The sequence below is a fragment of the Pseudomonas sp. C6002 genome, assembly GCF_013385805.1.
Taxonomy (GTDB): domain Bacteria; phylum Pseudomonadota; class Gammaproteobacteria; order Pseudomonadales; family Pseudomonadaceae; genus Aquipseudomonas.
Map to the genome: position 1 here is coordinate 1 of NZ_JACAPH010000022.1, position 49453 is coordinate 49453.

General features: G+C 61.9%; 45 protein-coding genes and 2 riboswitches. Of the genes, 22 read left to right on the top strand and 23 right to left on the bottom strand.

The window, feature by feature from the left end:
* Positions 1 to 195: 195 nt before the first annotated feature.
* Positions 196 to 1122, bottom strand: a complete 927-nt coding sequence (locus HX817_RS15755; protein ID WP_008432044.1) for a carbon-nitrogen hydrolase family protein — start codon at positions 1120 to 1122, stop codon at positions 196 to 198.
* 92 nt (positions 1123 to 1214) lie between these two features.
* Between HX817_RS15755 and HX817_RS15760 the strand changes: the two genes are divergently transcribed.
* Positions 1215 to 2132 carry a LysR substrate-binding domain-containing protein gene (locus HX817_RS15760; RefSeq protein ID WP_177040546.1) on the top strand — a complete coding sequence of 306 codons (918 nt, stop codon included), beginning with the start codon at positions 1215 to 1217 and terminating at the stop codon, positions 2130 to 2132.
* Here HX817_RS15760 and HX817_RS15765 read toward each other — a convergent pair.
* Positions 2107 to 2358 carry a hypothetical protein gene (locus HX817_RS15765; protein WP_003217960.1) on the bottom strand — a complete coding sequence of 84 codons (252 nt, stop codon included), beginning with the start codon at positions 2356 to 2358 and terminating at the stop codon, positions 2107 to 2109. The genes HX817_RS15760 and HX817_RS15765 overlap by 26 nt on opposite strands.
* 175 nt (positions 2359 to 2533) lie before the next feature.
* Here HX817_RS15765 and HX817_RS15770 point away from each other — a divergent pair, with 175 nt between their 5' ends.
* Complete coding sequence (locus HX817_RS15770; RefSeq protein WP_003217958.1) at positions 2534 to 2854, top strand: YqjD family protein; 321 nt, start codon at positions 2534 to 2536, stop codon at positions 2852 to 2854.
* A gap of 40 nt (positions 2855 to 2894) precedes the next feature.
* Here the strand turns inward: HX817_RS15770 and HX817_RS15775 are convergent, their stop codons facing one another.
* Positions 2895 to 3932: an Ldh family oxidoreductase gene (locus HX817_RS15775; RefSeq protein WP_087694377.1), complete on the bottom strand. Its 1038-nt coding sequence runs from the start codon at positions 3930 to 3932 to the stop codon at positions 2895 to 2897.
* Between the two features lie 170 nt (positions 3933 to 4102).
* Between HX817_RS15775 and HX817_RS15780 the strand changes: the two genes are divergently transcribed.
* A complete protein-coding gene (locus HX817_RS15780; RefSeq protein ID WP_177040547.1) occupies positions 4103 to 9217 on the top strand; it encodes a dermonecrotic toxin domain-containing protein in 5115 nt (1704 codons plus the stop codon).
* Positions 9218 to 9258: 41 nt separating this feature from the next.
* On the opposite strand, the gene HX817_RS15785 is transcribed toward HX817_RS15780, so the two are convergent.
* Positions 9259 to 9528 (bottom strand): PepSY domain-containing protein, encoded by a 270-nt coding sequence (locus tag HX817_RS15785; protein WP_003217951.1) that lies wholly within the window; start codon positions 9526 to 9528, stop codon positions 9259 to 9261.
* Positions 9529 to 9680: 152 nt separating this feature from the next.
* On the opposite strand from HX817_RS15785, the gene HX817_RS15790 reads away from it, so the two are divergent.
* From HX817_RS15790 to HX817_RS15820, 7 genes are all read left to right on the top strand, one after another.
* Positions 9681 to 10676, top strand: coding sequence for a FecR family protein (locus HX817_RS15790; protein ID WP_087694374.1), 996 nt, complete (start codon positions 9681 to 9683; stop codon positions 10674 to 10676).
* A 318-nt stretch (positions 10677 to 10994) separates the two neighbouring features.
* The gene (locus HX817_RS15795; RefSeq protein ID WP_003217947.1) at positions 10995 to 11441 is read left to right on the top strand and encodes a hypothetical protein; all 447 of its coding nucleotides are present in this window, start codon (positions 10995 to 10997) and stop codon (positions 11439 to 11441) included.
* A gap of 1 nt (position 11442) precedes the next feature.
* Entirely contained in the window at positions 11443 to 12000 is a 558-nt protein-coding gene (locus tag HX817_RS15800; protein WP_177040548.1) for an adhesin, read from the top strand.
* Between the two features lie 79 nt (positions 12001 to 12079).
* On the top strand, positions 12080 to 12775 hold the full coding sequence (locus HX817_RS15805) for a hypothetical protein (RefSeq protein WP_008432027.1): 696 nt from the start codon (positions 12080 to 12082) through the stop codon (positions 12773 to 12775).
* Between the two features lie 61 nt (positions 12776 to 12836).
* Positions 12837 to 13517, top strand: a complete 681-nt coding sequence (locus HX817_RS15810) for a C39 family peptidase (protein WP_003217941.1) — start codon at positions 12837 to 12839, stop codon at positions 13515 to 13517.
* A 37-nt stretch (positions 13518 to 13554) separates the two neighbouring features.
* A complete protein-coding gene (locus tag HX817_RS15815; protein WP_003217939.1) occupies positions 13555 to 14304 on the top strand; it encodes a hypothetical protein in 750 nt (249 codons plus the stop codon).
* 49 nt (positions 14305 to 14353) lie between these two features.
* Positions 14354 to 15667, top strand: coding sequence for an autotransporter domain-containing protein (locus HX817_RS15820; RefSeq protein ID WP_043224814.1), 1314 nt, complete (start codon positions 14354 to 14356; stop codon positions 15665 to 15667).
* 65 nt (positions 15668 to 15732) lie between these two features.
* On the opposite strand, the gene HX817_RS15825 is transcribed toward HX817_RS15820, so the two are convergent.
* Positions 15733 to 17061: a sigma-54 dependent transcriptional regulator gene (locus tag HX817_RS15825; protein ID WP_003217935.1), complete on the bottom strand. Its 1329-nt coding sequence runs from the start codon at positions 17059 to 17061 to the stop codon at positions 15733 to 15735.
* Positions 17062 to 17404: 343 nt separating this feature from the next.
* On the opposite strand from HX817_RS15825, the gene HX817_RS15830 reads away from it, so the two are divergent.
* Positions 17405 to 17665, top strand: a complete 261-nt coding sequence (locus HX817_RS15830; RefSeq protein ID WP_003217933.1) for a hypothetical protein — start codon at positions 17405 to 17407, stop codon at positions 17663 to 17665.
* 137 nt (positions 17666 to 17802) lie between these two features.
* Here HX817_RS15830 and HX817_RS15835 read toward each other — a convergent pair whose 3' ends face one another.
* The 3 genes from HX817_RS15835 to gnd are packed head-to-tail and all read right to left on the bottom strand — an operon-like array spanning position 17803 to position 21151.
* Positions 17803 to 18627, bottom strand: a complete 825-nt coding sequence (locus HX817_RS15835; RefSeq protein WP_003217930.1) for an HAD family hydrolase — start codon at positions 18625 to 18627, stop codon at positions 17803 to 17805.
* A complete protein-coding gene (gene zwf, locus HX817_RS15840; protein ID WP_003217928.1) occupies positions 18624 to 20147 on the bottom strand; it encodes a glucose-6-phosphate dehydrogenase in 1524 nt (507 codons plus the stop codon). Before zwf ends, HX817_RS15835 begins: the two co-directional genes overlap by 4 nt.
* Positions 20144 to 21151, bottom strand: coding sequence for a phosphogluconate dehydrogenase (NAD(+)-dependent, decarboxylating) (gene gnd / locus HX817_RS15845; protein ID WP_256579633.1), 1008 nt, complete (start codon positions 21149 to 21151; stop codon positions 20144 to 20146). Before gnd ends, zwf begins: the two co-directional genes overlap by 4 nt.
* 244 nt (positions 21152 to 21395) lie before the next feature.
* On the opposite strand from gnd, the gene HX817_RS15850 reads away from it, so the two are divergent.
* The 4 genes from HX817_RS15850 to HX817_RS15865 all read left to right on the top strand — a co-directional run bounded on the left by HX817_RS15850 (position 21396) and on the right by HX817_RS15865 (position 26238).
* Positions 21396 to 21572 carry a DUF6026 family protein gene (locus HX817_RS15850; RefSeq protein ID WP_023658901.1) on the top strand — a complete coding sequence of 59 codons (177 nt, stop codon included), beginning with the start codon at positions 21396 to 21398 and terminating at the stop codon, positions 21570 to 21572.
* Between the two features lie 155 nt (positions 21573 to 21727).
* Positions 21728 to 23467 (top strand): phosphoethanolamine transferase CptA, encoded by a 1740-nt coding sequence (locus HX817_RS15855; RefSeq protein WP_008432015.1) that lies wholly within the window; start codon positions 21728 to 21730, stop codon positions 23465 to 23467.
* A gap of 155 nt (positions 23468 to 23622) precedes the next feature.
* On the top strand, positions 23623 to 25872 hold the full coding sequence (locus HX817_RS15860) for a TonB-dependent siderophore receptor (protein ID WP_177040549.1): 2250 nt from the start codon (positions 23623 to 23625) through the stop codon (positions 25870 to 25872).
* A gap of 150 nt (positions 25873 to 26022) precedes the next feature.
* Positions 26023 to 26238: a hypothetical protein gene (locus tag HX817_RS15865; protein ID WP_003217916.1), complete on the top strand. Its 216-nt coding sequence runs from the start codon at positions 26023 to 26025 to the stop codon at positions 26236 to 26238.
* Between the two features lie 99 nt (positions 26239 to 26337).
* Here the strand turns inward: HX817_RS15865 and HX817_RS15870 are convergent, their stop codons facing one another.
* From HX817_RS15870 to HX817_RS15885, 4 genes are all read right to left on the bottom strand, one after another.
* Entirely contained in the window at positions 26338 to 26829 is a 492-nt protein-coding gene (locus tag HX817_RS15870) for a GNAT family N-acetyltransferase (RefSeq protein WP_008432012.1), read from the bottom strand.
* 91 nt (positions 26830 to 26920) lie between these two features.
* Complete coding sequence (gene zapE / locus HX817_RS15875) at positions 26921 to 28054, bottom strand: cell division protein ZapE (RefSeq protein WP_177040550.1); 1134 nt, start codon at positions 28052 to 28054, stop codon at positions 26921 to 26923.
* 22 nt (positions 28055 to 28076) lie between these two features.
* Entirely contained in the window at positions 28077 to 28418 is a 342-nt protein-coding gene (locus tag HX817_RS15880; RefSeq protein WP_008432007.1) for a nuclear transport factor 2 family protein, read from the bottom strand.
* Between the two features lie 52 nt (positions 28419 to 28470).
* The gene (locus tag HX817_RS15885) at positions 28471 to 29187 is read right to left on the bottom strand and encodes a YafY family protein (RefSeq protein WP_177040551.1); all 717 of its coding nucleotides are present in this window, start codon (positions 29185 to 29187) and stop codon (positions 28471 to 28473) included.
* Between the two features lie 182 nt (positions 29188 to 29369).
* Between HX817_RS15885 and HX817_RS15890 the strand changes: the two genes are divergently transcribed.
* Positions 29370 to 30425 carry an aldo/keto reductase gene (locus HX817_RS15890; RefSeq protein WP_177040552.1) on the top strand — a complete coding sequence of 352 codons (1056 nt, stop codon included), beginning with the start codon at positions 29370 to 29372 and terminating at the stop codon, positions 30423 to 30425.
* Between the two features lie 121 nt (positions 30426 to 30546).
* On the opposite strand, the gene pepN is transcribed toward HX817_RS15890, so the two are convergent.
* The 6 genes from pepN to HX817_RS15920 are packed head-to-tail and all read right to left on the bottom strand — an operon-like array spanning position 30547 to position 37054.
* Complete coding sequence (gene pepN / locus HX817_RS15895; protein ID WP_177040553.1) at positions 30547 to 33204, bottom strand: aminopeptidase N; 2658 nt, start codon at positions 33202 to 33204, stop codon at positions 30547 to 30549.
* Between the two features lie 13 nt (positions 33205 to 33217).
* On the bottom strand, positions 33218 to 34048 hold the full coding sequence (locus HX817_RS15900) for a DUF2797 domain-containing protein (protein ID WP_003217902.1): 831 nt from the start codon (positions 34046 to 34048) through the stop codon (positions 33218 to 33220).
* Positions 34045 to 34305 carry a YeaC family protein gene (locus HX817_RS15905; RefSeq protein ID WP_003217900.1) on the bottom strand — a complete coding sequence of 87 codons (261 nt, stop codon included), beginning with the start codon at positions 34303 to 34305 and terminating at the stop codon, positions 34045 to 34047. The genes HX817_RS15900 and HX817_RS15905 overlap by 4 nt, the downstream gene beginning before the upstream one ends.
* A 15-nt stretch (positions 34306 to 34320) precedes the next feature.
* Positions 34321 to 35196, bottom strand: coding sequence for a rhomboid family intramembrane serine protease (locus tag HX817_RS15910; RefSeq protein WP_087694364.1), 876 nt, complete (start codon positions 35194 to 35196; stop codon positions 34321 to 34323).
* Positions 35193 to 36167 carry a metallophosphoesterase gene (locus HX817_RS15915; RefSeq protein WP_161635726.1) on the bottom strand — a complete coding sequence of 325 codons (975 nt, stop codon included), beginning with the start codon at positions 36165 to 36167 and terminating at the stop codon, positions 35193 to 35195. Before HX817_RS15915 ends, HX817_RS15910 begins: the two co-directional genes overlap by 4 nt.
* Positions 36164 to 37054 carry an NAD(+) kinase gene (locus HX817_RS15920; protein ID WP_003217892.1) on the bottom strand — a complete coding sequence of 297 codons (891 nt, stop codon included), beginning with the start codon at positions 37052 to 37054 and terminating at the stop codon, positions 36164 to 36166. The genes HX817_RS15915 and HX817_RS15920 overlap by 4 nt, the downstream gene beginning before the upstream one ends.
* Positions 37055 to 37197: 143 nt before the next feature.
* Between HX817_RS15920 and HX817_RS15925 the strand changes: the two genes are divergently transcribed.
* Positions 37198 to 38184: a DUF1853 family protein gene (locus tag HX817_RS15925; RefSeq protein ID WP_177040554.1), complete on the top strand. Its 987-nt coding sequence runs from the start codon at positions 37198 to 37200 to the stop codon at positions 38182 to 38184.
* Here the strand turns inward: HX817_RS15925 and HX817_RS15930 are convergent.
* The 5 genes from HX817_RS15930 to HX817_RS15950 form a co-directional block, all read right to left on the bottom strand.
* The gene (locus HX817_RS15930) at positions 38141 to 38743 is read right to left on the bottom strand and encodes a VWA domain-containing protein (protein WP_032898884.1); all 603 of its coding nucleotides are present in this window, start codon (positions 38741 to 38743) and stop codon (positions 38141 to 38143) included. The genes HX817_RS15925 and HX817_RS15930 overlap by 44 nt on opposite strands.
* 53 nt (positions 38744 to 38796) lie before the next feature.
* Entirely contained in the window at positions 38797 to 39795 is a 999-nt protein-coding gene (locus HX817_RS15935) for an ATP-binding protein (RefSeq protein ID WP_177040555.1), read from the bottom strand.
* Positions 39795 to 43568 (bottom strand): cobaltochelatase subunit CobN, encoded by a 3774-nt coding sequence (gene cobN / locus HX817_RS15940; RefSeq protein WP_177040556.1) that lies wholly within the window; start codon positions 43566 to 43568, stop codon positions 39795 to 39797. Before cobN ends, HX817_RS15935 begins: the two co-directional genes overlap by 1 nt.
* Before the next feature lie 3 nt (positions 43569 to 43571).
* Positions 43572 to 44633 (bottom strand): cobalamin biosynthesis protein CobW, encoded by a 1062-nt coding sequence (gene cobW / locus HX817_RS15945; RefSeq protein WP_003217887.1) that lies wholly within the window; start codon positions 44631 to 44633, stop codon positions 43572 to 43574.
* Positions 44634 to 44725: 92 nt separating this feature from the next.
* Positions 44726 to 44928, bottom strand: a riboswitch (cobalamin riboswitch).
* On the bottom strand, positions 44925 to 45443 hold the full coding sequence (locus HX817_RS15950) for a helix-turn-helix domain-containing protein (RefSeq protein WP_003217886.1): 519 nt from the start codon (positions 45441 to 45443) through the stop codon (positions 44925 to 44927). It overlaps the preceding riboswitch by 4 nt.
* Positions 45444 to 45556: 113 nt before the next feature.
* Between HX817_RS15950 and fabF the strand changes: the two genes are divergently transcribed.
* The 5 genes from fabF (at position 45557) to cobM (ending at position 49292) form a co-directional block, all read left to right on the top strand.
* On the top strand, positions 45557 to 46825 hold the full coding sequence (fabF, locus tag HX817_RS15955) for a beta-ketoacyl-ACP synthase II (protein ID WP_177040557.1): 1269 nt from the start codon (positions 45557 to 45559) through the stop codon (positions 46823 to 46825).
* A gap of 36 nt (positions 46826 to 46861) precedes the next feature.
* A riboswitch (cobalamin riboswitch) is annotated at positions 46862 to 47078 on the top strand.
* Between the two features lie 96 nt (positions 47079 to 47174).
* A complete protein-coding gene (locus HX817_RS15960) occupies positions 47175 to 47363 on the top strand; it encodes a CbtB-domain containing protein (protein ID WP_003217883.1) in 189 nt (62 codons plus the stop codon).
* An 11-nt stretch (positions 47364 to 47374) separates the two neighbouring features.
* A complete protein-coding gene (locus HX817_RS15965) occupies positions 47375 to 48073 on the top strand; it encodes a CbtA family protein (RefSeq protein ID WP_008431977.1) in 699 nt (232 codons plus the stop codon).
* A complete protein-coding gene (locus HX817_RS15970) occupies positions 48070 to 48462 on the top strand; it encodes a cobalamin biosynthesis protein (RefSeq protein WP_003217881.1) in 393 nt (130 codons plus the stop codon). The genes HX817_RS15965 and HX817_RS15970 overlap by 4 nt, the downstream gene beginning before the upstream one ends.
* 83 nt (positions 48463 to 48545) lie before the next feature.
* Complete coding sequence (gene cobM / locus HX817_RS15975; RefSeq protein ID WP_177040558.1) at positions 48546 to 49292, top strand: precorrin-4 C(11)-methyltransferase; 747 nt, start codon at positions 48546 to 48548, stop codon at positions 49290 to 49292.
* Positions 49293 to 49453: the final 161 nt, after the last annotated feature.

Below are 49453 nucleotides of genomic sequence, written 5' to 3' on the forward strand. Positions count from 1 at the left end.
CCGGTTTAGCCGCGCCGGGCCATGGATGGCCCGTCGCGGCGGCCCGCGGAGCAATGCCGGAGTGAGGGAACACCGAGCCTAGGCGAGGTGCCGACAGGCGGGGCAGAGCCCTTTGCTTACTTTGGGGCTTTTCCAAAGTGAGCCGCTGTAAGAGCGGAACCATAAGCCGCCGTTACCGAAGAAACGGATATGTACTCAGTCAACAATAAACCGCACCCCCGCCCTAACCCGCTCATCCACGGTCAATTCGAAAATATCCGGCCGGGCATAATGCCCAACCACATCATAGTCATACCGCGCCCGCACCAAATCATCCGTATCAATCCGCGCCACCAGCAACCCCGCGCCACCGAGCAATGGCCCGGCAAGAACGTCCCCCATGGGCCCGACAATCACACTGCCCCCCGCGATCAGAGGCCGATCCACCGGCCAGTTCGCCACCTCCACGCCCAACGCCTGGGGTGACGCCTGCACCTGACACGCACTCACCACAAAACACCGCCCCTCATGGGCAATATGCCGCATGCTCACCTGCCACATTTCCCGCTCATCCACCGTCGGCGCGCACCACACTTCCACACCCTTGGCGTACATCGCGGTGCGCAACAACGGCATCATGTTCTCCCAGCACACGGCGCCACCGATGCGCCCTACCGCGGCATCAACCACCGGCAACGTCGAACCATCACCCTTGCCCCAGATCAGCCGCTCAGTGCCGGTAGGCATCAATTTGCGATGCCTGGCCACCAACCCGCCAACCGGCTCGAAATACAGCACCGTGCAATACAACGTGCTGCCACTGCGCTCAATCACACCCAACACCAGGCTCGCCCCGGTGCGCGCCGACAAGCCGGCCAGCGCTTCGGTCTCCACGCCCGGCACATCAATCGCATTGGCAAAATACCGCGCAAAGGCCTCACGCCCTTCAGGCAGGCGATACCCCAGCTGGGTGCCGAAGCCCTCACCTTTGGGATAACCCCCGAGCAACGCTTCCGGCATCACCACCAGTTGCGCACCGCTGCGCAGGATTTCGTCCTCGTAGGACAGGATCTGTTCCAGGGTCTCAGCCTTGCCACCCGGCAAGGAACCGATTTGCAGCGCAGCCACAGTAGAAACAGGCATCACGATCACTCCGTATCAATGGGGGTTGCCCATTCTCCGGCCAGCGGCAATCATGAATAAAGCCCGCTTCGCTGCTAACTGATATGAGCCACATGAATATCGCCAACGTCGATCTCAACCTGCTGAAAACCTTCGAGGCCCTGCACGACGAATCCAGTGCCAGCCGTGCCGCCCTGCGCCTTGGCGTCACGCAGTCGGCGATCAGTGCAGCCCTGCGCCGCTTGCGCGATGTGTACGGCGATCAGTTGTTCGTGCGTACCGGCCGGGGCCTGGCGCCCACCTTGCGGGCCAATCAGTTGAAGCCGGTGATCAGCGAAGCCCTGGATCGCTGCCGCCAGAGCCTGGCGATGGTGGATCCCCTGGGCAATCACTATCGGGGCCGTTCGGTGGTGGTGGGGTTATCGGATGATTTCGAAATCGCCTACGGCCGGCGGCTGATTGAAGAGATTGCCCGGCGTGCGCCAAAGCTGCGGTTGATGTTCCGCCAGACCCACAGCCAGATCGTTGCCGACGCCCTGCTCGACCGCAGCCTGGACCTGGCAATCACCGCCGGCGGGTTTGCCGAGCGCCGGTTGAGCCGGCAGGTATTGGGGGAAGGCCATTACGCGTGCCTGGTGGACCCCGACAGCCTGGCGCCGGGACAACAGGCCATCGACCTCGACGAGTTCGTCAGGCGCGAGCATGTGCTGGTGTCATCCGGCGGGTTTATCGGGATCACCGACGAGGGCCTGGCCGCGCAGGGGCTGAGCCGCCACGTAGGTGCCTCGACCACGCACTTCGCGGCGCTGCCGTTCCTGCTCAAGGGCAGCCAGGCGGTGGCGACCATCCCCGGCCATGCGGCCCAGGCCATCGCGCAGATGACCGGACTGAGGGAGCTGCCTTGCCCGCTGGCGCTGCCGCGTTACCCGGTGGAGTTGGGCTGGCGCACCCAGGCGCAACTGGATCCGTTGCTGCTCAAGGTGCGCGAGGCAATCGAGGCTTGTTTTACTTCGCCGCCATCAGGCGATTGACTTCACTGCGCACCATGTTCGAGAACTCCGGCGGTGACATGCCGTCCAGTTCTGCACGCACCCATTCGGCCCATTTACCCTTGCGCTTGGCGCGTTCGCCAAACAGGCGGGCGGCCTCACCCTTGGCCTTGCCCAGGTTGCTTTGCCAGAGGTCGTAGAGACGGGACTTTTCATCTTCCAGCGCGGCGCGCTCGGCGAGGGGCTTGTTGGCCAGATTGAAGCTCATGTTGAATTACCTGCTGCACAAATAGGTGACATCTTACACTGTAGGTTGAAATTTCCTGGCCTGGATTTCTCCTAAGCTGACCACAGGAAAAAAACTGCAACTTTTGCCCGCTTCAAACACTCCATTCTTCATCAAGCGCATTCATTGCCACATTCACCCGCAAGGAGTTAACCCAATGGCTCGCAAATCTGCCGCCCAAGCCGTCGAAGACCAAATCAAGGACCAAGCCTTCAGTGAGCTGACCGCACTGATCGAAGAATCGGACAAGCTGCTCAAAAGCAGCGCGTCACTGGTGGGGGAAGAAGGTGAAACCCTGCGTGAACAGGTCGCCATCAAGCTCAAGCAGGCGCTGGACTCGGTGTCCAACGTGCGCGAGCGCAGCAAGCCGGTGGTGGATGCCACCGAAACCTATATCGGTGGCCACCCATGGCAGACCGTGGCGATTTCCGCCGGGTTTGGCCTGGTAGTCGGCCTGTTGCTGGGCCGCCGCAACTGATCTGATGCAACGGCTGCGCCCTCCCCGGGCGCAGCTCGCTTCACGCCTGTGCCAACACCCGCAACCGGCTCAATTCCTGCATTTCGATCTCGATCCCGCCTGCCTGCGACTTCGCCCGTGTGCGATGGCGCCTGTCCCCCGGCAAACGCCGCAACCCTGCCGCATGCATCTGTCGCACCAGCTCCTGGCTGCGCTCGGCGAAGCTCTGCCCGGCGGTCTTGCTCGGGTCGATCACGATCAGCAACTGGCCGGTCCATGGCGTACGGGCGCCGGGGTGATCGGACCAGTTGAACTCAAACGAGAAGTTACCGCCCGTGAGGGCCGCGGCCAGCAGCTCGACCATCATCGACAGGGCCGACCCCTTGTGCCCGCCAAACGGCAGCAGCGCGCCGCCTTCGAGGATCGCCCTGGGGTCCTGGGTCGGCTGGCCGAGGCTGTCCACACCCATGCCCGGCGGCAAGCGCTCGCCCTTGCGCGCAGCAATCTGCACGTCGCCATGGGCGATGGCGCTGGTGGCCAGGTCAAACACGATCGGCAGGCCATCGGCGCGGGGCGCGGCGAAGGCAATGGGGTTGGTGCCGAACAGCGGGCGGTCGGCGCCGTGGGGCACCACGCAGGTCATGCTGTTGACCACGCTCAAGGCCACCAGGCCTTCTTCAGCAAAAGGCTCGACATCCGGCCAAAGCGCCGCGAAGTGGTGGGAGTTATGGATCGCCAGCAAGGCAATCCCGGCACTGCGGGCCTTTTCCACCAACAGCGCACGGGCGGCTTGCAGCGCGGGCTGGGCGAAGCCGTTAGCCGCATCCACCCGCACAAACCCGCTGGCCACATCCTCGACCACCGGCACCGCCTTGCCGTTGACCCAGCCACTGGCCAGGGTCGAGACGTAACCGGGGATACGGAATACACCGTGGCTGTGGGCACCGTCGCGCTCGGCGCTGGCGCAGTTCTCGGCCAGCACCTGGGCCACATCGGCCGACGTACCGTGGCGGACAAACACCTGGCGCAGCAGGTCGGTCAATTGCGCATAACTGAGTCGCTCTGATGAAGACTCGACATCCAAAGGCGATGCAGACATCTGAAGCTCCCGTTTAATTATTGGAATGGGCAACAGCGTACAAGGATCGGTCCGTCGATTAGACAGGGTTTGCCCCATGGCTGTCGACAGGGAGCGCCAGACATATCTAGCCCCTCGTGGCGCCAGGCCTGGATAGGTTGCAGGCACGCAACTCTTCAAGGATCAGGATGATGAGCCACACCCCTCTCCCGTATTTTTTCCCCGAAGCCATGCGCGTGGGCTGGAGGGCGCTGGACCGTGAGCGCCAGCTGAACATCGACAGCAGGGACATCGAGTTTCTCGGCAAGGTGTTTTTTGCCAGCGATGCAGGCCGTCGCCAACAGTCGCCGCCAATGATCGCGCAGCGCATCTGGTTGAATAAAAGCACTGCCAATGCCGTCGAACTGGCCGGCAGCTTCATGATGAGTTCAACCAGCGCCTACCCACATGCCTGGCTCTACACCCCGTACGGCGGCCTGGAAAAATTCGACAGCCCCGCCCACTTGCTGACAGCACTGACCGAGCGCTTGAAAACCCCGGACAGCGCCACGCAACTGCTGTACTTCCTGCCCTTGCAGCAACAACCATCGCCGCTACTCGACAACCGACTGGTGCTGACACCGGAGGCCATGCTCGGCGACGTATTGGGTGAACAGGAAAAAACCCTCAGGCGCTATCAGGAGAATAATCGCCAGGCGCTGCTGGCGGCGTTGAAACAGTTGCCCGCCCTCGGCGCCCTGCTTTCAAAACTGCTCGAAAGCGTCTGCCGCCCACTGTTCCCCGGGCTCAGCCCCAGCGAAGCCCACGTGAGTTTTTTCGCCATACAGCCCGTTGGGCACACGGTGCCTCGCTGGCTCGACTCGCTGCAACTCAATGACGCGGTGCTGTTGTACTACCGTGAACAAGCCTGGCCCGCCGGGCAAACCCGGGAGTTCTTCCACCCCAAGCGGCCTGCCGACGCCAAGGCCCGCGACACGCAGCGTTGGGAAACCGCGATCAAACAAGCAGCCGGCCAACTGATCCCGTTCCTGCACAGTGCACTGGAGACGTTCTGGAACAGCGAGATCGCACCGGGCGTGTCGCGTCGGGCCTGGTTCGCCCGGGCCATGGCCGCCAATGCGCAACTGGATCTGCTGTTCAAGCGCCAGCAATCCATCATCAGTCCGGAACAAAGCCGCGCATTGGCAGCGCTGTACTCTTCCCGGGGTAACGAGGCCCCCCCGAACAGCCAGACGCTGCGCGTCGAGAACGTACAGATCTGGGAGCAGCCGAGCAACGCCGTCGAGCTGGCCAGCACCTTGATGATCGGCAATTCGCAGACCTTTCTCTACACCCCAGAGAAGGGCCTGCAGGTGCTCGGGACCTACGACGATCTGATGGACACCCTCAAGGCCATGGTCAAGGCACCAGGCTATGAAGACGACCTCTCCAACCTGATGTCCCTGGAGGAGCGGGCGCTGTTTGTGGGGTTCAAGACGCCGCAGTTTTCCGGCATTCCTATCGCCGGCAATCTGTTTGAGCAGGTGCTCGAAACCATCATCGGCAAGCAGCAACAGAACCTACGCTACGCGCTCGATCTGTACCGACGCACCCGCGCCGGCATTGACCCCTCGGCCTTGCTCGACTACGCGCTGGATGTGCGGTACATGATCGACAGCCACCTCCCGGGCCTGGATACCGCGGGACGCTGGACGCCTCATTCGGTACTGGCCGACCCGACTCGCCCGGTGTCGCTGGCCGCCGAACGTGCCGCCCTGCTGCAAAAGCAGATGACCGATATCCAGGACACGCTGGCAACCCAGGTGCGAGCGCAACCCACATTGGCCAACACCGTCAATCAGGCGCTCACCGCCGAGTTCAACCGCCGCGGCTTGGCTGGCCACGATCCCGGCAAGATCTACGTCAATCGCTACGCCGCCAGCGCAAGCGCGACACCCGCCACTGCGCCCCTGGAAAGCCAGAGCCTGCGCAGTTACTTTCTTGCGCGCCTGATACACAAGCGCGGGCCGATTCCGCAAACGCCGCACTATGGCCTTTACGCCAGCCAGGGCGATGGGTCTGTTACACCGCTGGGCGGCCTGGACATAGCGCAAGCCAACGCGGCGCTCGATGCCGCACTGGTCAAGTTTCATCACTCCAACATTGCCGATATTCCCCGCGAATACCTGGAACAGCTCAGGGCGCCGATGGCCCATGCCATGGCGGTGGCGATCCAGGGCGAAGCCAGGCTCAGGCGCCTCAACAAGAGCCTGGACGCGCGTGATGAGGCGATCGTGCAGACGGTGTTTGATCTTCAACACCCTGATCGCCGCCGGCGCCAGGGCCTGGGTGGATTCATCCCGGATGCCTATGCGTTGACCGTCGAACCCGAGGGCCTGACGCAACGGGTGCCCCTGGCGCATTGCTTGATGCTCACCGAACGCGGTGGCCTGGCCCCGTCCCACTCAGGCCGGGCCGTGCTGTGGACGCCGGCGCGCGGCCTGGAGAGTTTCGCCAATGTCAGCCAGTTGCAGACAGAACTGCAACGACGACTGGCCGCCCCGGACCTTCGCAGGCAGCTACTGGCCAATCTCGACCCGCGCTATCTCAAACCGCACCAGGCCTGCGCACTCGGTCAGTTCATGCTGATCAACGGCGCGGTCGCACAGCACTGCCAGCAGTCCTGGATTGATCATTACAGGGCACAACGGGCTCACTGCCTCACCCTGACGCTCTCAGGGGACGCCTTGCTGAAGCGTCTCGGGGGGCTGGAAAAGGCCCTGCCGGCCAACGACCTGGGCCATGCCTCACAAATCGCCCAGACCTTCATGGCACAACAATCACTGCCCGCCTGGCTGGGGATGGCGTCTGTCAGCCAACAGCGTCGCCATGTCGAAATCCTTGAGCAATACCGCCACAGCCTCACGGACGACAAGGATTACCTTGACGATTTCCTGCCGCTGCCAGCGTATCTCGGCAGCAAGCTCATCGACTTGTTGCAGCCCTATGACGTGCGCCCGCAAGACGTCTACATCCTGCCCAAGCTGGTATTGGCCGGCCAGCGGCAGAACCTGGTGGACTACGCCCTCAATCACGTCAGCCAGCAAGCTGCTGCATTCGATGTCGAGTCCACAGCCGCCGGCCTGACACCTGCTGTGGTGCGCCAGATCCTCGCGCGCCTGCCCCTCAAGCAGGACCACCAGGCGTGCCTGGTCGAAAAACTCACCCCGGGCAAGCCGGGCGCAGACGTGCGGGAGCGCCGGTTTATTCAGCAACTGCCCTGGCAACTGTTGCAAAATGCCCACGCGCTGAGGCTGCAGGAACTGTTATCACCTGCGGGCCTGAGCCTGGTCGAACAGGTCCTCGACATGCCGGACGCGCTCGCCCGCGCAGCGGTCGAGGGCGCGACCTCGACAGTGCGTCCGCTGGAGTTGATCGCCACGGCGGGGGCCCGGTCCATCAAGGCCCTTGGGGTCTACTTGATCAGTGCCGTCGAAAGCACTCCGCTGGTGATGTATGCGCCCTATGGGCCGCAACAGGCGTTCCAGGAGTTCGACAACGAGGCGGATTTGATTCGCCGGCTCAACCTGCCCGGCCCCTTGCAGGACTGGGTGATCGGTCGCCTGCCAGAGGCTGAGCAAGCCACGTATAGACACCTCTGGGCCAGCACGGTCGGGGGAACCTCGGAAATCACCCTGGGGGCCAATCCGATCAGGGGCCACGCCCTCAAGCAGTTGTACCGCGACAACATCGGATTGATCTCGAACCTGTTTGAACAGCAATCCCAGGCCAACGGCCGGTCAGCCTGGGACACCCTCAAAGCCTTGTTCAGCAGCGGACTGCAGCACGCGCAGGCGTTGCTGCCGGGCAAACTGATGGTGCCGCTGGTGATCTGGCAAAGCTACAAACTGTTCCAGGCCTCTGCCGAAGACTTGCAGCAACACCGCTGGCGCGAGGCGCTGCAAACCTTCATCGGCGGTGTCGCGCAAATGGCTTCGATCCGCGCATTGATGGATGAACCCTCGACACCAGGCACCGCCCCCGCGCAACCCGCGCCGACGCAAACGGCCAGTGCCTGGCACGACATCGACGTCACCGCCCGGGCCCGAACCCGGCTGCAAGCGTACGAAGCCTGCGACATCAGCCTGGAGGGCCTGACGGCAGGCAACACGGGCGTCTACACAGCGACGGACAACCGGCATTACCTGCCGTGCGCAGGCAAGGTCTACCGCGCCAGGCAGGTCGAAGGCCATTGGCGGCTTTTCAGTGCACGGTCCAAAGGACCGTTTATGCGCCTGGATGCCAACCGCAAATGGACCCTGGACCCAAGAGCATCAGTTCGCCGCCACGGCCCCGGGTGGAGTGCAATGATGGACCGCCGTGAGGTGCGGACAGCCGTGGACCAGGTGATGAACGTCGAGGCCCGCGGCCTCGCCGAGATTCGGCGTGTGTCGCCCTCCAGGGCCCAGGCGATCGTCGAGGCACTGGACCTGGCAACCTTCTACCTGCACAACTGCCAGCAGAACCTGAAACTGCTCGACCACCAGTATCCGCCCGTGACCCGGGTGCATCGCTTTATCAACCGCTTCTTCGGCATCCCGATAGACGCCGACACCGGCCCGGCCAAGTTTCCGGAAGCCCTCGCGCAAAAACTCATGGACACGGTGACCGCCCTCCTCGATGAGGCGCTGGAGCCGACACTCTACTCGCTCAATTCCCGGCGTTTCGTCTCCGGTGCGCATATTGCCGAACCCGAACGGCACTGGGCGTTTACCATCGACGGCGACCCGGATCGACGCATCTACCTCACTGAAAACTTCTTCAACCCGCCTACAGCCGATTTCGAAGGGCGCCTGATCAATCACTTCGACCAAAGAGCCCATGCCCGCGCGACCACCTTGATTCATGAGTTGACTCATATCGTGAGCAATACCGCCGACGTCGCCTACCTCAACTCCACATCGCCCTTTTACGACCTGATCGAGGTACAGACCCAGGCCGGTCGCGATCTTCAGGACTGGCTGCGCAACGTGCAGGAGAATGCGTACTCGATCAACACGCCTGTTGGGCAATTGTTCAAATCAGCGGACGCGTGGGGGCCTACCGGATTCGACCTGGGGACCGACCCGGAAGATGACTACATCAAGCAGCAGATTCTTGCCACGACCGGAGGCGTGGACTTGAGCAACGCGCGGGGAATTTTCAAAACCAACCTGACGCGGCGGTTCAACACACAGATGGATAACGCCGACTCACTGACCTTGCTGATCACCACCCTGGGGCGCCAGCTGGACCCCGTGCCTTCGATTGCCGAAGCCACACCGTAACAGACAGGGTGCGGGCCGAACGCCCGCCCCCGTCAGTTCATTCAGTCTTTCTGATCGCGCAACACATTGCCCGACTCACCGTCGATGCGGAACTCATAGACCACGCCATCGGCCTTGCGCCCCTCACCTTCCCAGTAGCCATCGTTATCGGCTTCGATCTTGTAGATCTGGACGTAACCAGCCTTGGTCTTGGCGGTCTCGATGGCTTTTTCGATGGTGATCCAGCCTGCGCCCGGTTTGTCCGCCAGGGCGGCTCCAGCACTGAGCAAGGCGGTGGTTGCGACAACGGCGGCTAAGGTTTTCTTAAGCATTTTCGTGCTCCATTAGGGAATGAGTGTTACCTGTCCTGAATTTTTTAGGGCCCTGCAGACGAGAATTAGTTCCAATTGATGTGCATTCGCCATGATGGCTGTTCTCGCCGTCCTGCTGTGGAGGTTAGAATGTCGGAAATCAGGATGAGTTAATGACAGATAAGTCCCTATCAGAAGCCGAATACGACGCCATCACCGATGCCGCTGCGCACTGGTGCATGCGTCTGCACGCTGGCGATTGCACGACGGCGGAGCGTCAGGCCTTCGAGCAGTGGCACGATGCGCATCCACTGCATGCCTTCGAATACGCCGCGATGCTGGAAATCTGGGACGTTGCCGATCACTTGCCCCGCAGCGAGCCGGCCCCCGTCGTGGCGCGACGACAACCTCGCAGCCGTTTGAGGAACTACGCGGTAGCGGCGGCGATATGCCTGGTGGCCTTGCCACTGGCGGCCTTTACCGGCTGGGAAGCAGGCTGGCTGCCCAGCTCGTACAACCATTACGAAGCTGAAAACAGCTTGCGCCAGGTCACCCTTGACGACGGCAGCCAGGTTGAACTTAACCTGGGCACCGAACTGGTCTACAGCAATTTCAAGGATCAGCGCCGGGTTACCCTGAAAAAAGGCGAGGCGTTTTTCAAGGTCAGCCATGACGCGCAACATCCGTTTATCGTCCACGCCGGGGACGGCCAGGTTCGAGTGACCGGCACTCAGTTCAATGTTTGGAAATACGAAGACCATGTGCGGGTAATGCTGCTGCAAGGCTCGGTGCTGGTGAGCAGCGACGACGCCCACAGCGGCCTGCGCCTGTCACCCGGGATGCAGGCCAGCTACAACCGTGGCGATGCCAGCCCCCAGGCCCAGCCAATTGCCCCGGGCGACACAGCCCTGGCCTGGCGTGAAGGCAAGCTGATCCTCGACAACCTCGCTCTGGCCGACGCGTTGCCGTTGATCAACCGCTACCTGAGCAAACCGGTGATGCTGGCCGACGCAGGCACCGGCGCGATCCGCATTGGTGGCATCTACAACATCAACGAGGTGTCCAACCTCGTCCCCTCCCTGCCCAAGGTCCTGCCGGTCTACCTGACCCAGAACCAGGACGGCAACCCCGTGCTCAATTCCATTCCGCGCAAAACCCCAAAGAGCTGAGCCAGGGTCATGGGCCTGCGCCCTCCTCCCGGATGCTGCCTGCGTCAAATCGTCCATTTTTGAAACACTTGCACCGGCTGAGCTGACAGCCGGCTGCGGAGTGCCGGGTTTACGGCGCGCAGTGTTTCATCCCTGAGACACCTGCCAGGCGGGCTGGACAAAGGCCCGCTGTCTCACAGTTGAAACACATCCTCTGTGCATTCTATCCCCCGCGCTCATAACCCCATGAATGTCATCCCAAATTCAAAAGCGGCACAGCTCCTGCTCTCTTCCTGACAGCGCTGTTTAGGGTCAGCGCCAAGAATAAGGAATGCCGTCGTGAAGACACTTAATCCAGGCTCATTGAGCCTTCTGCTGATCAGCTGTGTACTGAGTACCAGCGTGAGCCTCCCGGTGCTCGCGGCAGGCGACGGTGTGATCGTGATTCAGCGCACCGTCCAGGGCCACATGGCTGGCCGCACCGCTGGCGTCGACCCCAACCCGGTCACCGTCAATGCCAATTCTTCTCCACAGATCCTGCGGGCCACCAGCGAGCTGAGCGACAACGACTACGCCAACATCAGCAGCGGCTCCAGCATCACTCGCGCCATCCTGCCCGGCGGCAACCTTCCCGGCTTGACCAACAACGGGGGTGGCGTAGGCCTCGGTGGCGGCGCAGCGGCCGGCCATGGTGGCGGCTCCAGCCTCTCGGGGCAGATCAACGGCTCAATCTCCCGCGGCATGGCGCCTTTGAACAACATCGGCAGCCTGATGGGAGGCCAGTGAGATGAACCATTCCTGGTTGTTCCTGGCGATCCTGGGCTGCTCGGCGGCCATGGCTGACAACAGCGCAGTGATCGACAACTCCGGCAAGCAATACAACGGCATCGTCTCGATCAACCAGGCGGCCGGCAATCAGCAACAACAGCTCAACAGCCGCGCGATTTCGGCGGGCAGCAACTCCCAGGCGGGCGGCGCCCTCAGCCAGACCATCGGCGGCGCACCGGCCGATCGCTCCCAGAACGCCAAGGTGGCGATCCAGGGCAGCTCTTTCAGCAATGGCAGCGGTGTACTGGGCGTCAACCAGTCGGCCGGGGCCAGCAACCAGATGATCAATGCGGTGCGGATCAGCGTGAATGCTGGCCCGCAAAGCATCGACGACAGCGTCATGTCGCAACAGAACGTGGCGCTGTCACCAAACTCAGGGTTCACCTCTACCACTGGCAGCCGCCAGGTCGTCACAAGCGACCAGGCCTTCACCGGCAGCCGTGGAGTGGTACAGGTGAATCAGAGTGCCGGGGTGGGGAACCGCATGGCTAACGCCCTGAACGTACAGATCCAATGATTCATTGGAGCTCGAAGCTGGACCGTACCAACACTTAACCAACTAATTAGAAGCAAGGGGAAATACCATGAAAACTACAATGGCTCTTAAACCACTGGCCTTCGCTCTCGCTGCAATCATGGCTGCCGCCGCACATGCCAACCCACCTACTCATCAGCCTACCGCTGCAGTAGCCGCCGTTTCCGATGCGCAATCGAGCAACCACAATGGCGTGCTCAACCTGGGCACCCAGAACAACGCGTCGGCCAACAACTCGTTGAACGGCAGCAGCGGCAACGCCCAGGCCAACATCGCAGCCGGTGATGGCAACCAACAAGACAACCAGACCGCCATTGCGGCCGGTGATGCAGATGCCGTGTTTGCCCAAGCTACCATTACCCAAGACAACCGCAACAACGTCTCGGTGCAAGTGGCTACCCACAACAACGCTTCGCTCAACAACTCGGCCAACGGCAGCTCCGGCAACCTGGGTGTGAGCGTTGCCGCGGGTAACTTCAACCAACAGAAAAACCAACTGGCAATTGCTTCTGCCAGTGGTGCCGCCGCCGCTGCTTCGAGCAACACCACTCAAACCAGCGTCGACAACACCTTCCTCAATACCGTGGCCACTCAGTCTGGCCCATGGGGCAGCCACACTTACCTGCCTGTCGTGAACAACGCCAGCGCCAACAACTCGCTTAATGGCTCTTCGGGCAACCTGGGCGCCAACATTGCTGCAGGCGTGGGCAATCAGCAGGGCAACACCACTGTGATTTCCTCCGGCGTACGTTTCTGATGCAACGGGGCCTTGGCGACAAGGCCCCTTTTTATTCCAGTGTCCTCCAGGCCATTCGATCATGCGGATCATCGCCCTCACCCTCCTGTTATTGCTCACCGGCCCGACTTGGGCGGGGCAAATGGCGATTGCCGCCATGCCCGGCGGTGGCGTGATCTTCAAGAAGGTCGAGAGCATCCGTGAACGCAAGTTCGCCAACCTGGTGGAACAGAAAACCGATTTCAGCTGCGGTGCCGCCGCCCTGGCCACCATCCTGCGCCAGGCCTACTGGATGGATGTGGATGAAGACCACATCATCAAGGGCATGCTGGTCAACGCCGATCAGGACCTGGTGCGTACCCAGGGCTTTTCGATGTTGGACATGAAGCGCTACCTGGAAAGCATCGGGATGCGCGCCCGGGGTTACCGGATCAATGCAGACACCCTGCTCACGGTGAAGATCCCGGTGGTGGTGTTGCTGGAGATTCGCGGCTACAAGCACTTCGTGGTGATGCAGCGCGCCGACAAGGACTGGGTGTACATCGGCGACCCGGTACTGGGCCATAAACGCTATGCCCGCGACGACTTCGTCAAAGGCTGGAATGGCATCGTCTTCGCGGTATTGGGCGAAGGTTATGACAAGACCAACGTGCTGCTCGACCCGCCCACCCCACTGACGGCGAAAAACAGAATCAATGAGTTCAGTCCGGTGCGGGACAGTGAATTGATGGACTTCGGTTTTATCCAGAGCGACTTCTTCTAGAAGCGCAATAAGGGGCAGGACGCTCCAGGAGCAAACGATGAACACTTACCGTTGGCTGACGGTCATGTGCCTGGCAGCCTCAATGCCCGCTTATGCGTCATCGGTGTTCAAACCGATTGAAATAAAGGACTCGGAACTGGCTGACCTGCGTGGTCGCTACGTGATGCCGGGGCGGATCATCAGTTTTGGCATCGTGATGAGCAGCACCTGGACCAATGCCGCCGGCGACAGCGTGACCGGCTCGGCCAGCATGAACGTCAACGCGTCGACCGTCACCCCGCAGTTTTATGTGCAGGTAACCGACAGCCCCACCAAAGTCTCGCCCAACCAGCCGAATGGCACCGGCACGGTAGTCGGTGGTGCCGGCCTGGGCAGCGGCCAGGGCGTGACCCAAAGCGTGCGCGCCGCCGGCGATGGCAACACCGCCAGCAATAACGTGAATATCAATGTGAACCAGAATGGCTTGTCGCCGGCCAATGTCGTCCAGTCCGGACAAGCCCTGGTGGCTGGCCAGTCGGTCACCGGCAGCACGGGTGCCGGCCAGGTCACGGTGTCGGCCGCCAATGGCGGGCTGCAAATGGCGATCCTGGCCAACAACAATCAGGGCAATTCGTTGCAGCAGATCGGCGCCGGGAATGTCCTGCAAGGCACGGTTTTGCAGGGTAACAGCAACTTCGTCAGCAACATGACCCAACTCAATGTGGTGCTGGGCAACAACGGTTTGAACAATTTGGGGCAGAACCTCAACCTGAATCAACTCAGGGGCCTACGCCCTAACGGTTATTGAACTACGCTGTGCCTCGACACTTGCGCATTAGAAAGGGACGGCTTATTCCATGCATCGATCGCTATCGTTACGTGCCGTAATTTGTTTAAGCACGCTCCTGCCCGCATCCATGTTGTATGCCGCGCCGGACACCGACATAGACACATTGAAAAAGGAATTGCTGGAGCTCAAGCAACGCTACGAAGTGCAGCAAAAAGCACTGGCGGTGCTGGAGCAACGGGTACGCCAGGTGGAAGAACAACCGGTGGCGCCGCCGCCCAAACGCCTGGCCAAATCCCCGGCAGACTTCCAGAAAGGCGGCACCACGGTGGCCGGCAACACGCCGGGAGTCGGCGCGGCTGCGGCCTCGGGCGGTGCAGCCGGTGGCGCGTCCTACGGCCAGTCCCTCAAGGATGATTCGGCCCCGGCGCAGAGCGTGAGCAACTTGTATAACGAGGCCAGCGGGTTCTTTGGCAACGGCAAGTTCAGCTTTGAAACCGGCGTCACCTATTCCCGCTACGATGCCCGCCAGTTGACCCTCAACGGCTTCCTGGCGCTGGACTCGATCTTTCTCGGCAACATCAACCTGGACCGGATCAAGTCGGATAACTGGACCGTCGACCTCACGGGCCGCTACAACCTCGACAACCGCTGGCAGTTCGATATAAACGTGCCGGTGGTGTACCGCGAGTCGACCTATCAGTCCGGTGGTGCCAACGGTGGCAGCGGCACCGCGACCTCGGAACAATCGGTCACGCGTGACCCGACTATCGGCGACGTCAACTTCGGGATTGCCTACAAATTCCTCGACGAGAGCGTCAACCTGCCGGATGCCGTGGTGTCGGTGCGGGTCAAGGCACCCACCGGCGAAGATCCGTTTGGGATCAAGCTGGTCCAGTCATCCAGCAACACCAACCTTTTCGTGCCGGAAAGCCTGCCCACCGGCAACGGTGTGTGGTCGATCACGCCGGGTATCTCGCTGGTCAAGACCTTCGACCCGGCGGTATTGTTTGGCTCGCTGTCGTACACCCACAACTTCGAAGACTCGTTCAGCGATATCAGCTCCCAGGTCGGCCAGAAGACCCCGGGGAAAGTGCAGTTGGGCGACAGCTTCCAGATCGGCGCTGGCGTGGCGTTTGCGCTGAACGAGAAGATGAGTATGTCGTTCTCGGTGTCCGACCTGGTGCAACGCAAGAGCAAGCTCAAGCCGGATGGCGGCGACTGGCAGTCAGTGGTTTCCAGCGATGCCAACGCGGGTTACTTCAACGTGGGCATGACGATTGCGGCAAGCGACAACCTGACCATCGTGCCGAACCTGGCCATCGGGATCACACCGGATGCGCCGTCGTTCAGCTTCAGCCTGAAGTTCCCGTATTATTTTTAAGGCATGACAACGGGAAAAGCCCCGCAACGATAAGGGTCGTTGCGGGGCTTTTCGGTTTACCCGCCCTAGCGGATCTGGTGTTTGTGCAGCAACCGGTAGAACGTCGGCCGGGAAACCCCCAGCACACGGGCCGCGACACTCAGGTTGTCGCTGTGCCGGTTGAGCACATCGCACAGTGCCTGGCGTTCGGCACGGTGCTTGTAATCCTCCAGTGTAGCCATCGGCAGCGCGATTGCCTGCTGGCTCTGCAATCCCAGATCAACGGCTTCGATTTGCCGCCCTTCCGCCAGTACCAGGCCCCGCCGCACGCGGTTGGCCAACTCGCGCACATTGCCCGGCCAACCGTGCTCGCCCATGGCCACCAGTGCGTCTTCACTGAAGCTGCGGGGACGGCGGCCGGTTTCCTGGCTGTAGAAGTGTGAAAAATGGTTGGCCAGCATCGCCACGTCACCGTGGCGCTCGCGCAACGGCGCGGTGACCACTTGCAGGACGTTGAGCCGGTAATACAAGTCTTCGCGAAAAGTGCCCTTTGCCACCGCGGCTTCCAGGTCGACGTGGGTGGCCGCCAACACGCGTACATCCACCGCAATCGGCTGGCTGCCGCCGACTCGCTCGATCTGTTTTTCCTGGAGAAAACGCAGCAGGTTGGCTTGCAGCTCCATGGGCAAGTCGCCGATCTCATCGAGAAACAGGGTGCCGCCGTGCGCCGCCTCGATCCGCCCCACCTTGCGCTGATGGGCGCCGGTGAAGGCGCCCTTCTCATGGCCAAACAGTTCGGACTGGATCAGGTGTTCGGGAATCGCCCCGCAATTGATCGCCACAAACGGCTTGGCATGGCGCTGGGATTGGCGATGCAAGGTACGCGCGACCAATTCCTTGCCGGTGCCGCTGTCGCCACGGATCAACACCGGGGATTCAGTGGGCGCCAGCTTGGCGAGCAGCTTGCGCAATTCCCGGATCGGACGGCTGTCCCCCAGCAACTCGTGTTCCGGCTGGCCCGCAGGCGCGTTGTTGCCCTTGCCCCGCAGGCGCGCCATGCCGAAGGCGCGGCCCAGGGTGACCTGCACCCGCGACACGTCAAACGGCAAGGTATGGAAGTCGAAGAACCACTCACAGACAAAATCGCCGACATTCTGCAGGCGCAGCACTTCCTGGTTAAGCACCGCAATCCACTCGGTGCCGCTGCGGCTGATCAGTTCCTTGACCGCTTCGGGTCGCTCCAGGTGAAACGGCTGCAGGCGCAACAAACCCACGTCACAGGAGCGCTCACCCACCGACTCGAGGGCGCAGCTGTCCACGTCCCACCCCGCTGCGCGCAAACCGGGCAATAGCCGGTGGCAGTCATCACAGGGATCGACCACAAGCAGGCGGCGCGGGGCAGGTGTAACAATCATGACTATTCCTTGGCGTCAAAATCGTTAAAGTTATTTAAAAACAACTATTTGCAAAGTCTGCTGGTAACCCTAGCAAGATCTTGACGCCGCCTTTGTACCGATTCGCTATAAGTCGCGAACGAACCGGGTCTTTTATGTCAGTCAGGTGCGGTCAATTGCCGCGGCGTAACTTTCATGAGGCTTTCAAAATAGCCCCTTACATGACTTTAATCAGGGAAAGTTAAAAAATCTTCTTCTAACATGTGACCCGCACCCGGTGATCGTGCATCAGTACAAGTAACCAGTCGTTAGGCACGCCCAACCAACGGCTTCCACTTGAATGGGCATTTAGAGAGAAGACCCCATGAACGCCCCGCTCCGCATCAACGAAGCTCTTTTGATCGCAGACCGTGCTTTCCAGCCCTTTCAATGTGTGGCCTGGCACGACGGCAACGGCGCCCTGAGCCTGAGCGTCATCGACCGCACCAATACCCGTATCGGTAGCAAGCAGCTGTCTTCCAGCACTTATACCGACCCGGCACAGCTTGAGAACTTGCTGTTGCAGGCCCGTGCCGAACTCGACAAAGATGGCTATCAGTTGCAATCCTGGGCAATGCCCAAGTAACTGAAGCGTGCGTGAGACGGCACCCGAAAGTGTGCCGCCCGGCTGCGCAATATATTGACCCGCACTAACTCAAGTGGACAGTCAGCCATGCAAGTTGCAACTTTGCATAGCTGACTACTTATTAGTGTGGTTACCGATCAATAGGCCGAGAGAATAAACCGCTCGATGGCTTCCGCCGCACCGTCATCGACATTGCTGCCGGTCACGACGCTGGCCTGGCGCTTGACCACCTCTTCTGCCTGGCCCATGGCAATCGACAACCCCGCCACATGAAACATCGCCGGGTCATTGCCGCCATCACCGATGGCGGCTGTCTGTTGCAGTGGCACACCGAGGTGCGCCGCAAGGGTTCTCAACGCTTCACCCTTGTTGGCCTTCATGGCGGTGACATCCAGGAACACCGGCTGCGAACGCGACACCTGGGCCAATCCCTCGACCCTGGGCTGCAACTGCGCCTCAAGCTCCATCAGCAGCTGGGTATTGGTACTGGCCGCAACAATCTTGTCGACCCGATCCAGATACGGCTCGAAGCTCTCCACCACAATCGCCCCATAGCCCAAGCCGTGCTCCTCGCGAACCGCCATCGGTCCGCCGGGATCGCGACGCAGCCAGTCGCCGTCGGCGAACAGCCAGACTTCAACGTCCGGCTGCGGCGTAAACAAGGCCAACGCCACCAGCGCCGCCTCTGCCGGCAAGTGATGCGCCACCAGAATACTGCCGTCGGGATTGACCAGCGTGCCCCCGTTGAAGCCGGCAATCGGCACATCGATGCCCAGCGCTTCGACCTGCTGACGCATGGCCTTGGGCGGTCGCCCGCTGGCCAGGCTGAAAAACACCCCGGCCGCGCGCAAGGCGCGAACCGTATCAATGGTGCGCTGGCTGAGGCTGTGATCCGGATGCAGCAACGTGCCATCCATATCACTCAACACAAAACGGATGGGTTGACTCGGCAAGTCACTCATCCGAGGCTGTGCCAGGTACGGCCATCGCGGGCCAGCAACGCATCAGCCGCCGCCGGGCCGTCCTCACCCGCCTTGTAGGCCTGGATGCCGTCGTCCTGCTTCCACGCATCGAGAAAAGGCTGCACCGCACGCCAGCCGTTCTCGATGTTGTCGGCGCGCTGGAACAAGGTCTGGTCGCCGGTCATGCAGTCGTAGATCAGGGTTTCGTAACCTGTCGACGGCTGCATCTCGAAGAAGTCCTTGTAGGCAAACCCCAGCTCCACGTTGGCCATGTCCAGGGTCGGCCCGGGCTTTTTCGCCAGCAGGTCGAACCACATGCCTTCATTCGGCTGGATCTGGATCTTCAGGTACGTCGGCTTGAGTTCATCGACCTCGGTATCACGGAACTGCGCGTAAGGCGCCGGCTTGAAGCAGATGATGATCTCGGTGTCGCGGATGCTCATGCGCTTGCCGGTGCGCAGGTAAAACGGCACCCCTACCCAACGCCAGTTGTCGATCAACACCTTGAGGGCAACGAAGGTCTCGGTGCTGCTGTCTGGCGCAACATTGGCCTCCTCGCGGTAACCCGGCAACTGCTTGCCGCCGACTTCACCCGAGGTGTACTGGCCACGCACCGAGTTGGCCCGTGCGTCTTCCAGCGACCAGGGCCGGATGGCCCCGATCACCTTGGCCTTCTCGCCCCGCACTGCGTCGGCACCAAAGGCAGCCGGCGGTTCCATGGCGACCATCGCCAGCAACTGGAACAGGTGATTGGGCACCATGTCCCGCAGGGTGCCGGTGTGTTCGAAGAAACTGCCACGGGTTTCCACGCCGACGGTTTCGGCGGCGGTGATTTGTACGTGGTCAATGTAGTGGTTGTTCCAGAACGCCTCGAACAGCACATTGGAAAAACGGCTGATGAGGATGTTCTGGACGGTTTCCTTACCCAGGTAATGGTCGATGCGGTAGATCTGCTTTTCGCTCATCACCTTGAGCAGGCAGGCGTTCAGCGCTTCGGCGGTGGCGAGGTCGGAGCCGAACGGCTTTTCGATCACCACCCGGCGGAACGCCTCCGGGGTTTCTTCCAGCAAGCCGGCCGCGCCGAGGCGCTGCACCACTTCGGCGAAGAAACGCGGCGCAGTGGCGAGGTAAAACACCGCGTTGCCAGTACCGCTGTCGGCAATCTTCTTGCCGATATCGGCGTAGGTGCCGTCATCGAGGAAATCACCCTCGACGTAGCTGATGCCTTTGGCCAACTGTTCCCACAATGCAGGGTCCAGGGCGTTCTCGGCATTGCCCTTGACCTTGCTGGCGGCCTCGGTGCGAATGAAGTCCTCGAGCTTCTTGGCGAAATCGGCGTCGCTGATGGCGTTGTGATCAACGCCGACAATGCGCAAGCCATCGCCCAGCAGCCCATCGCGGCTGAGGTTGTACAGCGCCGGCATGAGCAGGCGCTTGACCAGGTCACCGTGGGCACCAAACAGAAACAGTGTGGTGGGCGGAGCGGGTTCGGCCTTGGGTTTCTTGCCGTTGGCGGTCATTTTTTGGGAGTCTCCACATGGCCGCCAAAGCCGAAGCGCATGGCAGAAAGCATTTTGTCACCGTAGGTACTTTGCTGGCGGGAGCGGAAGCGCGCGAACAGCGAGTTCGACAGCACCGGAACCGGTACCGATTGTTCCATGGCGGCCTCGATGGTCCAGCGGCCTTCGCCACTGTCGGCGACCGAGCCGGAATACCCGTCGAGCTTCGGATCGGTGGCCAGGGCGTCGGCGGTCAGGTCCAGCAGCCAGGACGACACCACGCTGCCGCGGCGCCAGACTTCGGCGATATCGGCAACATTCAGGTCGAAGCGCTGGTCTTGCGGCAGGTTCTCCGAATTCTTGGTCTTGAGGATGTCGAAACCTTCGGCGAAGGCCTGCATCATCCCGTACTCGATGCCGTTGTGGATCATCTTGACGAAGTGCCCGGAACCGGCAGGCCCTGCGTGGATATAGCCGCGCTCGGCACGGCTGTCCGCTGCGGCGGAACGGTCCTTGGTACGCGGGATGGTGCCTAGGCCCGGTGCCAGGCTTTCGAAGATCGGGTCCAGCAGCTTAACGGTCTCGGCGTCGCCGCCGATCATCATGCAGTAGCCGCGCTCCAGGCCCCAGACGCCGCCGGAGGTGCCGACGTCGACATAGTGCAGGCCTTTTTCCGACAGGGCCTTGGCCCGACGGATGTCATCCTTATAGAAGGTGTTGCCGCCGTCGATGATCACATCACCGTCTTCAAGCAGTTGGCTCAGTTCTTCAATGGTGTTCTCGGTCGGGTCGCCTGCCGGCAGCATCACCCAGATCGCCCGGGGCTTTTGCAGCCCGGCCACCAGGCCTGCCAGGTCAGCAACGCCCGTGGCGCCCTCGCCTGCCAGACCTTTTACGAATGCTTCATTGCGGTCGTAAACCACGGTGGTATGCCCATTGAGCATCAGGCGCCGCGCAATGTTGCCACCCATGCGGCCTAGTCCAATAATCCCCAGTTGCATGTGCTGATGCTCCTTACTACGAATAAATGTGTGTCACAGTTTATAGCGCAATGAGGCTAATGAGGGTTAGTCCAGAGCGGATTGGCATAGTTTCATGACAAAAAGTGGCCATCCTTTCGCCTTCAGTGGGTTAAAAGTCACAACGACCATCAAAAATAAAAAAGTTCCCTTCATTAAAAAAAGAATTCAGAATTGCCCCGACTGTTGCCGAGAGCCTCGATTCAAGCGCTCTGGCACCGCGATAGACCGGCTATTTGCGAGGTAAGCAATGAGCACTGCACACATGACCCGTCCGCCACAGACCCTCTACGTCACCATTCGCCGCGATGAATTGCGCCAGTTGAAAAACGAGCGCGACCAACTGCAGCAGGAAGTCATGCGTTTGCGCTCGCACCTGCAGGGCCAGCTCAATCAGCCGTCCGGCACCCAGCCCGCACTTTGCTGAACGTGGGCTGAACGAACCGTTCAGGAATAACTCACGAAGTTTTCACATCCCCCTCCCGATACTCCCGCCGAATAGGGCCGCGCTACGCGCGCAGGCCCTCTGTTTGCGTGCGTCCCTGCGCGTTGACACTGAAAATTATCGGGTTGGAGCGCTGGATGGCGATGTTCAAACGCAGCACTACGTCTGCGAAAGGTTTTGATTGGGCCGGCCTCGGCTGGATGTTTCTGTTCTTCTGGTATTTCTCGGGCATTACCCAACTGCTGATCCAACTGACCGGCACCTCCGGCTTCAGTGGTTTCCGTCAGGCATTCTTCATGAGCGCCCTGTGGCTGGCGCCGATGCTGTTGTTCCCACGTCGCGCGCGCCTGGTGGCGGGGTTGATTGGCGTGGTGCTGTGGGCCTGTTCCATGGCCAGCCTGGGTTATTTCTTCATCTACCAGCAGGAATTCTCTCAAAGCGTCATCTTCATCATGTTCGAGTCGAACATCTCTGAAGCCGGCGAATACGCCACCCAATACTTTGCCTGGTGGATCGTGCTGGCGTTCATTGCCCACACCGCCATGGCCGTTTTCCTGTGGACCCGCGTACGCCCGGTTTACCTGCCACGTGGCCAGGCCATGCTGGCGGCTGCCGCAATCGTGATTGCCATCGTCGGCTACCCGCTGGTCAAGCAGATCGCCAAGAGCGAGACCATGGAACTGGCCATCGACCGCTTCGAAACCCGTATCGAGCCGGCAGTGCCATGGCAGATGATCGTCGCCTACCGCCGCTACACCGAACAACTGGATAACATGCAAGGCATGCTGACCAGCGCCAGCAAGATCCCGCCCCTGACCAACCTCAAGGACAGCATGGCCGGCCAGCCGTCGACCCTGGTGCTGGTGATCGGCGAGTCCACCAACCGCCAGCGCATGAGCCTGTATGGCTACCCGCGCAACACCACGCCGGAACTGGACAAGCTGCGGGACCAACTGGCGGTGTTCGACAACGTCATTACCCCGCGCCCGTACACCATCGAGGCGCTGCAACAGGTGCTGACCTTCGCCGACGAAGAAAACCCGGACCTGTACCTCAAGACCCCCTCCATCGTCAGCGTGATGAAGCAGGCCGGCTACAAGACCTTCTGGATCACCAACCAGCAGACCATGACCAAGCGCAACACCATGCTCACGACCTTTTCCGAACAGGCCGACGAGCAGGTGTACCTGAACAACAACCGCAACCAGAATGCGCGCCAGTATGACGGCGACGTGCTGGAGCCGTTTGCCAAGGCCATGTCCGACACTGCCGAACGCAAATTCATCGTGGTGCACCTGCTGGGTACCCACATGAGCTACCAGTACCGCTACCCGCCGACCTTCGACAAGTTCACCGACCGCCAGGGCGTGCCTGAGGGGGTCAGCGACGCACAGTTGCCGACCTACAACAGCTACGACAATGCGGTGCTGTATAACGATTTCGTGGTGTCGAGCCTGATCAAGGACTACGCCAAGACCGATCCAAACGGTTTCCTGCTGTACCTTTCCGACCACGGCGAAGACGTGTTCGATTCGGCCGGCCACAACACCCTGGGCCGCAACGAAGGCAAGCCGACGGCACCGATGTACACCATTCCGTTCATGGCCTACGCATCACCCAAGTGGCGTGAAAGCCATGACTGGAGTTTTGCCGGTGACTTGCAGCGCCCTTACACCAGCTCGCAGCTGATCCATACCTGGGCCGACATGGCCGGGTTGAGCTTCGACGAACTGGACCACAGCAAGAGCCTGGTCAGTGACAGCTTCAAGCCTCGGCCACGGATGATTGGCGACCCGTATGCACGCCAGCAAAAACCGCTGATTGATTTCAGCCTGATCAAGCCCAAGCCAGACGCCGCCAACGTGGTCGTCAAGTAGCTTGAATCGCCCGGGTTTCATCCGCGCAACGCGGTGAAACCCGATTTGGCTGCAACGCAAAGATAATAATTATTCTCGTTTAGCGCTAAAGTTCCCCGCCTCCTTTCGTCTTTGAGCCAATGGCATTTTTCATAGACGACAAGGAGTTCGCCGCGATGTTCGCGCCTATTACCCGTTCCATGACCTTGACCCTGGGCCTCTTCAGCGTGGTGCTGAGCCCGGACCTGCTGGCCGAAAACGACCCCGACCAGGAATCCCAAGCGCCGGCCAAAGCCCTGGAACTGGGCAGCACCAGCATCACCGCTGAAGGCCTTGGCGCCAACACCGAACACACCGGTGCCTACACCACAGGCTCAATGGGCACCGCCACCCGGCTGAACCTGTCCATCAAGGAAACCCCGCAATCGGTCTCGGTGATCACCCGCCAGCAGATGGACGACTTCAACCTCAACACCCTGACCGAAGTGATGCGCCAGACCACCGGCGTGGTGGTGCAGCACCTGGACTCCGACCGGGTCGGCTATTCCTCGCGCGGCTACGGCATCACCAACTTCCAGATTGACGGCATGCTCAACACCTTCGGCCGCATGAAGTCCGATGCCGACACCATCATCTACGACCGGGTCGAAGTGGTCCGCGGCGCCACCGGCCTGACCACCGGCGCCGGCGACCCCTCGGCCACGGTCAATATGGTGCGCAAACGTCCGACCGCACAGTGGCAGGCCAAGACAGGCGTCAGCGGCGGCTCCCACGACAATTACTACAGCTACCTGGACGTTGGCGGCCCCCTGGCGTTTGATGGGCGCCTGCGCGGCCGCACGGTGCTCGCCTACCGTGACACCCAGTCCTACCGCGACAACTACGCGCTGCAACGGGAAGTCGGCTACGGCATCCTCGAAGGCGACCTGACCGACGACACGGTGCTGGCGGTGGGCTTCGATTACCAGAACAAGCATGTGCAGGGCACCGCGTGGGGCACCTTGCCCTACTGGAACAGCGACGGCAGCAAAGCCAGGCTGCCCCGCTCCGCCAACATCGCGGCCCACTGGAGTTCCTGGCCGCTGAAAGATGAAACCACCTTCGCTACCCTCGACCACCGCCTGGCGGGTGACTGGCACCTGAAGGCCGCCTATACCCACCGTGAAAGCGACACCGACGGCAAGGTCTATTACGGCGGCTCAGGCTTCCCGAATGCCGACCGCAGCGGCATGACCGCCTGGACCAGCCACATGCTCGGCACCTCGAAAATGGACGTGGTCGACTTGAACCTGTCCGGGTCCTATGCCCTGCTGGGTCGTGAGCACGAATTGATGGTGGGTTACGGCGAGTCCGAGCAGCGTGACGCTTCGCCACACCTGCGCAGCGGTACGGTGCCGAAGGACTACACCAGCATCGACGATTGGAAACACATGGGTGGGATCGGCAAATTCCCCGACACCAACACCGGCCTCAAGGGCGAACAAGGCAGCACCCGCCAAAAGGCCGGCTACCTGGCCACCCGCCTGAGCCTGACCGATCGCCTGCATGCGGTATTGGGCAGCCGCTACGGCAGTTGGGAGATCGAGAGCACCACCTACAACTACAACAGGGACACTGACCAGTTCCTCGGTACGTCAAAATCCAGCCAGACCCACAACGACATGTGGACACCCTACGCCGGCCTGCTCTACGACCTGACCCCGGAGTACACCGTCTACGCCAGCTACACCGATATCTTCAACCCGCAGGAAGAACGCACCGCCAGCAAGCAATACCTGGAGCCGGTGGTAGGCAGCAACTATGAAGTGGGCATCAAGGGCAGCCTGCTGGAAGAGCGCCTGAACCTGGCGGCCGCGTACTTCTGGAGCAAACAGGACAACGTCGCGGAACTGGACAGTTTGACCCCACCGGATCCGGAGACCGGCGAGCAGTTCTTCACATCCGGCGGCAAAGGCAACAAGGTTCAGGGTTTCGAGGTAGAGGTGTCCGGAGAGGTGCGCCCCGACTGGAACCTGACCGCCGGATACACCTACACCCACTCCCTGAACGGGGACAAGCAGCGCAATAACACCCACCTGCCGCTGAACCTGCTGCGCGTGTCCACGGCCTACCGCCTGCCCGGCGAATGGCACGCGCTGACGGTCGGCGGCGCGGTGAATTGGCAAAGCGACTTCTACGACTTCGCCTATCGCCCGGTTGGCCGGGACACCAATGGAGCCCTGATCAGGGAGCGCACCCGGATCACCCAGCAGGCCTATACCGTGGTCAACCTGATGTCGCGCTATGAGTTCGATGACCACTTGTCGGCGTCACTTAATATCAACAACCTATTTGATAAAAAATATTACGAGCGCGTCGGCTTCTATAACGGCGTGTATTGGGGAGACCCGCGCTCTATCAGCGTTGCACTGGACTGGAAGCTCTGAATTCATCGCTGCTAAAGATTGGAAGTTAACGAAATCGTTAACTTTCGGTCAGCGCGAGGTTAACCCTTACTTAATATCATTGGCCCACAGTCTCCCCATCCCGCCGCTGATGACAACGCGCGGACCCAACACACTTACTGAGACACTGCCATGAAATTTTCGACTGTTATCCTTGCCGGCCTGATGACCATGACTTCCGTAGCCGCCTTTGCAGAAGGCGGCTCAGAGCGTTCGAAGGAGTTCTACAACAACTTCACCTTCGTTCAGGAACAGACTCACGGTGCTGCCCAGCAAACCGCAATGGCTGACGGCAAGACCGAAAAGCCGGCAACGGCCGACCAAACTACCAACACACCGAACAGCTGATTTACCCGCAATACCTGTGCTATTCCGCTCTGATAGCCAAGGTCAATTTGGCGCCACTTGCTGGCGCCTTTTTTTTGCCTTTAATTAAATAAACATTAATTAAAGCGGCTTGCTCCAGAACAACATCCGGCCATGTTGCGGATCAAATACCGAATCATCAAACCCAAACTTTCGATACGCCGACTGCGCCACGGCGTTGCCTTCAAGCACCTCGAGGGTGATCTTGCAGCAACCGCGCTGGCGAGCAATTTCCTCGACCTTTTGCAGCATCTTCTGACTCAGCCCCAGGCCACGGAATTGATCCATCACCACCACGTCGTGCACGTTGACCAGCGGGCGGCAGGCAAAGGTGGAAAACCCTTCAAAGCAGTTCACCAGGCCGGCGGGCGTACCGCCGACAAAGGCCAGCACACTGAACGCGTGGGCACGCTTGGCCAGCTCTGCCGGCAGTTGCTGCAAGCGGTCGGCCGGCAGGCTGTGGCCACCGCCCATGGGGTCTTCGGCGTAATGATTGAGCACCAGGCCAATGGCCTCGGCGTGTACCGGATTGGTGTAGCTGGCTTGCAGCACCAGGATGTCTGCGCTGTCCATTTCCTTCCTCGTTGACGGTGCGACAGGGACTCGGTCCCCATAAAAGGGCTCGATTGTAAGCGCGGTGCAGGCATTAGATGAAGGAGATTAACTACATTTGCCCGCGTGAAAGCGCGCCAGGCTCGCCAAACCGTGCCAGTTGCATCTCCTGCAGGCGGCTCAGGGTGCGGCGGAATGGAAACTCCAGGTAACCCTCGGTGTAGAGGCTTTCCAGCGGCACCCGGGCCTCGATGTACAGCGGCACCTTGCGGTCGTAGCACTCGTCCACCAGCGCGATGAAACGCCGGACGCTGTCGTCATGCACCGACAGTTCCGGCAGTTCCCGGTCCCCGGCGTCCACCCGTTCGGCAGCGTCTTCGGTGCCACGGGCGATTCGTCCCGGGCGCTTTTGCGCGCTGAGGTTGGGCACCTCGCCGAGCAAAATGGCCTTGAACCGATCACACAGCAGCATGAAATCCATCGCCGCCAACGGCTGCTCACACAGGTCGGCGTAGCGACACCACAGCACGGTTTCACTGGACTGCACCGCCACGATGGAGCGGTAGCCGACCGCAACCGGGGCGCTGCTCACTGCCTGCCCGGCGCTTAACTGGCGAAACACCTCGGCCAACGCGTCGGGCTGGTCGACCCAGTAACGCTGCAGTGCGGTGCCCGGGTGCAGGCGATGATCCTCCCCGCCATCGACTGCCACCACCCGCATATGCTGTTTGATCGCTTCGATTCCCGGCAGGAAACGATCCCGGTTGAAACCGTCGGCGTACAGCTGGCCCGGTGGCTGGTTGGACGTGCAGACCATCACCACGCCTTCCTCGAACATCACCTGGAACAGCCGGCCGAGGATGATGGCGTCACCAATGTCGTTGACAAACAACTCATCGAAACACAGCACCCGCACTTCCCGGCTCAGTTCGCGGGCCAGGGCCTGCAAGGGATCGTGGGTGCCCGTTAGCTGGAATGAACGCTGGTGCACCCAGCCCATGAAGTGATGAAAATGCTGGCGCCGCGCTGGCACTCCCAGGCTTTGGTAGAACTGGTCCATCAGCCAGGTCTTGCCCCGGCCGACCGGGCCCCACAGGTACACCCCAGTGATGGGCCCATGGCCGTGGTGCAAGGCCTGATGGCAGTCCTGCAGGGCTTGCACCGCCTCACGCTGGGCGTCGTCGGGGACAAAACCCTGTTCGGTGATGGCGTGCTGATAGGCGGCAAGTGGCGAGTCGAAAGTCATGCCCGGCAGTATGCCATGACGGCTACAGGGAAATATCCAATCGGGCAATCTTGCCGTGTTCATTGAGGCGGAAGGTATAGCGCAGCTCCAGCGGGCTGCCGGGAAAGCTGCCGGTGATCAGGTTGCTGACCAGCACCTTGCCCGTGCGGTGCTGCACATTCAGCACCTGGACCCTGGGCTGGTAACGACGCCCGGTGTCTTCCATCCAGCGGGCGATGGCGGCGGTACCGACCCGGTGCTCGCCTTCGTCGAACACGTTGGCATCTTCGGCGAAACAGTCGGCCACCAGCGAGGTGTCGCCGGCATTCGCCGCGGCAATGTAGGTTGCAATAGCCGGGGCCAGTTCAGGGGTGGGTTGGGACATGGTGACAGCTCCTTTTTAGTGATTTATGGAGCCATCCTAAAGCAGCGTTGTGTCAGTTCTTGTCAGGAGTGAACGGCCCGGATTCGTTCTGTTCCATCAGCTTGCGCCAGCCCCGCAGCCAATCGCTGCGGCGCCCCGGATACCGTTCACCTTGCAGGCGCGCGGCGGCCACTCGGTCGGTGCGGAAGGTGCGATAGGCCGCACGCAATTCACACCACGCGACGATCACCCGCACTTCGTTGAGAAAGCCCAGGGCCAGGGGCCAGATCAGGCGCTGGCTGGCGGTCTGGCTGGCATCGGCGTAGTCGATGTGCAGCTTGGCCTGGCCGCGAATGGCCTCGCGGAACACATTCAACGGCACGCGATTTTCCGGGTAGCCGAAGCCTGGCGGGCCCGGCAGCACCGTCGGATTGCGCAAGGCTTCCTGGGCAGCCGGGTCAAGCACGTCGGCGATCTTTGCAAGCGCATTGGCCGCCGCCTGGCTCAGTACGTCATCACCGCGCTGGTCGACATACCGCAAGCCCAGCACGATGGCTTCGGTCTCGTCGGCATTGAGCATCAGCGGCGGCAGGAACAGGCCCGCACGCAGCACATAGCCCACGCCCGCCTCGCCGTAGATCGGTGCGCCCAACGCGGTCAGTTCGGCGATATCGCGGTACAGCGTGCGCTCGGAAATCTCCAGTTCTGCCGCCAGCACGGCGGCCGTCACCGGGCGCTTTTTGCCCCGCAGGACTTGCAACAAGGTCAACAGACGACTGGTACGCGACACGTTGATCATGCTCGAAAAAGAAAGGTGGCGCAGCTTAGCAGAGGCCTCCGTCAGAAAGTGTCAGGAGCAGGCACCCTTCCCTTCAGCCGCCAAAAAAGCCCCTTGACGAAATATATGACTAGCATCATATTTAATAGATGTTGCGAAACATTTAAACCAACCACAGCGTCAGGAGTTTCGGTATGCGTAATAAAGTCTTTGGCCGTCGCAGCGGCCTGCGGGTTTCAGAGCTGGCCCTGGGCACCGCCAATTTCGGCACAGGCTGGGGCCACGGCGCCGAGCGCGAAGAGTCCAAGCGAATCTACGACGGCTATCTGGAGGCCGGCGGAAACTTCCTCGATACCGCCAACGGCTACCAGTTCGGCCAATCGGAAGTGCTGCTCGGCGAGTTCATTGCCTCGGAACGGGATCGCCTGGTGATCGCCACCAAGTACACCCTGCGCACCCAGCCTCAAGACGAAGGCACGATCAAGCTCGGCAACAACCGCAAGAACATGGTGCGCGCCGTCGAAGAAAGCCTGAAACGCTTGAACACCGACCACATCGACCTGTTCTGGGCGCATATCAGCGACAACGTTACGCCGATGGAAGAAATCCTGCGGGGTTTTGATGACCTGGTGCGTGCCGGCAAGATCCACTACGCGGGGCTGTCCAACTTCCCCGCCTGGCGCATTGCCCGCGCCGACCTGCTCGCTGAAGTGCGCGGCTTTGCACCCCTGGTAGCGATCCAGACCGAATACAGCCTGGCCGAACGCACTGCCGACCGTGAGCTGCTGCCCATGGCTGAAGCCCTGGGTCTGGCCGCCACGTTGTGGTCACCGCTGGGGGGTGGTTTTCTTACCGGGAAGTACCGCAACAGCCAGGACGATACCCGCGCCAGCAAGCTGGGGATTTTGGTCCACGCTGAAAAAAGCGCACGGGAAACGGCAGTGCTCGACACCCTGCTGGCGGTTGCCGGTGAACTGGACGCCACGCCGACTCACATCGCCATCGCCTGGCTGCGGGAAAAGGCCCGTCGTTCCACTACCGCGCTGATCCCGATCCTGGGGCCGCGTACCCGCGAACAGCTGGACGGCACCCTGGGTGCGTTGAGTGTGCAACTCTCGGCTGAGCAAGTGGACCGTCTGGATGCTGCCAGCGCGATACCGCTGGGCGTGCCCCACGAGATGATCGCGGAGCGCTTCCCACGTTATACGGACGATGATGCACAAGACCTGCGCTGGCCGCCGGTTATCTAAGACCCGTTGTGGCGAGGGAGCTTGCTCCCGCTGGGCTGCGTAGCGGCCCCAAAATCTTGGGAGCGCTGCGCACTCCAGCGGGAGCAAGCTCCCTCGCCACAGATGCAGTACTCAGCCTCAGTTATGCGAGGCTTTTGCTCACCACTTCAAACACATCGCTGGACAGCTCGCCCGAAGCGCGAATCCGCTCCAGCTCGCCTTTCATCAGCGCCTGCCGCACGCTGTCGTACTTGCGCCAGCGGGTCAACGGCGCCAATTGCCGCGAAGCAATCTGGGGGTTGAAGCCATTCAACTGGATCACCAGGTCCGCCAGGAACCGATAACCCGAACCATCCGCCGCGTGGAAGTTGATCAGGTTCTGCCCGGCAAACGCGCCCACCAGTGCCCGCACCTTGTTCGGGTTCTTGATGTTGAACGCAGGGTGCTGCATCAACGTCTTGACCCGCTCCAGCGCGCCCGGCAAACCATTGCCCGCCTGTACGCTGAACCACTGGTCCATGACCAGCGGGTTGTCCTTGAAGTTCTCGGCAAACACCGCGAGCGCCTTGGCTTTTTCTTCTTCGAACGGCGAGTTGACCAGCACCGCCAGGGCCGTCAGGCGCTCGGTCATGTTGTCGCACGCGTCGAACTGTTCAAGGGTCGCCGCCAGCACTTCCGGCTTGCCGCTGAGCATCAGGTACGACAGCGCAATGTTCTGCAAGGCGCGACGGGCAAAGTGTTCCGCCTCGGCCACGTACGGGGTTTTCTTCGACAGGTCGCGATTGGCTTGGTAACGCAGCCACAGGCCTTCAAACAGGTTGTCGGCCAACTGCTTGCGAGCAAACTCGCGGGCCGCGTGGATGGCGTCGACATCCGCCACTTCGCTGATTTCAGTCAGGTAGGCTTCGCTCGGCAGCGAGAGCATCTCGGCGACCATCGCCTGGTCCAGGCTTTCGTCGCTCAATACGCTGCGCAGTGCAGTGATAAGGCGTTGATCCAGCACCAGCGCCTTGCCCTGCTGATGTTGGGCGATCAGCTCCTGCAACACCTGCACCGACAGCTGCTGGCCGGCGTCCCAGCGATTGAAGCCATCGCTGTCGTGCTGCATCAGGAACATCAGTTGGTCGCGGTTATACGGGAAGCTCAGCTTCACCGGCGCCGAGAAGCCGCGCAGCAGCGACGGCAGCGGGTGCTCGGCGATGTCGACAAAGGTGAAGGTCTGTTCGGCTTCGGTCATCGAGATCACGCGGGACGTGGCGCCGGCAGCGGTTTCACCGGCCAGGCGCAAGGCGATGCCCGCGCCCTTCCCGTCCAGCAGGCCCAGCTCAACCGGAATCACGAACGGCAGTTTTTCCACCTTGTCCGGGGTTTCCGGGCAGCTTTGACGGAAGGTCAGGCTGTAGGTTTTAGCCACCGGGTCGTAGGACTCGCTCACCGCCAGGCGTGGCGTACCGGCCTGGCTGTACCAGCGCTTGAACTGGGTCAGGTCAGCGCCGTTGGCGTCTTCCATGGCCTTGATGAAGTCATCGCAGGTCACAGCCTGGCCGTCGTGGCGTTCGAAGTACAGGTCGCTGCCTTTGCGGAACCCTTCGGCGCCGAGCAAGGTTTGGATCATACGGACGACTTCCGAGCCCTTTTCGTACACGGTCAGGGTGTAGAAGTTGGAGATCTCGATAAAGCCGTCCGGACGCACCGCGTGGGCCATGGGACCGGCATCTTCGGCGAACTGGTGAGTGCGCAGATAAGCCACGTCCTGGATGCGCTTGACGGTGGCCGAGTTCATGTCGGCAGAGAACTGCGAATCACGGAACACCGTGAAGCCTTCCTTCAGCGACAGCTGGAACCAGTCGCGGCAGGTCACGCGGTTGCCCGACCAGTTGTGGAAGTATTCGTGGGCAACAATCGCCTCGACCCGTTGGTGCGCGGCGTCGGTGGCGGTTTCGGCACGGGCCAGCACGGCGCTGGAGTTAAAGATGTTGAGGCCCTTGTTTTCCATGGCGCCCATGTTGAAGTCGTTGACCGCGACGATCATGAAGATGTCGAGGTCGTACTCACGGCCATAGACTTCTTCGTCCCAGCGCATGGATTTCTTCAGGCTGTTCATGGCGTGCTGGCACTTGTCGATGTTTTCCGGCTCGACATAGATACGCAGCGCCACGGTGCGCTCGGTCATGGTGGTGAAGGTGTCTTCGACACACCACAAATCACCGGCCACCAGTGCAAACAGGTACGCCGGCTTCTTGAACGGATCTTCCCAGGTCGCCCAGTGCCGGCCGTCTTCGCCAGGGCCCGAAGCAATCGGGTTGCCGTTGGACAGCAACACCGGGTAGCTGTGTTGCTCGGCGATCACCGTGGTGGTGAACACGCTCATCACGTCCGGACGGTCGAGGTAATAGGTGATCTTGCGGAAACCCTCGGCCTCGCACTGGGTGCAGAACATGCCGCCGGATTTGTACAGGCCTTCCAGGGCGGTATTGGTTTCCGGGTGGATCTTCACCGTGGTGTCGAGGGTGAAGGTCGCGCTGGTGGGGTGCACGGTCAGGTGGCTGTCGCTCAACTGGTAGTCGGCGTCGGTCAGTTCCTGGTCGGCCAGGTTCACCGACAGCAGCTCCAGCTGCTGCCCGTCCAGCACCAGCGGCGGCAAGCCGGCGCCGCGCTCGGGGTTGCGGCGCATCACCAGCTGCGCGTGGACCAGGCTATGGTCCTCGAACAACTCGAAGGTCAGGTGCGTCTCGTCGATCAGGTAATCCGGCGCCTGATAGTCCTTCAGGTAAATCATCTTCGGCTGTTCGGTGCGCATGTCTGTCGTCCTTCTACTGATGCACGGCGAGCTGGTAGGCCGTGTATTTACGAATATTGATCACGCCGGTATCGAAGATCAGGTATTGGCCCTTGATCCCCATCAGCGTGCCTTCGGCAATCGGGTTCTTGTCCAGGTTGAAGCTGACGATCTTGGTCGGATACTGCTCGATCGGGTAGCGGATTTCGATCGGTTCGATGTCGGTCACCGGTTGGATGGCCTGCAGGCCAAAGCGTTCCTGCAAACCGAGCATGCCTTCGGCACAGCTGGCGAACAGTTCGTCGCGCACCTGCGCAAGGTCGACGGCCTGGGCATCGCCCTTGAGCAGCGCGCGCCAGTTGGTCTTGTCGGCCACCTGGCTGCGGAACAGGTCTTCGACGAAGCCCGACTGCTGGCGCGTGGCAACGCGCATGATCGGCAGCGCCTGGCTGGCACCCTGGTCGAGCCAGCGGGTCGGCAGCTGGCTGGCGCGGGTGATGCCGACCTTGATCCCCGACGAGTTCGCCAGGTACACCACGTGGTCGGTCATGCAGAATTTTTCACCCCAGGCCGGATCGCGGCAGGTGCCGGCGTCGTAATGGCAGCGCTCGGGGCTCATGATGCACAGGTCGCACTGGGCCAGTTTGGTCATGCACGGGTAGCAGTAACCCTGGCTGAAACTGGTCTTGGTCTTGCGACCGCAATGGGTGCAATGGATCGCACCGAGGTATTCCAGGCGCACGGTAGTGCCGATCAATGGATTGACCGGCACCTCGGTGTCGCCCAGGCGAAACGCGTATTGAACGGTCGGCTCACCCAACTGCGCCGACATCTTGCTGACTGCACCACGGCCAATCTCAATCAATGGATGGCATCCGACTTGAACAGGATGTTCGGCACCGGCGCCGACTTCGAGGCGCATTCCTGCGGCCCCATGTAGCCGGTGCGCTGGTCTTCCGGCAGGTTCTGCAGTTCCCAGGCGATCACCGCCTGCAACGACAGTTCACGCTGCTCGGCGGTGAGCTTGCGGCCATCGGACCATTTGCCGATTTCCACGGCGAGCTTGAGGCTCTCGTAGATGTCCGGGGTGATGTTTTCGATCATTTCGACAAAAGAGGACATAAGACTCTTCCTTAACTAAATAGGAGACATTTTGCGGCGGCTGTACAAGCCACCCAACAAACCGGTCAGGCAACCCACCACCAGGCCACCCACGTGGGCCGCGTTGGCGATTTCGCCGAAGCCGATCATCGAGACCAGGCCCGACAGGCACAGCACCAGCCACACCAGCATCATCACCAACACCCCGCGAGGCAGGCGATACACCGGATTCGGCGACACCCACTGATAGATCCAGCAATGCCCGAGCAAGCCATACAGCACGCCGGACAACCCGCCAAACAGGCCGGGACCACCAAAATAGTATTGAGCGTAGTTCGACACCAGGCTGAACAGCAGGGTCAGGCCCAGCAGGTTGATACTGCCCTGGCGCAACTCGATGCGTCGCCCCAGTTCCCAGTACCACATGCCGTTCATGGCAAGGTGCAGGATGCCGAAGTGGATCAACATCGGCGTGACCAGGCGCCACCACTGTCCCGACGCCAGGCTGTCGGTCAATGGCGTGAAACGGATGTACTCGCCTGCCACGCTGAACGGCAGGAACGTCAGCCAGCTCATGGCCTGCAGGTTATCCCCCAGCAACGTAACGGCGCCGACGATGATGCTCAGCAGCAACACCAACGCGGTCACCGGGCTGTGGCGAAGCTGCTGGGCAAACCCGGGACGCCTGGTCGACGTCGCCTGCTCGGGAATGTCCAGTTGCTGGTCCGGGTCACCGGCCGGAAAGCGCTGATACAGGACCTTCACGTCTTCACTGATGGAGTCAGGCACCCACAGCACCTGCTCCCCGGCTTCTTCGCTGACGCGATGGGGCACTTGCATGCGTTGCAGAAGCTTGACGAAACCACTCAAATCCACCGCCAGCGGCAGGCGTAATACAGCAACGGTACTCATGAAATAACCTCAGGGCGCTCGACATCGACCCAAACAAATTTACGCGGGTCCAGGCGGGTTTCCTGATCCAGCCGGTACGCCACCAACTTGCCGTACAGCACCGCGCTGTAGTCCAGGCAGGCCAGGTTCGGGCGGATCGGCGCCGGTTTGCCGCTGCGCCAGTAGTGGCCGACGAACAGCAATGGCTCGTCGACGCCGTAGCGCAGCAGGGAATTCTTTTCAGTGGACGACAGCGGCGTGGCGGCCACAGGTTCCGGCAGCGCATCGGGCTGGAACACGATATCGCCGTAGGTCTTCGGGTCGTCTTCCCAGAACTTGGTACGGAAGAACGAGCGCGTCAGGCCGTCGCCGCCGGTCAGGGTCAAGCCGTCCGGCAGGCGCATGTCGGTGCCGCGCAACAGGCGGTCGAAGGCATTGCTGGCGAAACTGCCGGGCACGGCGGCGGCTTGCAGGAAGTGTTCGTCGATGCAGCCATCCGGGAAATGCGCGCGCAGGGGCTCGATAAAGCCGTTGTCCCAGCAAGCGTGCACTACGCGGAATCGCCCGGCGTCGACAAACAGCGGCATGTCATAGAACCAGCCGAGGAAATCGTGCCAGTCTGCCGGGTGCTGTTCGAACTGGGTCAGGGTCTCGTGGATCAACCGCGCGTGGCGTGGCGTGTGCTCGCGCACAAACTGCTTGCCGCTGCCCGGGGCGGCGGGAGTGCTCCAGCCCAGCGCGTTGAACTCATGGTTGCCCATGATGCACAGCGCCTGGCCGGCCTCGGTCATGTCGTGGACGATATGCAGCGCCTCGCGAATGCGCGGGCCACGGTCGATGATATCGCCGAGGAACACGGCCATTCGCGACGGATGCCGCCAGGTACCGCCCTGCTTGTGGTAACCCAACCGGTCGAGCAAGTGCTCAAGGGTATGAGCGCAACCGTGCACGTCACCAATCAGGTCGTAGCTACGCGCGGGATCGAGCATCAGTCGCCTCCACCCCCCAAGCGGCTGCCCCAGCCCAGCTTGGTCCGGCACACTTCGTAGTAGTTGTGGTCCAGCGGGTGGATCAATCGCAACTTCTGTGCCTTTTTGCTCACGGTGATGGTGTCACCGGGGGCGCAGGTGAAATGGTTCTGCCCGTCGCAGGAGACTTGCGGGTAGATCTGCATGTCTTTTGACACCACGATTTTCAGCTCACTGTTGCCGTCGACCACGATAGGCCTGCTGGACAACATATGGGGATACATCGGCACGATCACAATGGCATCCAGCTTGGGATGCATGATCGGCCCACCGGCCGACAGCGCGTAGGCCGTGGACCCGGTCGGCGTGGCGACGATCAGGCCGTCGGCCTTCTGGCTGCACACGAACTGGCCGTCGATGTACAACTCGAACTCGATCATCCGCGTCGACTTGCCGGGGTGCAGCACCACATCGTTGAGGGCGTCGCCCTGGCCGATGGCTTCGCCGTGGCGGCGCACTTCGGCTTGCAGCAGGAAGCGGTTTTCCACCAGGTAATGGCCGTCCAGCACCTTGGCCACTTCGACTTCCAGCTCGTCGGGGCGAATATCGGTGAGGAACCCCAGGCTTCCGCGGTTGATCCCCAGCACCGGCACGTTATGCCGCGCCAGCGCCCGGGCGGCGCCCAGCAGGCTGCCGTCGCCGCCCACCACGATCACCATGTCGCAGACTTCACCGAGCATCTTGCGCGACGAGGTCTGCAGGCCATGGCCCGGGAGGATTTCAGCGATGGTGTCTTCGAGGATCACGTGCAGGTGGCGCTCGAGCAGAAACTTTTTCAGTCGGCGGACGGTGTCCAGCACCTGGGTACTGCCCAGGCGACCGATAATGCCGATATTGCGAAATTGCTCCATGGGGCTCCTGCGGGGTTCGGGTTCTGCAAAAAAGAACGATTATGGGCGAAAGCCGGCGTTACACAAAATCCTTTGTCGCCGCAAACCCCAGACGACAACGGTTCTCAGCCCCCTTCCCGGCTGTAAAAGGCTATGCTCGGACCATGACTCTGTTCCCTGATTTGCAGCACCTGCCCCGCCAACTGCGTCACCCCGAGGTGCGCGATCTCGCGTGGGTGATGCTCGCCCCGCCGATGCTCGCGCAAACGCCGTGGCCACAACGCCACCCGCTGACCGGCAGCGACTGGGTGCAGGCCCCGCATTTGCTGGAGCAGTGGCTGCGCCAGCTGGACCAGGACAGCAGTGCCTTGCTGCATTGGCTGAGCCAGGCACGCACCCGCCGGCTGGGGTTGTATTACGAACGGCTGTGGCAATTCGCCGTGCAGCATGCGCCGGGCGTGGAACTGCTGGCGGCCAACCTGCCGATCCGCCAGGCCGGGCATACCCTGGGCGAGCTGGACATGCTGCTGCGCGACCGTGACGGTGTGCATCATCTGGAACTGGCGATCAAACTCTACCTCGGGCCCCAGGACGGTAATGGCCGGGACACCGCGCAATGGCTCGGCCCCGGCTGTCATGACCGGCTCGACCGCAAGCTGGCCCACCTGGCCCAGCACCAACTGCCGATTTCCGCCCGGCCGGAGAGCCGCGAAGTGCTGGCCGCGCTGGATATCCAGGCTTTTGATGCCCATCTGTGGCTGGGCGGGTATCTGCTCTACCCATGGCCGGGCATGGCGCAGGCGCCGGAGGGCGCGCATCCCCAACACCTGAATGGCCGCTGGCTGCATCAGCGCGATTGGTCGAGGTTTATCGAGCAAAGCCCGGCAGGACGCTGGCAACCGCTGCCCCGCCACGCATGGCTGGCGCCGGCGCACTACCCGGCGAACGAGGCCTGGGACGCGGCCCGGATGCAGCACTGGCTAACCGAACTGGACCCCATGGCGCCCGCGCAGTTGCTGGTGCGCCTGGTGGAAAACAGCGAAGGCGAATGGGAAGAAGCCGAACGGTTGTTTCTGGTGGCGGATCTGTGGCCGAACGTGCCGGCGCTTACAGGTTATCGATATGCCGATAGTCAATCTGTAACCCCATAGCCAGCTGCTTTGAACGGCCCAACCGAATCGGGCCGCGCTCGATGTCCACCAGCAAGCCCGGGCAGTCCAGCGGCGGCAGCCCTGCCACATCCTTTAGCCGTCCATCGGTGATCACCAGCAACCGCTGCTGCTCCACCGGGTAACGCTTGCGACGAGCCGCCAACCAGTGCCCCGCTTCGTTCAGCGCTGCCAACAATGGCGTGCCACCGCCTGCACCGAGGCCATCAAGCCAATGACCAAGCCCTTTTGCCGCCTTTAATCCCTGCACCTGCCACTTTGGCGATTGCCCGCTCGCGGTGAGCAACGCCATGCGCGCCCGCTGTCGATAGGCATCGTCGAACAGTTGGGCCAGTAATCCCTTGGCATCGCTAAGCGCCTGATGCCGCCGGGTGGACGCCGAAGCATCGACAATCACCAGCCACAGTTCATGGGGCGTACGGCTACGCAGTTGATACAACAAATCTTCGCGGCGTTGCGGCCGCCCGCCGAGCAAGGTGCCCGGCCAGTTGATCGAACCTTCGGCCGCGCTGCGCGCCTGGCCACGCCGGCCCTTGTTCAGTCGACCCGCCTTGGGCCGTGCATCCGCCCCTGCGTCAGGTTTGGGGCGGATGCCTAGGGCTTTTTTGGCCAGGTGGGCACATCACGGCGAGCGCCTATCGGCAAGGCGGCTGCGGGCATGTTGCCCCACTGGCCCTGGTCTTCAGGTGCATCATTGGGCTTGGGTGATTGACCGCCAGCGGGCGGCGTTGCAGGCGGGGATTGCTCCTGACGACGATGGCGCAGGGCAAATTCCGCGACCGCTTCGATATCTTCTTCGCTGATAGCCGTCGCGCCCCGCCAGGCCGTATGGGCACGTGCGCCACGCAGCCAGACCAGGTCGGCGCGCAAGCCATCGACGCCGGCGGCAAAGCAGCGCTCGGTAATCTGCGCCAGCGCCTGGTCATCCAACGGGATGCTATCCAGCAATGCGCGGGCCCGGGTGCAACGCTCGCGCAACGCGGCCTGCCGGTCGGCCCATTGCCCGCAGAAACCCTGAGGGTCGCTGTCGAAATCCAGGCGGCGACGGATGATCTGCCCGCGTTCGGCCGGCTGGGTGTGCCCGCTCAGCGCCACGTTGAAACCAAACCGGTCGAGCAATTGCGGGCGCAGCTCGCCCTCTTCCGGGTTCATGGTGCCGATCAGTACAAAACGCGCCGAATGCCGGTGGGAAATCCCGTCGCGCTCGATCAGGTTGGTGCCGCTGGCGGCCACGTCCAGCAGCAGGTCCACCAGGTGGTCGGGCAGCAGGTTGACTTCATCGACATAGAGCACGCCGCCGTCGGCCTTGGCCAGCACGCCGGGGGAAAACTGTGCGCGGCCCTCACTGAGTGCCGCGTCCAGATCGAGTGTGCCCACCAGCCGCTCCTCGGTGGCGCCCAACGGCAGCGTGACGAACTGGCCGCTGGCGAGCAGGTCCGCCAGGCCACGGGCCAGGGTGGACTTGGCCATGCCCCGCGGGCCTTCAATCAGCACGCCACCGATCTTCGGGTCGATGGCCGTCAGGCACAGGGCCAGTTTCAAGTCGCCGGCGCCGACCACGGCGGACAGCGGGAAATGTGGAATGTCGGTCATCAACTGCCTTCTTCTATATCCAACAACAGGTTTTCCAACGCCTCGCGGTACGCCCCAGGCTCCTGCCACATGCCGCGTTGCTGGGCTTCAAGCATGCGTTCGGTCATGTCCCGCAGGGCATCCGGGTTGTGCTGCTGCACAAAGGCGCGGGTGTCCGGGTCCAGCAAGTAGGCATCCGCCAGCAACGCGTATTGATGATCGTCGATCAACGCCGTCGTAGCGTCGAACGCGAACAGATTATCCACGGTGGCCGCCATCTCGAACGCGCCTTTGTAGCCGTGGCGCTTCACCCCTTCGATCCACTTCGGGTTGGCCGCACGGGCACGAATCACCCGGTTCAACTCTTCCTTCAACGTGCGGATTTTCGGCAAGTCCGGCTGGCTGTGGTCACCATGATAGCTGGCGGCCTTGTCGCCGCTCAGGGTTTCCACGGCGGCGAGCATGCCGCCCTGGAATTGGTAGTAGTCATTGGAGTCGAGCAGGTCATGCTCGCGGTTGTCCTGGTTCTGCAACACCGCCTGCACCTGGCTCAAACGCTGAGCAAACTGTTCGCGGGCGGCGGTGCCTTCGTCGGAGCCGCCATAGGCGTAGCCGCCCCAGTTCAGGTAAACCTCGGCCAGGTCTTCGCGGCTCTGCCACAAGCGCCCATCAATCGCGCCCTGCACGCCGGCACCATAGGCACCGGGCTTGGCGCCGAAGATCCGCCAACCGGCCTGCTTCGCCGCCGCGTCCTCGTCAAGGCCCGACAGGCGCAAGGCCTCTCGCTCACTGCGCACCTTGGCCGCCAGCGGGTTCAGGTCATCCGGTTCGTCCAGCGCCGCCACGGCTTGCACCGCCGCGTCGAACAGGCGGATCAGGTTGGCGAATGCATCGCGGAAGAAGCCCGACACGCGCAAGGTCACATCCACCCGTGGCCGGTCCAGTAGGCTGATGGGCAGGATTTCAAAGTCATCCACCCGCTGGCTGCCCGTGGCCCATACCGGGCGCACGCCCATCAGCGCCATGGCCTGGGCGATATCGTCGCCACCGGTGCGCATGGTGGCGGTGCCCCACACCGACAGGCCGAGCTGGCGCAAGTGGTCGCCATGATCCTGCAGGTGACGCTCAAGAATCAGGTTCGCCGACTGGAAGCCGATGCGCCAGGCAGTGGTGGTGGGCAGGTTGCGCACATCCACCGAGAAAAAGTTACGACCGGTAGGCAACACGTCCAGACGGCCCCGGCTCGGCGCGCCGCTGGGCCCGGCCGGGACGAAGCGCCCGCTCAAGGCATCCAGCAACCCGCGCATTTCCGCCGGGCCGCAGGCATCCAGGCGTGGCGCGACGACGATGCGCAAGCTCTCGATCACCGCCTTGACGTCTTCCCAGCCGGGCTCTTCAAGCTGCTCCACGGCACCTTCCAGCGCCTGCTCGATCAAGCGCGCGGCATACAGCTCCAGGCGTTCACGGGTGTCGCCGGCAGTGCGCCACAACTGCGTGTCGATCTTCTGCAACACCAACGGCCGGCGCCCCGTCCACGGCTCGGCCAGGGCGCAGTCCAGCGGATCGAAGCCCAGGTCGAAGGCCTTGGCCAATACCCGCAGCAGGCTCGATTGCGGCCCGCGCCCATCGCCACGCGGAATACGCAACAACGCCAGCAAGGTGTCGATGCGCAAGCGGCCCTCGGGTGACTCGCCGAAAATGTGCAGGCCATCGCGAATCTGCGACTCCTTCAAGTCACACAGGTAGGTGTCCAGGCGCGGCAGCCAGATCGCCGCATCGGCGTCGCTGTCGAGGTTTTCGTCCAGGGCCAGTTCCTGGTCGATGCGGGTTTCGCGCACCAGCTTGAGGATGTCCTTTTGCAGCTCGCGGGCACGCCGTGGGTCGAGCAGTTGTGCCTCGTAATACTCGTCGGCCAGCAACTCCAGGTCGCGCAGCGGCCCGTAGGTTTCGGCGCGGGTCAGCGGCGGCATCAGGTGGTCGATGATCACGGCCTGGGTGCGGCGCTTGGCCTGGGCGCCCTCGCCCGGGTCATTGACGATAAACGGGTAGATATTCGGCAGCGGCCCCAGTAGTGCGTCGGGCCAGCAGTTCTCGGAAAGCCCGACGCCCTTGCCCGGCAGCCATTCCAGGTTGCCGTGCTTGCCAACGTGGATCACGCCGTGGGCGCCGTAGGTGTGGCGCAACCAGAAGTAGAACGCCAGGTAACCGTGGGGCGGCACCAGGTCCGGGTCGTGATAGACCGCACTCGCGTCCACCTGGTAACCCCGGGCCGGCTGGATGCCGACGAAGGTCAGGCCCAAACGCAGGCCCGCGATCATCATGCGGCCGTCGCGGAACATCGGATCGCTATGAGGTGTACCCCAGCGTGCCAACACGGCCTGGCGATTGGACTCGGGCAAGCGGTTGAACATCGCCTCGTAGTCATCCAGCGCCAGGCTCTGATGACACGGACGCAAGTCGAGGCTGTCCAGGTCGTTGCTGACGCCGCCCAAGAGCGCCTGGATCAGTGCCGTTCCACTTTCCGGCAGCTCGTCCGGCAGCGGATAACCTTGGATTTTCAGTGCCCGCAGGATATTCAGCGCGGCGGCTGGGGTGTCTAGACCCACGCCGTTGCCGATACGTCCGTCCCGGGTCGGGTAGTTGGCGAGGATCAGCGCGATACGCTTTTCGCCATTCGGCACGCGCGCCAGTTCGACCCAGCGCCGCGCCAGTTCGGCGACAAAGTCCATGCGCTCCGGCTGTGCGCGATAGCACACCACATCCGACTGGCTGCGCTCACTGCGCCAGGCCAGGTCCTTGAAGCTGATGGGCCGGCTGATGATGCGCCCGTCCAGTTCCGGCAACGCGATGTGCATCGCCAGGTCACGTGGGCCGAGGCCTTGCTCGCTGGCCTGCCAGCCGGGCTCGTTGTCCTGGGCGCAAATCGCCTGGATCACCGGAATATTGCGGCGAAACGGCCGCAGGTGCGGCGCTTCGGGGCTGGACTGGGCAAAACCGGTGGTGTTCAGAATCACCGAGGCGTGCACCTCGTCCAGCAAATCCTCGACCACGGTCAGGCAGCCGGGCTCTTTCAAACTGGCCACCGCCATCGGCAGCGGGTTGAGACCCGCGGCCTGCAAGCGCTGGCAAAAAACATCGATAAAGCCGGTGTTGGCCGCCTGCAAATGGGAGCGGTAGAACAGCACCGCCGCCACGGGAAAATCAGCTTGCCAGTCAGCCTGCCAATCGTTGAGACGGGCATTGGCTTTATGCGGATGATAAATCGCCGTGCGCGGCAGGGTTTGCGGCTCGCTCCAGGCGTAATCGCGGCCAAGGTAGCCGGCGGCCAGGCAACGATAGAAATCCAGCGCATTCCCCAAACCACCCTGGCGCAGGAAGTGCCAGAGCCGGTCACGTTCCTCGGCGCCCACGGTGCTGAGGCCACTGAGTTCCGGGTCCGGGCGATCATCCCCCGGCACCAAGATCAGCTGCACGCCGCGCTCGGCCAACTCCACCAGGCGCTCGATACCGTAGCGCCAATAACCGATGCCGCCGTGCAGCGAAATCAGGATGACCTTGGCGTGGCGCAGCACCTCATCCACATACAGGTCGACCGAAGCATGGTTCTGCACCTGCATCGGGTTGGCCAGGCGCAGGCTCGGGTAATCATCGGGCAACTGCTGGGCCGCTTCGGCCAGCAGCGCCAGGCTGGAATCACCGCTGCACAGGATCACCAGCTCGGCGGGGGTTTGCCCAAGGTCGGCGATGTTGTCATCCGAAACGAAACCGCCGGGCTGAGTCCTGAGCAGATGCATGGTTTAAACGCTGAGGGCAGCGCGCAGTTGCGCTTCGAGCAAGGCGGCGTCGAGTTCCTGGCCGATCAGCACCAGGTGCGTGGCGCGCGGCTCATCGGCGCGCCAGGCGCGGTCGAAGTGCTTGTCGAAACGCGTGCCCACGCCCTGGATCAGCAGGCGCATCGGTTTGTTCGGGATCGCCGCGAAGCCCTTGACCCGCAGGATGCCGTGCTTGACCACCAGTTGGGTCAGGGCGTCCAGCAGCAGGCTTTCGTCGGCCTGGGGCAGTTCGATGGAGATGGAGTCGAAGGCATCGTGGTCGTGGTCGTCTTCACCTTCGTGGTGATGATCGTGATGGCTGTGGCGGCCATCGATGTGTTCTTCCGAGCCCGCGCCCAGGCCGATCAATACGTCCAGCGGCAGGCGACCGCTGCTGGCTTCGATGATTTTTACCGCCGGCGGCAGTTCTTCTGCCACTTCCAGGCGCACACGGGCCAGGTCTTCAGGGCTGATCAGGTCGGACTTGTTGAGGATCACCAGGTCGGCGCTGGCCAGTTGGTCAGCGAACAGCTCGTGCAGGGGGGATTCGTGGTCCAGGTTCGGGTCGAGCTTGCGCTGGGCGTCAACCTGGTCCGGGAAGGCGGCGAACGTGCCGGCGGCCACGGCTGGGCTGTCGACCACGGTGATCACGGCGTCAACGGTGCAGGCGCTGCGGATTTCCGGCCACTGGAACGCCTGGACCAAGGGTTTTGGCAGGGCCAGGCCCGAGGTTTCGATGAGGATATGGTCGAGGTCGCCGCGACGGGCCACCAGTTCGCGCATCACCGGGAAGAACTCTTCCTGGACCGTGCAGCACAGGCAGCCATTGGCCAATTCGTAGACGCGGCCGTTCGCCTCTTCTTCGGTACAGCCGATGGAGCATTGCTTGAGGATTTCACCGTCAATGCCCAGCTCGCCGAACTCGTTGACGATCACCGCGATGCGGCGCCCCTGGGCGTTATCCAGCATGTGGCGCAGCAAGGTGGTCTTGCCCGAGCCGAGGAAGCCGGTAACGATGGTGACGGGGAGTTTGGCCAGTGTTTTCATCGGATGCCCTTTGGGGCGGGCATACGGGACGAGTGGCCCTGCGCAGGTGCGCAGAAGCAGAATTCGCCACCGGATCACCCCGCCCGGTTGAAGTAGAAAATCGGTTGCGAGGCAGGTCTCCTGGCTTGGGGCTTGCCGGCGGTGATGCCGGCGCTGGCTGCGCCTTCCCGCCTTGTTCAGGCAGTGGCGTGGCAGTCAGATAAACCCTTTACAGTTGCGGGGGCAGCCGCGGCATTGACCGCGTTCCCTTCTTAGCTTCGGCCTGGGCCGAAGAACCTCGAAGGTGCAAGGCTACGCAGTGCGCGGGGACGGGTCAATGTCCGAGCGTTTGGCACTAAGCAGCGCCAGGCGCTCCAGCATGCCTTCGCTCGCCGCCGGCCCGGCCTGGACGCTGCATTGCTCGACGGACACACGCGCACCGTCGGCGTCCACCACCGCCACTTCCACCGGGCGCCGGGTTTTCCGGTCGACCAATTGCAGGCTTTCACCTTCGTTGGCGAAATGGCGGTTGCCCCAGCCGATGAACGCCATGATCACCACCCGGAAATCCTCGCCAACCGGCGTCGGTACGTACTCGAAACGGGGCGGCCGCTCGCTGTATTGCCGGCGTTCCAGCAGCCCCGCTTCCACCAGGCTGTTGAGCCGGCGGGTGAGCATATTCGGAGCGATTTCCAGGCTCTGGGAAAACTCGTCAAAACGCCGCAACCCTTGCAGCGCGTCGCGCATGATCAGGATGCTCCACCACTCGCCTACCCGTTCCACTCCACGGGCTACCGGGCATTCGGCATTCACCAGCGACTTACGTTGCATTGCAGTTCCTCTGTGGGGCGGCTACGGAAATTTCAGCTATCGGATGTTACTTTCATAATGATAGTTTCGTCCATGCATTGCTACCAACCTGAAATTTGCGGAGCTAAGCGATCATGAGTAAGCGAATTGTTGTGACCGGCATGGGTGCAGTGACACCGCTGGCAACCGGCGTGGAACAGACCTGGAAGCGCCTGCTGGCCGGTGAATCCGGGATTCGCAGGCTACCCGAGGCATTGATCGGCGACCTGGCAATCAGCATCGGCGGCCAAGTGTTGGACCGCATCCAGGACCCTGAAGCCGGCTTTGACCCGGACACTGTCATCCCGGCCAAGGAACAACGCAAGATGGACCGGTTCATCGTGTTTGCCCTGGCCGCCGCGCAAGAGGCCCTGGCCCAGGCTGGCTGGAGTCCGCAGACGCCATCGCAGCAGGAACGTACCGCGACAATCATCGCCTCCGGCGTGGGTGGTTTTCCCGCGATTGCCGAGGCCGTTCGTACGGCTGACAGCAAAGGGCCTCGCCGCCTGTCGCCGTTCACGATCCCGTCATTCCTCGGCAACATGGCGGCCGGGCACGTGTCGATCCAGCATCAACTGAAAGGTCCGCTGGGCTCCCCCGTCACTGCCTGCGCCGCCGGCGTACAGGCGATTGGTGATGCTGCGCGAATGATCCGTGCCGGAGAAATCGACATCGCCGTGTGTGGCGGCGCCGAAGCCTGTATCCACCGAGTCAGCCTCGGCGGTTTTGCTGCGGCGCGTGCGCTGTCGAGCGATTACAACGACACGCCAGCATTGGCTTCCCGCCCGTTCGATCAAGGCCGCGACGGGTTTGTGATGGGCGAAGGTGCCGGGCTGTTGGTGATCGAGGAACTGGAGCATGCATTGGCTCGCGGGGCGACGCCTATCGCAGAGCTGGTGGGCTACGGCACCAGCGCCGACGCCTATCACATGACCTCGGGCCCGGAAGATGGCTCGGGTGCACGCAGGGCAATGGAACTGGCGATCGCGCAGGCAGGGATCAGCGCCGCACAGATCCAGCACTTGAACGCCCATGCCACGTCGACCCCCGTAGGCGACAACGGCGAACTGGCAGCGATCAGTACGCTGTTCGGTGCAAATGCCAGCGTCGCGATCAGCGCCACCAAGTCGGCGACCGGCCATCTGTTGGGCGCCGCGGGCGGGATCGAGGCGATCTTCACCGTGCTCGCCCTGCGCGACCAGATTGCCCCGGCGACCCTCAACCTGGATAACCCGGACCCCGCTGCCGAAGGACTGGATATGGTCCGGGGCCAAGCCCGGCCGTTGCCGATTGAATACGCGATTTCCAATGGGTTTGGATTCGGCGGCGTGAATGCCAGCGTGCTGTTCAAACGCTGGCAATAACCCGGCGATTTGACGCCCATCGCCCGCCCATGCTCTCCTACACATCTTGTTTCGGGTGCCCTTCACAGGGTGAAACGGGAAACCGGTGAGTCATGTTCCTTTACTCAAGGGCGTGACGAGTCCGGTGCTGCCCCCGCAACGGTAAGCGAGTGAAGCATCAAAACCACTGTGCCGCTACGGCATGGGAAGGTGATGCTTTCAAGGCCCAGGCCCCTCGCAAGCCCGGAGACCGGCCCGAAAAAATCAGATAACAAACCCGCGGTGGGCGGGCGCTGTTCAGAACCCTGCGTGCCTGGCTCGCGGGGTTTTCATGCGCTCGTGTCACCCTGAAACCCTGAAGGGACGCGCCATGTCGATCATCAGCAGCACCGCCTCTACCGCCAGCACCACCGCCACCCTGAGCCAACGCCTGACTGCCGCCATCGGCGCGTCGATCCTCGGCGCGTGCCTGGTGTATTTCGCCGGTTTCTCGCACATCGAAGCGGTGCACAACGCCGCCCACGATACCCGCCACAGCGCTGCGTTCCCGTGCCACTGAGACCTGCCGACATGATCAAGCGTATTGCCCAAACCGCAGGTTTCACCGGCCTCCTGGCCGCCTTGCTGCTGACCTTGCTGCAAAGCTTCTGGGTTGCCCCGCTGATCCTGCAGGCGGAAACCTTCGAAAACGCCCCGGCCGCGACCGAAGTGCATGAACATGCCGAAGCCACGGCCCACACCCACGACGCTGAAGCCTGGGAGCCGGAAGATGGCTGGCAGCGTGTGCTGTCGACTACGGGCGGTAACCTGGTGGTCGCCGTAGGTTTTGCCCTGATGCTTGCCGGCCTGTACACCCTGCGTGCACCGACCCGTACGGCCCAAGGCCTGCTGTGGGGCCTGGCCGGTTACGCCACCTTTGTGTTGGCGCCGACCCTGGGCTTGCCGCCTGAATTGCCGGGGACTGCGGCGGCAGACCTGGCGCAACGGCAAATCTGGTGGATCGGCACTGCCGCCTCTACCGCTGCCGGTATCGCGCTGATCGTGTTCGGTCGTAACTGGCTGCTGAAAATCCTGGGCGTGGCGATCCTGGCTGTGCCCCATGTGATTGGCGCACCACAGCCGGAAGTCCACTCGATGTTGGCACCGGAGGCTCTGGAAGCTCAATTCAAGATCGCCTCGCAGTTGACCAACGTTGCCTTCTGGCTGGCGCTGGGCTTGATCAGTGCCTGGCTGTTTCGCCGTAACCGTGATGGTCAGTATTCGGCATGATCCTGGCGGTTGGCCTGGGGTGTCAGCGGGGTTGTTCTGTCGACATCCTGCGTGAACTGTTCAACGCCGCCCTCGCCGAGGGTGGCATTGAGCGTCAGCGCATCACTGCGTTGGCCAGTCTTGATCGCAAGCGGGATGAGCCGGGGTTGCTGGCACTGGCTCAGGTTCTGGATTTGCCGTTGGTATTTTTCAGTGCGGAGCAATTGGCGCCCTATGAAGATCGACTGAGCCATAAGTCCGAGACGGTTTTTGCTCATACCGGCTGCTACGGCATTGCTGAAAGTGCCGCCCTGGCCCTGGCAGAACAGCTGTCTCAAAGCCCTGCCACCCTGCTGATCACTCGCAAAAAAACCGCCCAGGCCACCTTTGCATTGGCTTGCGCCGGCTGAATTCCCGATAATCGTCAGCTTTGATCATGAGTAATCTTCATCTGGAGGGCTGCTCGCGTGCTTTTTTTCACAGGAATGAATCCATGACTGTCTTTTTCATCGGCGCAGGCCCAGGCGATCCGGAATTGATCACGGTCAAGGGGCAGCGGCTGATTCGCAGTTGCCCGGTGATTATCTATGCCGGTTCGCTGGTGCCGGCGGCGGTGCTTGAGGGGCATCAGGCTGAGCTGGTGGTCAACAGTGCCGAGTTGCATCTGGAGCAGATCATCGAGCTGATCAAGACGGCCCATGAGAAAGGCCAGGATGTGGCGCGGGTGCATTCCGGGGATCCGGGTTTGTACGGGGCGATTGGGGAACAGATTCGGCTTTTGCGGGAGCTTGGGATTGGGTTTCAGATCATTCCCGGAGTGACGGCGGTGGCGGCTTGTGCGGCGTTGTTGGAAGCTGAGCTGACGTTGCCGGACATTGCGCAGAGTGTGATTTTGACGCGGTATGCGGATAAGACGGCGATGCCTGAGGGTGAGGTGTTCAGTAGCCTGGCGCAGCATGGGACGACCATGGCGATTCACCTGGGGGTGAATCATCTGGAGAAGATCGTGGCTGAGTTGGTGCCTCACTATGGGGAGGATTGTCCGATTGCGGTGGTGCATCGGGCGACCTGGCCGGATCAGGATTGGGCCATTGGTACGCTGGCGGATATTGCCGGGAAGGTGGCAGCCAAGGGGTTTCGGCGTACGGCGTTGATTCTGGTGGGTCGGGTTTTGGCCAGTGACAGTTTTGGTGAGTCGTCGTTGTATCGCGCGGGGCATGCGCATTTGTATCGGCCCTGAGGGGGGATGGGGTACATATCCGTTATTTAGGTAACGGCGGCTTATGGTTCCGCTCTTACAGCGGCTCACTTTTGAACAGCGCAAAAGTAAGCAAAACGCTCTTGCCCCACCACTCGGCACCTCGCTTAGGCTCGGTGTGCCCTCACTCCGGCTTTGGACCG

Excerpts from the sequence above, each read along its gene's own strand:
- HX817_RS15935 (WP_177040555.1), bottom strand. The coding sequence starts at position 39,795 with ATGACCGACATTCCACATTTCCCGCTGTCCGCCGTGGTCGGCGCCGGC.
- HX817_RS15820 (WP_043224814.1), top strand. The coding sequence starts at position 14,354 with ATGCATCGATCGCTATCGTTACGTGCCGTAATTTGTTTAAGCACGCTC.
- HX817_RS15880 (WP_008432007.1), bottom strand. The coding sequence starts at position 28,418 with ATGTCCCAACCCACCCCTGAACTGGCCCCGGCTATTGCAACCTACATT.
- HX817_RS15925 (WP_177040554.1), top strand. The coding sequence starts at position 37,198 with ATGACTCTGTTCCCTGATTTGCAGCACCTGCCCCGCCAACTGCGTCAC.
- HX817_RS15755 (WP_008432044.1), bottom strand. The coding sequence starts at position 1,122 with ATGCCTGTTTCTACTGTGGCTGCGCTGCAAATCGGTTCCTTGCCGGGT.
- HX817_RS15890 (WP_177040552.1), top strand. The coding sequence starts at position 29,370 with ATGCGTAATAAAGTCTTTGGCCGTCGCAGCGGCCTGCGGGTTTCAGAG.
- cobN (WP_177040556.1), bottom strand. The coding sequence starts at position 43,568 with ATGCATCTGCTCAGGACTCAGCCCGGCGGTTTCGTTTCGGATGACAAC.
- zapE (WP_177040550.1), bottom strand. The coding sequence starts at position 28,054 with ATGACTTTCGACTCGCCACTTGCCGCCTATCAGCACGCCATCACCGAA.
- HX817_RS15765 (WP_003217960.1), bottom strand. The coding sequence starts at position 2,358 with ATGAGCTTCAATCTGGCCAACAAGCCCCTCGCCGAGCGCGCCGCGCTG.
- HX817_RS15865 (WP_003217916.1), top strand. The coding sequence starts at position 26,023 with ATGAAATTTTCGACTGTTATCCTTGCCGGCCTGATGACCATGACTTCC.
- HX817_RS15905 (WP_003217900.1), bottom strand. The coding sequence starts at position 34,305 with ATGTCCTCTTTTGTCGAAATGATCGAAAACATCACCCCGGACATCTAC.
- HX817_RS15830 (WP_003217933.1), top strand. The coding sequence starts at position 17,405 with ATGAACGCCCCGCTCCGCATCAACGAAGCTCTTTTGATCGCAGACCGT.
- HX817_RS15790 (WP_087694374.1), top strand. The coding sequence starts at position 9,681 with ATGACAGATAAGTCCCTATCAGAAGCCGAATACGACGCCATCACCGAT.
- HX817_RS15825 (WP_003217935.1), bottom strand. The coding sequence starts at position 17,061 with ATGATTGTTACACCTGCCCCGCGCCGCCTGCTTGTGGTCGATCCCTGT.
- cobM (WP_177040558.1), top strand. The coding sequence starts at position 48,546 with ATGACTGTCTTTTTCATCGGCGCAGGCCCAGGCGATCCGGAATTGATC.
- HX817_RS15960 (WP_003217883.1), top strand. The coding sequence starts at position 47,175 with ATGTCGATCATCAGCAGCACCGCCTCTACCGCCAGCACCACCGCCACC.
- HX817_RS15965 (WP_008431977.1), top strand. The coding sequence starts at position 47,375 with ATGATCAAGCGTATTGCCCAAACCGCAGGTTTCACCGGCCTCCTGGCC.
- HX817_RS15815 (WP_003217939.1), top strand. The coding sequence starts at position 13,555 with ATGAACACTTACCGTTGGCTGACGGTCATGTGCCTGGCAGCCTCAATG.
- HX817_RS15950 (WP_003217886.1), bottom strand. The coding sequence starts at position 45,443 with ATGCAACGTAAGTCGCTGGTGAATGCCGAATGCCCGGTAGCCCGTGGA.
- HX817_RS15870 (WP_008432012.1), bottom strand. The coding sequence starts at position 26,829 with ATGGACAGCGCAGACATCCTGGTGCTGCAAGCCAGCTACACCAATCCG.
- HX817_RS15970 (WP_003217881.1), top strand. The coding sequence starts at position 48,070 with ATGATCCTGGCGGTTGGCCTGGGGTGTCAGCGGGGTTGTTCTGTCGAC.
- HX817_RS15775 (WP_087694377.1), bottom strand. The coding sequence starts at position 3,932 with ATGTCTGCATCGCCTTTGGATGTCGAGTCTTCATCAGAGCGACTCAGT.
- HX817_RS15860 (WP_177040549.1), top strand. The coding sequence starts at position 23,623 with ATGTTCGCGCCTATTACCCGTTCCATGACCTTGACCCTGGGCCTCTTC.
- pepN (WP_177040553.1), bottom strand. The coding sequence starts at position 33,204 with ATGCGCACCGAACAGCCGAAGATGATTTACCTGAAGGACTATCAGGCG.
- HX817_RS15835 (WP_003217930.1), bottom strand. The coding sequence starts at position 18,627 with ATGAGTGACTTGCCGAGTCAACCCATCCGTTTTGTGTTGAGTGATATG.
- fabF (WP_177040557.1), top strand. The coding sequence starts at position 45,557 with ATGAGTAAGCGAATTGTTGTGACCGGCATGGGTGCAGTGACACCGCTG.
- HX817_RS15910 (WP_087694364.1), bottom strand. The coding sequence starts at position 35,196 with ATGAGTACCGTTGCTGTATTACGCCTGCCGCTGGCGGTGGATTTGAGT.
- HX817_RS15920 (WP_003217892.1), bottom strand. The coding sequence starts at position 37,054 with ATGGAGCAATTTCGCAATATCGGCATTATCGGTCGCCTGGGCAGTACC.
- HX817_RS15855 (WP_008432015.1), top strand. The coding sequence starts at position 21,728 with ATGGCGATGTTCAAACGCAGCACTACGTCTGCGAAAGGTTTTGATTGG.
- HX817_RS15780 (WP_177040547.1), top strand. The coding sequence starts at position 4,103 with ATGAGCCACACCCCTCTCCCGTATTTTTTCCCCGAAGCCATGCGCGTG.
- HX817_RS15800 (WP_177040548.1), top strand. The coding sequence starts at position 11,443 with ATGAACCATTCCTGGTTGTTCCTGGCGATCCTGGGCTGCTCGGCGGCC.
- HX817_RS15770 (WP_003217958.1), top strand. The coding sequence starts at position 2,534 with ATGGCTCGCAAATCTGCCGCCCAAGCCGTCGAAGACCAAATCAAGGAC.
- HX817_RS15850 (WP_023658901.1), top strand. The coding sequence starts at position 21,396 with ATGAGCACTGCACACATGACCCGTCCGCCACAGACCCTCTACGTCACC.
- HX817_RS15810 (WP_003217941.1), top strand. The coding sequence starts at position 12,837 with ATGCGGATCATCGCCCTCACCCTCCTGTTATTGCTCACCGGCCCGACT.
- HX817_RS15785 (WP_003217951.1), bottom strand. The coding sequence starts at position 9,528 with ATGCTTAAGAAAACCTTAGCCGCCGTTGTCGCAACCACCGCCTTGCTC.
- HX817_RS15760 (WP_177040546.1), top strand. The coding sequence starts at position 1,215 with ATGAATATCGCCAACGTCGATCTCAACCTGCTGAAAACCTTCGAGGCC.
- cobW (WP_003217887.1), bottom strand. The coding sequence starts at position 44,633 with ATGAAAACACTGGCCAAACTCCCCGTCACCATCGTTACCGGCTTCCTC.
- zwf (WP_003217928.1), bottom strand. The coding sequence starts at position 20,147 with ATGACCGCCAACGGCAAGAAACCCAAGGCCGAACCCGCTCCGCCCACC.
- HX817_RS15805 (WP_008432027.1), top strand. The coding sequence starts at position 12,080 with ATGGCTCTTAAACCACTGGCCTTCGCTCTCGCTGCAATCATGGCTGCC.